At 66.7% G+C, this 55,948-nt stretch carries 59 protein-coding genes (2 of these 59 only partly in view); 12 read left to right on the top strand and 47 right to left on the bottom strand.

The genetic code is table 11. The features are described from left to right. The 32 genes from secY to rpoB all read right to left on the bottom strand — a co-directional run. Positions 1-1,286, bottom strand: partial view of a preprotein translocase subunit SecY gene (gene secY / locus ABFX18_RS11700; RefSeq protein ID WP_090147129.1) — the 5' portion only. Its footprint begins 40 nt before the window's first position; only the first 1,286 of its 1,326 coding nucleotides appear in the window; the start codon lies at positions 1,284-1,286; its stop codon lies beyond the left edge, outside the window. Positions 1,287-1,498: 212 nt separating this feature from the next. After that, positions 1,499-1,960: a 50S ribosomal protein L15 gene (gene rplO, locus ABFX18_RS11705; protein ID WP_090147125.1), complete on the bottom strand. Its 462-nt coding sequence runs from the start codon at positions 1,958-1,960 to the stop codon at positions 1,499-1,501. Continuing rightward, entirely contained in the window at positions 1,957-2,145 is a 189-nt protein-coding gene (gene rpmD / locus ABFX18_RS11710) for a 50S ribosomal protein L30 (protein WP_090147122.1), read from the bottom strand. Before rpmD ends, rplO begins: the two co-directional genes overlap by 4 nt. Further along, positions 2,145-2,855: a 30S ribosomal protein S5 gene (gene rpsE / locus ABFX18_RS11715; protein WP_090147120.1), complete on the bottom strand. Its 711-nt coding sequence runs from the start codon at positions 2,853-2,855 to the stop codon at positions 2,145-2,147. The genes rpmD and rpsE overlap by 1 nt, the downstream gene beginning before the upstream one ends. Next, on the bottom strand, positions 2,852-3,226 hold the full coding sequence (gene rplR, locus ABFX18_RS11720; protein WP_010156412.1) for a 50S ribosomal protein L18: 375 nt from the start codon (positions 3,224-3,226) through the stop codon (positions 2,852-2,854). The genes rpsE and rplR overlap by 4 nt, the downstream gene beginning before the upstream one ends. A gap of 3 nt (positions 3,227-3,229) precedes the next feature. Then, a complete protein-coding gene (gene rplF / locus ABFX18_RS11725) occupies positions 3,230-3,766 on the bottom strand; it encodes a 50S ribosomal protein L6 (protein ID WP_090147118.1) in 537 nt (178 codons plus the stop codon). A 6-nt stretch (positions 3,767-3,772) separates the two neighbouring features. Beyond that, positions 3,773-4,171, bottom strand: coding sequence for a 30S ribosomal protein S8 (gene rpsH, locus ABFX18_RS11730; RefSeq protein WP_010156409.1), 399 nt, complete (start codon positions 4,169-4,171; stop codon positions 3,773-3,775). Between the two features lie 118 nt (positions 4,172-4,289). After that, positions 4,290-4,859, bottom strand: coding sequence for a 50S ribosomal protein L5 (gene rplE / locus ABFX18_RS11735; RefSeq protein ID WP_010156408.1), 570 nt, complete (start codon positions 4,857-4,859; stop codon positions 4,290-4,292). Beyond that, positions 4,856-5,221 (bottom strand): 50S ribosomal protein L24, encoded by a 366-nt coding sequence (rplX, locus tag ABFX18_RS11740; RefSeq protein ID WP_090147116.1) that lies wholly within the window; start codon positions 5,219-5,221, stop codon positions 4,856-4,858. Before rplX ends, rplE begins: the two co-directional genes overlap by 4 nt. A gap of 4 nt (positions 5,222-5,225) precedes the next feature. Then, positions 5,226-5,594, bottom strand: coding sequence for a 50S ribosomal protein L14 (rplN, locus tag ABFX18_RS11745; RefSeq protein WP_058594067.1), 369 nt, complete (start codon positions 5,592-5,594; stop codon positions 5,226-5,228). A 32-nt stretch (positions 5,595-5,626) separates the two neighbouring features. Next, positions 5,627-5,899, bottom strand: a complete 273-nt coding sequence (rpsQ, locus tag ABFX18_RS11750) for a 30S ribosomal protein S17 (protein WP_010156405.1) — start codon at positions 5,897-5,899, stop codon at positions 5,627-5,629. A gap of 2 nt (positions 5,900-5,901) precedes the next feature. After that, a complete protein-coding gene (gene rpmC / locus ABFX18_RS11755; protein WP_010156404.1) occupies positions 5,902-6,207 on the bottom strand; it encodes a 50S ribosomal protein L29 in 306 nt (101 codons plus the stop codon). Next, positions 6,207-6,626, bottom strand: coding sequence for a 50S ribosomal protein L16 (gene rplP / locus ABFX18_RS11760; RefSeq protein ID WP_090147114.1), 420 nt, complete (start codon positions 6,624-6,626; stop codon positions 6,207-6,209). Before rplP ends, rpmC begins: the two co-directional genes overlap by 1 nt. A gap of 2 nt (positions 6,627-6,628) precedes the next feature. Beyond that, positions 6,629-7,387, bottom strand: coding sequence for a 30S ribosomal protein S3 (gene rpsC, locus ABFX18_RS11765; protein WP_053352794.1), 759 nt, complete (start codon positions 7,385-7,387; stop codon positions 6,629-6,631). Between the two features lie 2 nt (positions 7,388-7,389). Beyond that, the gene (gene rplV, locus ABFX18_RS11770) at positions 7,390-7,770 is read right to left on the bottom strand and encodes a 50S ribosomal protein L22 (protein WP_090147112.1); all 381 of its coding nucleotides are present in this window, start codon (positions 7,768-7,770) and stop codon (positions 7,390-7,392) included. 25 nt (positions 7,771-7,795) lie between these two features. Continuing rightward, positions 7,796-8,077 carry a 30S ribosomal protein S19 gene (gene rpsS / locus ABFX18_RS11775; protein ID WP_010156398.1) on the bottom strand — a complete coding sequence of 94 codons (282 nt, stop codon included), beginning with the start codon at positions 8,075-8,077 and terminating at the stop codon, positions 7,796-7,798. A gap of 24 nt (positions 8,078-8,101) precedes the next feature. Next, positions 8,102-8,938, bottom strand: coding sequence for a 50S ribosomal protein L2 (gene rplB, locus ABFX18_RS11780; RefSeq protein WP_090147110.1), 837 nt, complete (start codon positions 8,936-8,938; stop codon positions 8,102-8,104). 22 nt (positions 8,939-8,960) lie between these two features. After that, on the bottom strand, positions 8,961-9,260 hold the full coding sequence (rplW, locus tag ABFX18_RS11785) for a 50S ribosomal protein L23 (protein ID WP_010156396.1): 300 nt from the start codon (positions 9,258-9,260) through the stop codon (positions 8,961-8,963). Further along, positions 9,257-9,910, bottom strand: coding sequence for a 50S ribosomal protein L4 (gene rplD, locus ABFX18_RS11790; protein ID WP_010156395.1), 654 nt, complete (start codon positions 9,908-9,910; stop codon positions 9,257-9,259). Before rplD ends, rplW begins: the two co-directional genes overlap by 4 nt. Before the next feature lie 3 nt (positions 9,911-9,913). Continuing rightward, positions 9,914-10,567 (bottom strand): 50S ribosomal protein L3, encoded by a 654-nt coding sequence (gene rplC, locus ABFX18_RS11795; RefSeq protein WP_090147108.1) that lies wholly within the window; start codon positions 10,565-10,567, stop codon positions 9,914-9,916. Between the two features lie 14 nt (positions 10,568-10,581). Next, complete coding sequence (gene rpsJ, locus ABFX18_RS11800; protein WP_010156393.1) at positions 10,582-10,890, bottom strand: 30S ribosomal protein S10; 309 nt, start codon at positions 10,888-10,890, stop codon at positions 10,582-10,584. Positions 10,891-11,253: 363 nt separating this feature from the next. Then, the gene (locus tag ABFX18_RS11805) at positions 11,254-12,276 is read right to left on the bottom strand and encodes an MraY family glycosyltransferase (protein WP_346058418.1); all 1,023 of its coding nucleotides are present in this window, start codon (positions 12,274-12,276) and stop codon (positions 11,254-11,256) included. Beyond that, positions 12,273-14,072 (bottom strand): SDR family NAD(P)-dependent oxidoreductase, encoded by a 1,800-nt coding sequence (locus ABFX18_RS11810; RefSeq protein ID WP_090147476.1) that lies wholly within the window; start codon positions 14,070-14,072, stop codon positions 12,273-12,275. The genes ABFX18_RS11805 and ABFX18_RS11810 overlap by 4 nt, the downstream gene beginning before the upstream one ends. Positions 14,073-14,260: 188 nt before the next feature. Next, positions 14,261-15,454: an elongation factor Tu gene (tuf, locus tag ABFX18_RS11815; RefSeq protein WP_090147100.1), complete on the bottom strand. Its 1,194-nt coding sequence runs from the start codon at positions 15,452-15,454 to the stop codon at positions 14,261-14,263. A 162-nt stretch (positions 15,455-15,616) separates the two neighbouring features. Beyond that, positions 15,617-17,731 carry an elongation factor G gene (gene fusA, locus ABFX18_RS11820; RefSeq protein WP_090147097.1) on the bottom strand — a complete coding sequence of 705 codons (2,115 nt, stop codon included), beginning with the start codon at positions 17,729-17,731 and terminating at the stop codon, positions 15,617-15,619. 135 nt (positions 17,732-17,866) lie between these two features. Beyond that, complete coding sequence (gene rpsG, locus ABFX18_RS11825) at positions 17,867-18,337, bottom strand: 30S ribosomal protein S7 (protein WP_010156386.1); 471 nt, start codon at positions 18,335-18,337, stop codon at positions 17,867-17,869. After that, the gene (gene rpsL, locus ABFX18_RS11830) at positions 18,337-18,708 is read right to left on the bottom strand and encodes a 30S ribosomal protein S12 (RefSeq protein WP_010156385.1); all 372 of its coding nucleotides are present in this window, start codon (positions 18,706-18,708) and stop codon (positions 18,337-18,339) included. Before rpsL ends, rpsG begins: the two co-directional genes overlap by 1 nt. 263 nt (positions 18,709-18,971) lie before the next feature. Beyond that, a complete protein-coding gene (locus ABFX18_RS11835; protein WP_090147094.1) occupies positions 18,972-19,607 on the bottom strand; it encodes a spermidine/putrescine ABC transporter substrate-binding protein in 636 nt (211 codons plus the stop codon). 2 nt (positions 19,608-19,609) lie between these two features. Next, complete coding sequence (locus ABFX18_RS11840; RefSeq protein ID WP_090147091.1) at positions 19,610-20,092, bottom strand: hypothetical protein; 483 nt, start codon at positions 20,090-20,092, stop codon at positions 19,610-19,612. Continuing rightward, positions 20,089-21,129: a hypothetical protein gene (locus ABFX18_RS11845; RefSeq protein WP_346058419.1), complete on the bottom strand. Its 1,041-nt coding sequence runs from the start codon at positions 21,127-21,129 to the stop codon at positions 20,089-20,091. Before ABFX18_RS11845 ends, ABFX18_RS11840 begins: the two co-directional genes overlap by 4 nt. A gap of 187 nt (positions 21,130-21,316) precedes the next feature. Then, complete coding sequence (gene rpoC, locus ABFX18_RS11850; RefSeq protein ID WP_090147087.1) at positions 21,317-25,210, bottom strand: DNA-directed RNA polymerase subunit beta'; 3,894 nt, start codon at positions 25,208-25,210, stop codon at positions 21,317-21,319. A 45-nt stretch (positions 25,211-25,255) separates the two neighbouring features. After that, positions 25,256-28,753: a DNA-directed RNA polymerase subunit beta gene (rpoB, locus tag ABFX18_RS11855; RefSeq protein WP_200329817.1), complete on the bottom strand. Its 3,498-nt coding sequence runs from the start codon at positions 28,751-28,753 to the stop codon at positions 25,256-25,258. A 285-nt stretch (positions 28,754-29,038) separates the two neighbouring features. Here rpoB and ABFX18_RS11860 point away from each other — a divergent pair, with 285 nt between their 5' ends. Genes ABFX18_RS11860 through ABFX18_RS11875 form a run of 4 tightly spaced genes read left to right on the top strand, consistent with a single transcriptional unit; the run spans position 29,039 to position 31,394 of the window. After that, a complete protein-coding gene (locus tag ABFX18_RS11860) occupies positions 29,039-29,737 on the top strand; it encodes a phosphatase PAP2 family protein (RefSeq protein WP_346058420.1) in 699 nt (232 codons plus the stop codon). Positions 29,738-29,783: 46 nt separating this feature from the next. Further along, on the top strand, positions 29,784-30,071 hold the full coding sequence (locus ABFX18_RS11865; protein ID WP_200329821.1) for a glutaredoxin domain-containing protein: 288 nt from the start codon (positions 29,784-29,786) through the stop codon (positions 30,069-30,071). Beyond that, positions 30,068-30,925, top strand: a complete 858-nt coding sequence (locus ABFX18_RS11870; RefSeq protein ID WP_346058421.1) for a spermidine synthase — start codon at positions 30,068-30,070, stop codon at positions 30,923-30,925. Before ABFX18_RS11865 ends, ABFX18_RS11870 begins: the two co-directional genes overlap by 4 nt. Before the next feature lie 4 nt (positions 30,926-30,929). Next, positions 30,930-31,394, top strand: coding sequence for a SprT-like domain-containing protein (locus ABFX18_RS11875; protein ID WP_346058422.1), 465 nt, complete (start codon positions 30,930-30,932; stop codon positions 31,392-31,394). Between the two features lie 33 nt (positions 31,395-31,427). Here the strand turns inward: ABFX18_RS11875 and ABFX18_RS11880 are convergent, their stop codons facing one another. After that, the gene (locus ABFX18_RS11880) at positions 31,428-32,003 is read right to left on the bottom strand and encodes an NUDIX hydrolase family protein (protein ID WP_090147474.1); all 576 of its coding nucleotides are present in this window, start codon (positions 32,001-32,003) and stop codon (positions 31,428-31,430) included. 116 nt (positions 32,004-32,119) lie between these two features. Between ABFX18_RS11880 and ABFX18_RS11885 the strand changes: the two genes are divergently transcribed. Next, positions 32,120-32,956 carry a nitrilase-related carbon-nitrogen hydrolase gene (locus ABFX18_RS11885; RefSeq protein WP_346058423.1) on the top strand — a complete coding sequence of 279 codons (837 nt, stop codon included), beginning with the start codon at positions 32,120-32,122 and terminating at the stop codon, positions 32,954-32,956. A 20-nt stretch (positions 32,957-32,976) separates the two neighbouring features. Here the strand turns inward: ABFX18_RS11885 and ABFX18_RS11890 are convergent, their stop codons facing one another. Continuing rightward, positions 32,977-34,308, bottom strand: coding sequence for a CapA family protein (locus ABFX18_RS11890; RefSeq protein ID WP_346058424.1), 1,332 nt, complete (start codon positions 34,306-34,308; stop codon positions 32,977-32,979). A 111-nt stretch (positions 34,309-34,419) separates the two neighbouring features. Here ABFX18_RS11890 and ABFX18_RS11895 point away from each other — a divergent pair, with 111 nt between their 5' ends. Beyond that, complete coding sequence (locus ABFX18_RS11895) at positions 34,420-35,217, top strand: M15 family metallopeptidase (RefSeq protein WP_346058425.1); 798 nt, start codon at positions 34,420-34,422, stop codon at positions 35,215-35,217. Continuing rightward, the gene (locus tag ABFX18_RS11900; RefSeq protein WP_346058426.1) at positions 35,214-35,648 is read left to right on the top strand and encodes an NUDIX hydrolase; all 435 of its coding nucleotides are present in this window, start codon (positions 35,214-35,216) and stop codon (positions 35,646-35,648) included. The genes ABFX18_RS11895 and ABFX18_RS11900 overlap by 4 nt, the downstream gene beginning before the upstream one ends. A 24-nt stretch (positions 35,649-35,672) precedes the next feature. On the opposite strand, the gene ABFX18_RS11905 is transcribed toward ABFX18_RS11900, so the two are convergent. The 6 genes from ABFX18_RS11905 to ectB all read right to left on the bottom strand — a co-directional run bounded on the left by ABFX18_RS11905 (position 35,673) and on the right by ectB (position 41,783). After that, the gene (locus tag ABFX18_RS11905) at positions 35,673-37,121 is read right to left on the bottom strand and encodes a mycothione reductase (protein ID WP_346058427.1); all 1,449 of its coding nucleotides are present in this window, start codon (positions 37,119-37,121) and stop codon (positions 35,673-35,675) included. A 62-nt stretch (positions 37,122-37,183) separates the two neighbouring features. Then, on the bottom strand, positions 37,184-38,131 hold the full coding sequence (locus ABFX18_RS11910; protein WP_090147064.1) for an ABC transporter substrate-binding protein: 948 nt from the start codon (positions 38,129-38,131) through the stop codon (positions 37,184-37,186). 55 nt (positions 38,132-38,186) lie between these two features. Continuing rightward, positions 38,187-38,864: an ABC transporter permease gene (locus ABFX18_RS11915; RefSeq protein ID WP_346058428.1), complete on the bottom strand. Its 678-nt coding sequence runs from the start codon at positions 38,862-38,864 to the stop codon at positions 38,187-38,189. Then, entirely contained in the window at positions 38,861-39,556 is a 696-nt protein-coding gene (locus ABFX18_RS11920) for an ABC transporter permease subunit (protein ID WP_200329836.1), read from the bottom strand. The genes ABFX18_RS11915 and ABFX18_RS11920 overlap by 4 nt, the downstream gene beginning before the upstream one ends. Beyond that, positions 39,553-40,365, bottom strand: coding sequence for an ATP-binding cassette domain-containing protein (locus tag ABFX18_RS11925; protein WP_090147058.1), 813 nt, complete (start codon positions 40,363-40,365; stop codon positions 39,553-39,555). The genes ABFX18_RS11920 and ABFX18_RS11925 overlap by 4 nt, the downstream gene beginning before the upstream one ends. A 152-nt stretch (positions 40,366-40,517) precedes the next feature. Further along, on the bottom strand, positions 40,518-41,783 hold the full coding sequence (gene ectB, locus ABFX18_RS11930; RefSeq protein WP_346058429.1) for a diaminobutyrate--2-oxoglutarate transaminase: 1,266 nt from the start codon (positions 41,781-41,783) through the stop codon (positions 40,518-40,520). Between the two features lie 473 nt (positions 41,784-42,256). Between ectB and ABFX18_RS11935 the strand changes: the two genes are divergently transcribed. Both ABFX18_RS11935 and ABFX18_RS11940 read left to right on the top strand, forming a co-directional pair. Beyond that, positions 42,257-43,372, top strand: coding sequence for an AI-2E family transporter (locus ABFX18_RS11935; protein WP_346058430.1), 1,116 nt, complete (start codon positions 42,257-42,259; stop codon positions 43,370-43,372). A gap of 145 nt (positions 43,373-43,517) precedes the next feature. Next, entirely contained in the window at positions 43,518-43,865 is a 348-nt protein-coding gene (locus tag ABFX18_RS11940) for a DUF7882 family protein (protein ID WP_346058431.1), read from the top strand. A 38-nt stretch (positions 43,866-43,903) separates the two neighbouring features. On the opposite strand, the gene ABFX18_RS11945 is transcribed toward ABFX18_RS11940, so the two are convergent. The 4 genes from ABFX18_RS11945 to ABFX18_RS11960 all read right to left on the bottom strand — a co-directional run bounded on the left by ABFX18_RS11945 (position 43,904) and on the right by ABFX18_RS11960 (position 49,634). Next, the gene (locus ABFX18_RS11945; protein ID WP_346058432.1) at positions 43,904-46,489 is read right to left on the bottom strand and encodes a LuxR C-terminal-related transcriptional regulator; all 2,586 of its coding nucleotides are present in this window, start codon (positions 46,487-46,489) and stop codon (positions 43,904-43,906) included. A 459-nt stretch (positions 46,490-46,948) separates the two neighbouring features. Next, entirely contained in the window at positions 46,949-48,427 is a 1,479-nt protein-coding gene (locus ABFX18_RS11950) for a catalase (protein ID WP_090147047.1), read from the bottom strand. A gap of 67 nt (positions 48,428-48,494) precedes the next feature. Then, on the bottom strand, positions 48,495-48,917 hold the full coding sequence (locus ABFX18_RS11955; RefSeq protein ID WP_346058433.1) for a Fur family transcriptional regulator: 423 nt from the start codon (positions 48,915-48,917) through the stop codon (positions 48,495-48,497). Between the two features lie 66 nt (positions 48,918-48,983). Further along, positions 48,984-49,634 (bottom strand): SDR family oxidoreductase, encoded by a 651-nt coding sequence (locus ABFX18_RS11960; protein ID WP_211650261.1) that lies wholly within the window; start codon positions 49,632-49,634, stop codon positions 48,984-48,986. Positions 49,635-49,847: 213 nt separating this feature from the next. Between ABFX18_RS11960 and ABFX18_RS11965 the strand changes: the two genes are divergently transcribed. Next, on the top strand, positions 49,848-50,396 hold the full coding sequence (locus tag ABFX18_RS11965; RefSeq protein ID WP_346058434.1) for a type 1 glutamine amidotransferase domain-containing protein: 549 nt from the start codon (positions 49,848-49,850) through the stop codon (positions 50,394-50,396). 114 nt (positions 50,397-50,510) lie between these two features. On the opposite strand, the gene ABFX18_RS11970 is transcribed toward ABFX18_RS11965, so the two are convergent. After that, the gene (locus ABFX18_RS11970; RefSeq protein WP_346058435.1) at positions 50,511-52,076 is read right to left on the bottom strand and encodes a protein adenylyltransferase SelO; all 1,566 of its coding nucleotides are present in this window, start codon (positions 52,074-52,076) and stop codon (positions 50,511-50,513) included. A 150-nt stretch (positions 52,077-52,226) separates the two neighbouring features. On the opposite strand from ABFX18_RS11970, the gene ABFX18_RS11975 reads away from it, so the two are divergent. Both ABFX18_RS11975 and ABFX18_RS11980 read left to right on the top strand, forming a co-directional pair. Continuing rightward, positions 52,227-54,431 (top strand): MMPL family transporter, encoded by a 2,205-nt coding sequence (locus ABFX18_RS11975; protein ID WP_346058436.1) that lies wholly within the window; start codon positions 52,227-52,229, stop codon positions 54,429-54,431. Then, on the top strand, positions 54,428-55,366 hold the full coding sequence (locus ABFX18_RS11980; protein ID WP_346058437.1) for a TIGR01777 family oxidoreductase: 939 nt from the start codon (positions 54,428-54,430) through the stop codon (positions 55,364-55,366). The genes ABFX18_RS11975 and ABFX18_RS11980 overlap by 4 nt, the downstream gene beginning before the upstream one ends. Here ABFX18_RS11980 and ABFX18_RS11985 read toward each other — a convergent pair. Next, the gene (locus ABFX18_RS11985; protein ID WP_090147035.1) at positions 55,363-55,824 is read right to left on the bottom strand and encodes a MarR family winged helix-turn-helix transcriptional regulator; all 462 of its coding nucleotides are present in this window, start codon (positions 55,822-55,824) and stop codon (positions 55,363-55,365) included. The two genes, ABFX18_RS11980 and ABFX18_RS11985, sit on opposite strands and share 4 nt — an antisense overlap. A gap of 93 nt (positions 55,825-55,917) precedes the next feature. After that, positions 55,918-55,948: the 3' portion of a DUF1304 domain-containing protein gene (locus ABFX18_RS11990; protein ID WP_346058438.1), read on the bottom strand. Its footprint extends 356 nt past the window's final position; 31 of the gene's 387 nt are visible here — the last part of the coding sequence; the start codon falls outside the window, past its right edge; the stop codon is at positions 55,918-55,920.

The following is a 55,948-nucleotide window of genomic DNA, read 5'->3' on the forward strand; positions in this document are numbered from 1 at the left end:
GCGTCGATCTGCTTCACGGTCTCGAGCCCGACACCCACGATGATGAGGATCGATGCACCGCCGAACGGGAAGTTCTGGTTCGCCCCGAAGAACGAGAGCGCGACGAGCGGAAGCAGTGCGATGACACCGAGGTAGAGCGATCCTGCGCTGGTGATGCGGGTGAGCACGTAGTTAAGGTACTCCGCGGTCGGCCGACCGGCGCGGATGCCCGGGATGAACCCTCCGTACTGCTTCATGTTGTCGGAGACTTCTTCCGGGTTGAACGTGATCTGCACGTAGAAGAAGGTGAAGCCGATGACGAGGAGGAAGAAGACGAGCATGTAGAACGGCTGGTCGCCGTAGACCAGGTTGTTCTGGATCCAGACCACCCACGGCTTCGGGTCCTCGCCGATCTGCGGTTGGTTGAACTGCGTGATGAGCATCGGCAGGTACAGGATCGCCGAAGCGAAGATCACGGGGATCACGCCCGCCATGTTGACCTTGATCGGGATGTAGGTACTGCTTCCGCCGTACGTACGGCGCCCGACGACGCGCTTGGCGTACTGCACCGGAATGCGACGCTGCGACTGCTCGACGAAGACGACAGCCGCTACCACCAGCAGGCCCACCCCGAGAACTATGAAGAACACTTCCCAGCCGCGCGACTCCTTGATGACCCACATGGCGCCGGGGAAGGTTGCCGCGATCGAGGTGAAGATGAGGAGCGACATGCCGTTGCCGACGCCTCGCTCGGTGATCAGTTCGCCGAACCACATGATGAGGCCGGTACCGGCCGTCATCGTGATGATCATGATCAGCACCGCCCACCATTCCTGGGAGACGAGATTCTGGCACGCCTGGTTGGCGGCGGCGCCGAAGAGCTGTCCCGAACGCGCGACGGTAATGAGCGTCGTCGACTGCAGGATTGCGAGCGCGATGGTCAGGTAGCGCGTGTACTGCGTCAGCTTCGCCTGGCCGGCCTGGCCTTCCTTGTGGAGCGCCTCGAAGTGCGGGATCACGACGCGGAGCAGCTGCGTGATGATCGATGCCGTGATGTACGGCATGATGCCGAGCGCGAAGATCGACAGCTGCAGCAGTGCTCCACCGCTGAAGAGGTTGATCATGTCGTAGAGGCCCGAGCTGCCCTGGTTCTGGTTCGCCACCAGGCACGCTTGAACGTTGTTGAAGTCTACGAACGGTGCTGGGATGAATGACCCGAGCCGGAACAACGACACGATGGCGAGCGTGAAGACGATCTTCCGCCGCAAATCGGGTGTCCGGAAGATCCGTCCGATGGCGCTGAACAAAATCTGCCTCCTGGAACGTCGTAAGGGGCTTCGCCTACCGACGAGAACCAATTGCTCCAGCCTACACGGCGTGTGCCGCGTGACCGAGCCACCGCCGTGATTGGCGGGTGAAACAAGACAGCGGGGGTGGGCGGGAACGGCATGAATGCCGTCCCCGCCGAGCCCCCGCTACTCGGGAGATCCCCGAGGGTGTTGCTGGTCCGAACGGACCGTTACTTCACTGCTCCGCCTGCGGCGACGATCTTCTGCTCAGCGGAGCTCGAGACCTTGTCGACCTGCACGTTGAGCTTGACCTGGAGGTCGCCGTTGCCCAGCACCTTGACGGGCTGGTTCTTGCGAACGGCGCCCTTGGCCACGAGATCCTCGACGGTGACGTCGCCACCCTGGGGGTAGAGCTCAGCGAGCTTCGCGACGTTCACCACCTGGTACTCGGTGCGGAACGGGTTCTTGAACCCGCGGAGCTTCGGGGTGCGCATATGCAGCGGCATCTGCCCACCCTCGAAGCCGACCTTGACCTGGTACCGAGCCTTGGTGCCCTTGGTACCGCGGCCTGCGGTCTTGCCCTTCGATGCCTCGCCACGACCCACGCGGGTCTTGGCCTTCTTGGAACCGGGAGCCGGACGGAGGTGGTGCGCCTTCAGCACCGACTCACGCTCCTCGTTGTTCTCGCTCATACGTCGATCTCCTCAACCACTACCAGGTGAGCGACCGCGCGAATGTAGCCTCGGTTGGCCTGAGTGTCTTCACGAACGACCGACTGGCCGATCTTCTTGAGACCCAAGCTCCGCAGCGTGTCGCGCTGGTTCTGCTTTTCACTGATGACGGACTTCGTCTGCGTAACCTTCAGGCTCTTCGCCATTACGCACCTGCCTTTGCCTTCGCGGCAGCGTCGGCCGCGGCCTTCGCCTCAGCGCGCACGATGCGGGCCGGAGCGACGCGGTCGAAGTCGAGGCCGCGGCGAGCTGCGACGGAGCGGGGCTCCTCGAGCTGCTGCAGTGCCTCAACGGTCGCATGCACGATGTTCAGGGTGTTCGACGAACCGAGCGACTTGCTCAGCACATCGTGGATGCCGGCGCACTCGAGTACGGCGCGCACCGGGCCACCGGCGATAACACCGGTACCTGCTGCTGCCGGACGCAGAAGTACGACACCGGCTGCGGCCTCGCCCTGCACGGGGTGCGGGATGGTGCTGCCGACGCGGGGCACGCGGAAGAAGTTCTTCTTGGCCTCTTCGACACCCTTTGCGATGGCGAGAGGCACCTCCTTCGCCTTGCCGTAGCCGACGCCGACGGTTCCGTTGCCATCGCCCACCACGACGAGCGCGGTGAAGCTGAAGCGACGGCCGCCCTTGACGACCTTCGAGACGCGGTTGATGGTGACGACGCGCTCGAGGAACTGGCTCTCGTTGCGGTCGCGGCCGCCGCGCTCGTTGCGGGTTCCGCGATCGCGGCTCCCGCGACGCTGCTCGCGCGGCTCGTTGCGGTGATCCTGAGCCGGAGCGGCCTGCCCGGCCGTCGTCTCAGACTGGGCCTCTGCAGACACTTGCTGCTCCTTCGTTTCGTTGCTCACAGGGTCAGCCCCCCTTCGCGAGCGCCATCGGCGATCGCTGCGACGCGACCGGCGTACTTGCTGCCGCCGCGGTCGAATACCACAGCGTCGATGCCGGCGCCCTTGGCGCGCTCAGCGACGAGTTCGCCGACCTTGCGGGCCTTGGCGGTCTTGTCGCCGTCGAACGAACGCAGATCGGCTTCCATGGTCGAAGCCGAAGCGAGGGTGAGACCCTTCGAGTCATCGACGACCTGTACGAAGACGTGGCGGGATGAGCGGTTGACGACGAGACGGGGGCGAACCTCCGTGCCGACGATCTTCTTGCGCAGGCGGGTGTGGCGGCGAACGCGCGCAGCCGACCGACCCTTAGCCCGGGATACTGAAGCGGCCATGGGTTACTTACCAGCCTTTCCTGCCTTGCGACGGACAACCTCGCCCGCGTAGCGAATGCCCTTGCCCTTGTAGGGCTCCGGCTTCTTCAGCTTGCGGATGTTGGCTGCGGCCTCGCCGACAGCCTGCTTCGAGATCCCGCTGACGGTGATCTTGGTGTTGCCCTCGACCGCGAGCGTGATGCCCTCGGGGGCGTCCACGTTGACCGGGTGCGAGAAGCCGAGCGCGAGCTCGAGGCCGGTGCCCTTCTGCTGCACGCGGTATCCCGTGCCGACGACCTCGAGCTGCTTGGTGTAGCCCTCGGTGACGCCGATGATGTTGTTGTTGATGAGCGTGCGGCTGAGGCCGTGCAGCGCTCGGGAATCGCGCTCGTCGTTCGGGCGGGTGACGAGCACCTGACCGTCCTCGAGTGCGACGCGGATGGGATCTGCGACGACGAGCGAGAGCTCGCCCTTCGCGCCCTTGACCGTGACCTTCTGGCCGTCGATCTTGACATCTACACCGCCGGGAACGGCGATGGGAAGCTTACCAATACGTGACATGACGCCTTACCACACGTAAGCGAGGACTTCCCCGCCAACGCCCTTCTGCTCAGCCTCGCGGTCAGTCAACAGACCCGAGGAGGTGGACAGGATCGCGATGCCGAGTCCACCGAGCACGCTCGGGATCTCGGTCGAGCCCGCGTACACGCGAAGGCCGGGCTTGGAGACCCGCTTGATGCCCTCGATCGAACGCTCGCGGTTCGGGCCGTACTTCAGCGACATGGTGATGGTCGTGCCCACGCGTGCGGCCTCGACCTTCCAGTCCTGGATGTAGCCTTCGCGCTTGAGGATCTCAGCGATCCGCTCCTTCAGCTTCGAGCCGGGGAGCGAAACGTCGTCATGATGCGCAGAGTTTGCGTTGCGCAGCCGGGTCAGCATATCTGCTACCGGATCAGTCATCGTCATGAGTGACTCTTTCTTTCTCGCCTGGTTTCATACGCCGGTACACCGACGCATGACCTGGGTGACACACGGATTGGGTGCCCGGGGATTCCCGAGCACCCTCGCCGTTTGGACTATTCAGTTATTCCGACTTGAAGGGGAAGCCGAGCGCGCGAAGCAGCGCACGGCCCTCATCGTCGGTCTTCGCGGTGGTCACGACAGTGATGTCGAACCCACGCACGCGATCAATCTTATCCTGATCGATCTCGTGGAACACACTCTGCTCGGTCAAACCGAAGGTGTAATTGCCGTTTCCATCGAACTGGCGCGGCGAAAGGCCACGGAAATCGCGGATACGGGGCAGAGCCAGGTTCACCAGGCGGTCGAGGAACTCCCACGACCGATCGCCACGGAGCGTGACGTGAGCACCGATCGCCTGGCCCTCGCGCAGCTTGAACTGCGCGATGGACTTGCGAGCCTTGGTGACCATGGGCTTCTGACCGGTGATCTTCACGAGATCGGCGATCGCGCCCTCGATCACCTTGCTGTCGCGAGCGGCTTCACCGACACCGGTGTTCACGACGACCTTGACGACGCCGGGAACCTGCATGATGTTGGCGTAGCCGAACTCCTCGCGCAGCTGCGGAACGATCTCGGAGCGGTACTTCTGCTTCAGGCGGGGCTGAGCGGTGGTCGCTGCAGTCTCGGTCATGCGAGATCCTTCCCGGACTTCTTCGCGAAACGAACGCGAACAGTCTTCTTCTTGCCGTCTTTCTCGACTTCCTCGACGCGGAACCCGACGCGAGTCGGCTTCTTCGTCTCGGGGTCGACGACTGCGACGTTGGACACGTGGATCGGAGCCTCGACGGTCTCGATGCCACCCTCGCGGGTGCCACGGTCCGACTGGCCGACGCGCACATGCTTGGTGACGAAGTTGACGCCCTCCACCACGATGCGATCGGTTTCGGACAGGACCTCGATTACTCGACCCTGCTTGCCCTTGTAGCCGCCGCGTTCCTGCGACGGGCCAGAGATGACCTCGACGAGGTCACCCTTCTTGATCTTTGCGCCCATAGGACTAGATCACCTCCGGTGCGAGCGAGACGATCTTCATGAACCGCTTGTCGCGGAGTTCACGTCCGACCGGCCCGAAGATGCGGGTGCCGCGGGGCTCCCCGTCGGCCTTGAGGATAACGGCGGCGTTCTCGTCGAACGCGATGTACGATCCGTCACCACGACGGGTCGACTTGCGCGTCCGGACGATGACGGCCTTGACCACATCGCCCTTCTTGACGTTGCCACCGGGGATCGCGTCCTTGACGGTCGCGACGATCGTGTCGCCGAGACCGGCGTAACGACGCTTCGAGCCACCGAGGACACGGATCGTGAGCAACTCCTTGGCGCCGCTGTTGTCGGCCACCTTGAGTCGGGATTCCTGCTGAATCACTTGCTACTCCTTCACTGAGTAAGCCCGAGGGCTTACTTCGCCTTCTCGAGGACCTCGACCAGACGCCAGCGCTTGGAAGCGCTCAGCGGCCGGGTCTCGTGGATGAGCACGAGATCGCCGATACCGGCCGTGTTCTGCTCGTCGTGGGCCTTGACCTTCGACGAGCGGCGGAGCACCTTGCCGTACAGCGGGTGCTTCACACGGTCCTCGACCTCGACAACGATGGTCTTCTCCATCTTGTCGCTGACGACATAGCCGCGGCGGGCCTTACGGTAGCCGCGCTGTTCCTTCTCGACCTCAGCCATGTCTAGGCCTCCTTCGTCTCAGCGGCGGCATCCGCCTGCTCGGTCTTCTTGCTGCTCTTCTTCGCCTTTGCGGGCGCAGCAGCAGGGGTGGCACGAATGCCGAGCTCACGCTCGCGCAGCACGGTGTAGATGCGAGCGATGTCGCGCTTCACCTGACGAACGCGGCCGTGGCTTTCCAGCTGGCCGGTAGCCGACTGGAAGCGAAGGTTGAAGAGTTCGCCCTTCGCCTTCTTGAGCTCTTCGGCCAACCGCTCGTTCTCGAAACTATCGAGCTCGGTGATGGCCAGTTCTTTGGTACCGATCGCCATTACGCGTCGCCCTCCTCGCGCTTGATAATGCGGGCCTTGAGGGGCAGCTTGTGGATGGCGCGGGTGAGCGCCTCGCGTGCGAGCTCCTCATCGACACCGGCGACCTCGAAGAGGACGCGGCCCGGCTTGACATTGGCAACCCACCACTCGGGCGAGCCCTTACCCGAACCCATGCGGGTTTCCGCAGGCTTCTTGGTCAGGGGACGATCGGGGTAGATGTTGATCCACACCTTGCCGCCACGCTTGATGTGACGCGTCATGGCGATACGAGCGGACTCGATCTGACGGTTGGTCACGTAGGCGGGGGTCAGTGCCTGGATACCGAACTCGCCGAAGGCGATCTCGTTACCGCCCTTGGACTGACCGGTGCGGCTCGGGTGGTGCTGCTTGCGGTACTTGACTCGACGGGGAATCAGCATGCTTACTTCTCCGCTCCTGCTGCAGCGGGTGCAGCCTCGGCCTGTGCACCACGGGGTGCACGGCGGCGGTCGCCGCGGTCGCGCGACGGCTTCTGGGCCGCCTGCTCACGAGCGAGTTCCTTGTTGGTCAGGTCGCCCTTGTAGATCCAGACCTTCACGCCGATACGACCGAAGGTGGTCTTCGCCTCGTAGAAGCCGTAGTCGATGTTCGCGCGGAGCGTGTGCAGCGGCACACGGCCTTCGCGGTAGAACTCCGAACGGCTCATCTCGGCGCCGCCGAGGCGGCCGGAGACCTGGATGCGGATGCCCTTGGCGCCGGCGCGCTGAGCGCCCTGCAGACCCTTGCGCATCGCACGGCGGAACGCCACGCGAGCAGCGAGCTGCTCGGCGATGCCCTGTGCGACGAGCTGAGCGTCAGCCTCGGGGTTCTTGACCTCGAGGATGTTGAGCTGGATCTGCTTGCCGGTGAGCTTCTCGAGGTCAGCGCGGATGCGCTCGGCCTCGGCGCCGCGACGACCGATGACGATACCGGGACGTGCCGAGTGGATGTCCACGCGAACACGGTCACGGGTGCGCTCGATCTCCACGCGGGACACGCCCGCACGGTCGAGCTGCTTCGTCAGGTGCTGACGGATCTTGATGTCCTCGGCGAGGTAGTCAGCGTAGCGCTGCCCGGCCTTCGTCGAGTCCGAGAACCAACGCGACACGTGATCGGTGGTGATCCCGAGGCGGAAGCCATAGGGATGAATCTTCTGGCCCATACCTAGGCTCCCTTCTTCACGGCGGCGAGCTCATCAGCCGTCTGCAGCACGACAGTGATGTGGCTGGTGCGCTTGTTGATACGGAATGCGCGGCCCTGAGCACGGGGGCGGAAACGCTTGAGCGTCGCGCCCTCGTCCACGAATGCACGAGCTACGACGAGCTCGTCCTCGTTGAGACGCAGGTTCTCCTTGTCGGCCTTGACGCGCGCATTCGCGATCGCCGAAGCGACGAGCTTGAAAATCGGCTCCGCTGCGGCCTGCGGGGCGAACTTCAGGATGGCGAGTGCCTCCTGAGCGTTCTTCCCACGGACCAGGTCAATGACACGACGGGCCTTCTGGGGGGTGATGCGGATGTGACGCAGACGTGCGGTCGACTCCACCATTTCTCTTCCTCCTTCACGTCACCGCTTAGCGGCGACGGCCCTTCTTGTCGTCTTTCACGTGACCGCGGAAGGTACGCGTGGGCGCGAATTCGCCCAGCTTGTGACCGACCATGGTCTCCGTTACGAACACGGGGATGTGCTTCCGACCGTCGTGCACCGCGATGGTGTGTCCCAGCATTGCCGGGATGATCATCGAGCGGCGCGACCAGGTCTTGATCACGTTCTTGGAGCCAGCTTCGTTCTGGACAATCACCTTGTTCAACAGGTGGTTATCGACGAAGGGGCCCTTCTTGAGACTACGAGGCATCTTCTACTCTCTCCTACCTGTCGACTAACGCTTCTTGCCAGCGTTGCGGCGACGCACGATGAGCTTGTCGCTTTCCTTGTTCGGATGGCGCGTACGGCCTTCCTTCTGGCCCCAGGGGCTGACCGGGTGACGACCACCGGAGGTGCGGCCTTCGCCACCACCGTGGGGGTGATCCACCGGGTTCATGACGACACCACGCACGGTCGGGCGGACGCCCTTCCAGCGCATGCGGCCGGCCTTGCCCCAGTTGATGTTCGACTGCTCGGCGTTGCCCACCTCGCCGACGGTCGCGCGGCAGCGCGCGTCGACGTTGCGGATCTCGCCCGACGGCAGACGCAGCTGGGCGTAGGGGCCGTCCTTCGCCACGAGGCGAACCGACGCACCTGCGGAACGAGCGAGCTTCGCTCCCCCGCCCGGCTTCAGCTCGATCGCGTGGATGACCGTACCGGTCGGGATGTTGCGCAGCGGCAGGTTGTTGCCGGGCTTGATGTCAGCACCGGAACCCGACTCGACGACGTCGCCCTGCTTGAGCTTGTTCGGCGCGATGATGTAGCGCTTCGTGCCGTCCACGAAATGCAGCAGCGCGATGCGCGCCGTGCGGTTCGGGTCGTACTCGATGTGCGCGACCTTGGCATCCACGCCGTCCTTGTCATGACGACGGAAGTCGATGACGCGGTACTGGCGCTTGTGGCCACCACCGATGTGACGGGTGGTGATCCGGCCCTGGTTGTTGCGGCCGCCGGTCTTGGGGAGCGGACGGAGCAGCGACTTCTCAGGCGTCGAGCGGGTGATTTCAGCGAAATCAGCAACGCTCGAGCCACGACGACCCGGGGTCGTCGGCTTGTACTTGCGAATTGCCATGATGTGTTCCTCTTCGCCCCTTCTACAGCGCAGCCGTGAAGATGTCGATGGAGCCCGACTTCAGGGTGACGATGGCGCGCTTCGTGTCCTTGCGCTTGCCCAGACCGAACTTCGTTCGACGGGACTTGCCCTTGCGGGTCAGCGTGCGGACCTTGGCGACCTTCACATTGAAGACCTCCTCGACGGCGAGCTTGATCTCGGTCTTGTTCGACTCGGGCTGCACCTCGAAGGTGTACTGGCCGTTGGCGTCGATGAGACCGTAGCTCTTCTCCGAGACGATCGGGCGGATGATGACGTCGTGTGCGGACTTGTTCAAGCTCACTTCGTGTCCTCCTGAGCGGCACGGCCATCGACGAATGCGTCGAAGGCGGCCTTGGTGAAGACGAGATCGTCGCTGACGACCACGTCGTAGGCGTTGAGCTGATCCTGGAACAGCACGTGAACGTGCGCCAGGTTGCGAACGCTGAGCGCCGTCAACTCATCTTCACGGGTGATGACCACGAGCACGCGCTTTCCCGGCGCGACCGACGCGAGGAACTCGCGAGCAGCCTTCGTGCTGGGCTTGTCGGCGATGCCGAACGTCTCGACGACGTGCAGACGGTTCGCGCGGGCGCGATCCGACAGCAGGCCGCGAAGCGCAGCGGCGATCATCTTCTTCGGGGTGCGCTGAGCGTAGTCGCGCGGCACGGGGCCGTGCACGACGCCGCCGCCGCGGTGCTCAGGAGCACGAACCGAGCCCTGACGAGCGCGGCCGGTGCCCTTCTGCTTGAACGGCTTGACACCCGAACCGGAGACCTCGCCGCGGTTCTTGGTCTTGTGCGTACCCTGACGCGCAGCTGCGAGCTGAGCGGTGACCACCTGGTGGATCAGCGGGATGTTGGGGTCGACACCGAAGATGGTCTCGGGAAGGTCAACCGACCCGGCCTTCTTGCCCTGAGCGTCGAACACCTCGAGCTTGGTAGCGGTAGCCATGAACTACGCCCCCTTCACTGCGTTGCGAACGAATACGAGACGACCGCGCGCTCCGGGAACCGCACCCTTGACCAGGATGAGACCCTTCTCAGCGTCGACCGCCTGAACGGTGAGGTTCTGCACGGTGACGCGCTCGCCACCCATGCGACCGGGCATGCGCTGGCCCTTGAAGACACGACCGGGAGTGGCAGCGCCACCGATCGAGCCGGGCTTGCGGTGGTTGCGGTGCGCGCCGTGCGACGCGCCAACGCCCTTGAAGTTGTGACGCTTCATGGCGCCGGCGAAGCCCTTGCCCTTCGAGGTGCCGACGACGTCGATCAGCTGACCGGCCTCGAAGGTGCCGTCGACGGTGAGCTCCTGACCGAGCGCGTACTCCGACGCATCGGAGGTGCGGACCTCGGTGAGGTGACGGCGCGGCGTGACGCCGGCCTTCTCGAAGTGACCTGCGGTCGGCTTGTTCACCTTGCGGGGGTCGATCTGACCGGCGGCGATCTGCACGGCGCTGTAGCCGTCGACCTCTGCGGTGCGGATCTGGGTGACGACGTTCGGTGCCACCTCGATGACGGTCACGGGAACGACGTTCCCGTTCTCGTCCCATACCTGCGTCATACCGAGCTTGGTGCCCAGAAGACCCTTCACGTTACGTACTACTGACATGTCCGGATCCCCCCTTAGAGCTTGATCTCGATGTTGACGTCGGCAGGCAGGTCGAGACGCATGAGCGAATCGACAGCCTTCGGGGTGGGGTCGACGATGTCGATGAGACGCTTGTGCGTGCGCTTCTCGAAGTGCTCGCGGCTGTCCTTGTACTTGTGGGGCGAACGGATCACTGCGATCACGTTCTTCTCCGTCGGGAGCGGCACGGGGCCGATCACGGTCGCACCCGCGCGGGTCACCGTGTCGACGATCTTGCGCGCGGAGCTGTCGATGACCTCGTGGTCATACGACTTCAGTCGGATGCGGATCTTCTGTCCCGCCATGTGACTCTCTACTTTCTACTTGCGTCGTACCACCACCCGGAGGTCGTGGCATTGGACGTCTTACGTACCAGCGCCCTGGCTGCAGCGCTTTCGCGCTTCGTGCTGGGTCTCTGTTCACCTGTCAAAACCGGCCGGCCCGTATGGACGGGCGAGGCGGCCCCGCGCGCACGAAAGCGGCCGGACTCACGTCTGGCCGCCGAACGGCGTGCAGGTCTCGTTCGCTACCCGCGGCCTAACCGGAACCCCGAGCGAGCGGGGCGGTTATGCACTGCCTGGCAGTGATCCGCACCGAGGCGCGGAGTACTGAACCTGTCTATTCTCGCACGGGGGACGCCGCCGTGCAACCCGGGCGTGTCGCGCTCGTCAGCCGCGACGCGGCAGGAGTCTCGGGAGCAGCAGGTAGAGCACCAGGACGGCGAGACCCGCACCGAACAGCGCGATCGCACCCGCCGTACTGGTGAACACGGACCCGAGTCCGAGCAGCGAGGTGGCGAGTGTTGCGCCGGCCGTCATCGCAGAGGCCTGCACGTGCGAATATCCCAGCTGCTGAATCCGCTGGTACGTATGCTCCTTGTGCGGTTCATCCCAGCGGCGCCCGGCCCGCACGCGCTTCACGAGCGTCACCGCGACGTCGCCGAAGTAGATCACCATGGGCCCGATCGTCGCCAGCAGCGGAACCCCGGCCACCAGCGCAGCGAAACTCGTGATCGCCGTCGCACCGCCGAGCAGATAGCTCCCGACATCACCCAGGAACGCTCCGGGTTTCGTCAGGTTCCACGGGAGGAAGCCGCCGAATCCGGCGGCGAGCACGAGGCCGGCCGCGAGTAGCCAGGGAAGCCCGAGGAACCAACCTGCTGCCGCGAACGTCAGACCTGAGATGACGCCGTGGAACCCGCTGATGCCGTTCAATCCGTCCATGAAGTTCGCGACGTTGATGTAGCTCGAGATGAAGAGCACCGCGTAGATCGCCAGGAGCAGCGCTCCCCAGAGCGGGAGGCCGGGACCGGCGAGAACGAGGATCGCGACCGCTGAAGTGAGTGCGATCACCAGCAGCAGGACGCTGCGGACCCCCACGCTCAGCCCCCAGAGATCTTCGGCGAATCCGAGCAGCCCTGCAGCGAACGAACCGACGACGACCGTCAGCAGGAGCCGCGTGTCCCCCGCTCCGGTGTGCTGCGCGACCACCGCGAACCCGCCGGCCGCGCCCATCGCGATGAGCACGGCCAACCCGAGGCCGCGCAGCACCGGGCGCTCGTGAGAGGAGCGCTCGTTGGGGACGTCCATGATGCCGAGCCGCACGAGCAGGGGCCGCACGAGGTACGGCAGCAGGATGCTCAGGACGAGTGCGAGAACGCCCGCCACCAGGGCGATCGCGAACGGCGTCACTGCACCCGCTCCTCAGCCGCCGCGGTCAGGTCCATTCGCGCGACCCATCCCTCGTGATCGAGCACCGCAGGCGAAATGGAATCGACCCTCGCGTGGGAGATCTTCGGGTGATAGGGGCGCTCATCGCCCTCTCCCTCCCCGACCAGCTCCTCGTGCAGCTTCTCGCCGTGCCGGAGTCCCGTGAAGACGATGTCGACGTCGCGGCCGGACTGCGCGATCATTCGCTTCGCCACGTCGAGAATGCTCACCGGCTCCCCCATGTCGAGGATCAGCACTTCTCCGGGGCGACCGATGCCGCCCGCCTGCACGACCAACTGGCACGCCTCAGGGATCGTCATGAAGAACCTGGTCACGTTCGGATGCGTCACGGTCACGGGGCCACCGGCCTCGATCAGCTTCCGGAATGTCGGAAGCATCGATCCGCGGCTGCCGATCACGTTCCCGAAGCGCACCGAGAGGTACCGCTGACCCGTGTGCTCCGCCATCCAGGCGGTCAGCTTCTCCGCCACGCGCTTCGAGTGTCCGAGCACGCTCGTCGGATTCGCAGCCTTGTCCGTCGAGATGTTGACGAACGTCCCGACCTCTGCCGCCTGCGCCGCGCGCAACACGTTCAGCGTTCCGAGCACGTTCGTCTTCCAGGCCTCATCCGGGTACTGTTCGAGCATCGGCAGATGCTTGAGGGCCGCGGCGTGGAAGACCACCTCCGGTCGCCGTTCGCGGAACAGGCGCTCGAGGGCTCCGGCGTCTCGGATGTCGGCGAGCACCACGTCCTGGGTATCGAGCAGACCGTGACCGCTGATCGACAGCTGCGTCTCCTGCAGCGCCGTCTCGTCTCGGTCGAGCATGATGAGTTCCCGCGGCGCGAATCGAGCGAGCTGCCGGCAGAGCTCGGACCCGATCGACCCGCCGGCACCGGTGACCAGCACCCGCCGATCCTGGAGGTACGAGGCGATCGACTCGGTCTCGAGCCGCACCGGGTGCCGGCCGATGAGATCCTCGATGGAGAGCTGCCGCACGTCGGAGATCACCGAGTTGTTTCGGAGGATCTGGTCGAGCGGCGGCAGCACCATCGCCGTCATCCCCGCGCGGTTCGCGGCCTCATCGACGCGGCGCATCAGTCCCGCGTCGGCGTCGCCGATGCAGATGATGAGCTTCGTGGCACGCGTGAGCCGTGCGACCTCCGCCAGGTCGTCGAAGCCGCCGAGTACCCGCACGCCGCGCACTTCCTGCCGACGCTTCTTCGGGTCGTCGTCGATGAAGCCCACCGGGAGCGCCGAGCCCTTCGCGTCCGTGAGCAGGCGCTTCGCGGTCTGAACGCCGAGGTATCCCGCGCCGTACAGCAGTGTGCGCTCCGCCTCCGAGCCGGGCAGCATCTGGCGCTCCTGGTATAGGCGCATCACGTATCGCGCGACCCCCATCAGGCTGAAGGTGATCGGCGCCGCGATGAAGAGCGTGCTGCGTGGGATGCCGTTTCCGTACCCGACCAGGTACGCGAACAGCCATGCGACGACCATCACAGCGGTGATGTCGAGCACGAGCACCCGCACCTCGTCGAAGCTGCCGATCTGGTATCGGTTGCGGTACAACCAGGAGAGCCAGCCGACGACGAGCTGGAGCAGCACCGTGACGCCGATGACGACGAGCGTCCACCCCCAGTGGATCCTCATCAGGTTGAAATCGAACCGCAGCACGAGCGCTGCAAGGATTCCGACACCCCACGCTCCGGCGTCGGCGAGGAACAGGACGCCGTACTGCCGGGCGAAGTGGCCGATTCGGCCCGCGGCGGACTGCGGCACGTGGGCTCCCTTCGTTCCGCCCGAATCCGGTGACATCGGGCGTGGATCAGCTTCGAGAATACCGCGCGGCACCTGCGCAGAAGCGGAGGCCGCGCGGGCGGGCGGGAACGGCAGAACCCCCGGGGACGGATCCCCGGGGGTTCTGGTACTCCACGGTCAGACCATGGGTACGGGTAGTGCTACGAGACTTACTCGACGACCTTGGTCACCGTGCCGGCGCCGACGGTGCGGCCACCCTCACGGATCGCGAAGCCGAGGCCCTCTTCCATAGCGATCGGCTGGATCAGCTCGACCGACATGTCGGTGGTGTCACCGGGCATGACCATCGGCTTGTCCTCGGGAAGGGTGATGACACCCGTCACGTCCGTGGTACGGAAGTAGAACTGCGGACGGTAGTTCGTCTCGAACGGGTTGTGGCGGCCACCCTCATCCTTCTTGAGGATGTAGGCGGTGCCCTCGAACTTGGTGTGCGGGGTGATCGAGCCCGGGGCCACGACGACCTGGCCGCGCTCGACATCTTCGCGCTTCGTGCCGCGGAGCAGCAGGCCGCAGTTCTCGCCGGCCCATGCCTCGTCGAGCTGCTTGTGGAACATCTCGATGCCGGTGACCGTGGTCTTCTGCGTCGGGCGCAGACCCACGATCTCGACCTCGGAGTTGATCTTCAGCGTGCCGCGCTCGGCGCGACCCGTGACGACGGTGCCACGACCGGTGATCGTGAAGACGTCCTCGACGGGCATCAGGAACGGCTTGTCCTTGTCGCGCACGGGATCCGGGATGCTCTCATCGACGGCTTCCATGAGCTCGACGATCGAGTTGACCCACTTCTCGGTGCCCTGAAGCGCCTCGTAGCCCGACACGCGGACGACGGGGACGTCGTCTCCCGGGTAGCCCTGCTTGGAGAGCTCCTCGCGGACCTCCATCTCGACGAGCTCGAGGATCTCCTCGTCGTCGACCATGTCGCTCTTGTTGAGGGCGACGAGCAGGTAGGGAACGCCGACCTGCTTGGCGAGCAGGATGTGCTCCTTGGTCTGAGCCATCATGCCGTCGGTCGCTGCAACCACCAGGATCGCGCCGTCCATCTGGGCGGCACCGGTGATCATGTTCTTGATGTAGTCAGCGTGACCGGGTGCATCGACGTGAGCGTAGTGACGCTTGTCGGTCTCGTACTCAACGTGCGAGATGTTGATGGTGATGCCGCGCTGGCGCTCCTCGGGAGCCGAGTCGATCGTGTCGAAGTCGCGCTGCACGTTCACGTCTGACGGGAACTTGTCGGCGAGGGTCTTCGAGATCGCCGCAGTAAGAGTCGTCTTACCGTGGTCGACGTGACCGATCGTTCCGATGTTTACGTGCGGCTTGGTCCGCTCGAACTTGGCCTTCGCCACTATGGTCCTCCTCAGGACGTCGAGTACCGTTTTCCTCCGACGGTTTCGGAGGACACGAATACGGGGTTGGTGTCACTATGTTACAAGCTCAGCGCTGTGATCGCGACCTGAGCGGGCCGGCCGGCGGTGATGCGAGGCACCTCCGCCGACCGGCGGGCGAAATTACTCGCCCTTAGCCTTCTGGATGATCTCTTCGGAGACGGCCTTCGGAACCTCGGCGTACGAGTCGAAGGTCATCGAGAACACCGCACGACCACTGGTCTTCGACCGGAGGTCGCCGATGTACCCGAACATCTCGGAAAGCGGGACGAGGGCGCGCACGACCTTGACGCCGCTCGCATCCTCCATCGACTGGATCTGACCGCGACGCGAATTCAGATCGCCGATGACGTCGCCCATGTACTCCTCGGGAGTACGCACCTCGACCGCCATGAGCGGTTCCAGCAGGACGGGCTGCGCGAGACGCGCGGCCTCCTTGAACGCCATCGAACCGGCGATCTTGAACGCCATCTCCGAGGAGTCGACGTCGTGGTACTGGCCGTCGAGCAGCTGCGCGCGCACGTTCACGACCGGGAAGCCGGCCAGGATGCCGTACTGCATCGCGTCCTGGATGCCCGCGTCGACCGACGGGATGTACTCGCGAGGAACGCGACCACCGGTCACCTTGTCCTCGAAGAGGTACACCTTGTCGTCTTCGTTCTCGAGCGGAGCGAGCGAGATCTGCACCTTGGCGAACTGACCCGAACCACCGGTCTGCTTCTTGTGGGTGTAGTCGTATTTCGGCACCTCGCGACGGATCGTCTCGCGGTACGCGACCTGCGGCTTGCCGACGTTCGCCTCGACGTTGAACTCGCGCTTCATGCGATCGACGAGGATGTCGAGGTGGAGTTCGCCCATGCCCGCGATGACGGTCTGGCCGGTCTCGGCGTTGAGGCTCACGCGGAACGTGGGATCCTCTTCGGCGAGCTTCTGGATGGCGACGCCGAGCTTCTCCTGGTCGCTCTTCGTCTTCGGCTCGATCGCGACCTCGATGACGGGCTCGGGGAACGTCATCGACTCGAGGACGACCTGGTTCGCGGAGTCCGACAGCGTATCGCCCGTCGTGGTGTCCTTGAGACCGATCACCGCGTAGATGTTTCCGGCGGTGAGCTCGTCGACCGGGATCTCCTTGTTGGCGTGCATCTGGAAGATCTTGCCGATGCGCTCCTTCTTGCCCTTGGTCGAGTTGACGACCTGGGTGCCAGAGGGAACGTTGCCGGAGTAAACGCGGACGTAGGTCAGACGACCGAAGAACGGGTGCACGGCGATCTTGAAGGCGAGCGCCGAGAAGGGCTCGCTGGCCGACGGCTTGCGCTCGATGACGATCGACTCGTCACGCGGGTCGTGCGCCTCGATCGAGCCCACGTCGAGCGGGTTCGGCAGGAAGTCGACGACCGCGTCGAGCATCGGCTGGATGCCGCGGTTCTTGAACGCCGAGCCGCAGTACACGGGGTAGATCTCGTTGTTCACGACGAGCTTGCGGATTCCCGCCTTGATCTCGTCGATGCTGAGCTCTTCACCCGCGAAGTACTTCTCGAGGAGAGCATCGTCAGCTTCGGCGACTGCCTCGACGAGCTGAGCGCGGTACTCCTCGGCCTTCGCCTGCAGATCGGCGGGGATCTCCTGCGTCTCGTAGGCAGCGCCCAGCGAGACGTCGCCCTTGGCGTCGCCTTCCCAGACGAATGCCTTCATCGAGAGGAGATCGACGACGCCGATGAAGTCGGACTCGGCGCCGATGGGCAGCTGCATGACGAGCGGCTTCGCGCCGAGTCGGCTGACGATGGTGTCGACCGTGAAGTAGAAGTCGGCGCCCATCTTGTCCATCTTGTTGACGAAGCAGATGCGGGGCACGCCGTACTTGTCAGCCTGACGCCAGACGGTCTCCGACTGGGGCTCGACGCCCTCCTTGCCGTCGAACACGGCAACCGCGCCGTCGAGCACGCGGAGCGAGCGCTCCACCTCGACGGTGAAGTCGACGTGGCCCGGCGTATCGATGATGTTGATCTGGTTCTTGTTCCAGAAGCACGTGACGGCAGCGCTGGTGATGGTGATACCGCGCTCCTTCTCCTGCTCCATCCAGTCAGTCGTCGAGGCGCCGTCGTGCGTCTCACCCAGCTTGTGGTTCACACCCGTGTAGAACAGGATGCGCTCGGTGGTGGTGGTCTTGCCGGCATCGATGTGCGCCATGATGCCGATGTTGCGGACCTTACTCAGGTCGGTGAGCACGTCTTGTGCCACAGGGTTCTCCTCCGGGGTGGGGGTGAAGTATCGGGAGATGTCGACTCGGCTGCCGAACTGCGCCGTCCAAGTCGCGGGGCGAGGCCCCGGGTGCGGCGGAGGGATGCGAACGCGCATCCCTCCGCCGCGAGGGTTCTACCAGCGGTAGTGAGCGAACGCGCGGTTCGACTCGGCCATCTTGTGCGTGTCCTCACGGCGCTTCACAGCGGCACCGAGGCCGTTGGAAGCGTCGAGGATCTCGTTGGTGAGGCGGTCGGTCATCGAGTTCTCACGACGAGCCTTCGCGTAGCTGGTGAGCCAGCGGAGGGCGAGCGTGTTCGCACGGTGAGGCTTGACCTCGACGGGCACCTGGTAGGTGCTGCCGCCGACGCGGCGCGAGCGGACCTCGAGGGTCGGGCGCACGTTGTCGAGCGCCTTCTTGAGGACCGTCACGGCATCCTGACCGGACTTCTCGGCAACGGTCTCGAGTGCACCGTAGACGATGCGCTCGGCGAGACCCTTCTTGCCGTCGAGGAGGATCTTGTTGACGAGCTGGCTGACTACGGGCGAGCCGTAGACGGGATCAGCGACGACGGGGCGCTTGGGAGCGGGACCTTTACGGGGCATTACTTCACCTTCTTTGCACCGTAGCGGCTACGAGCCTGCTGGCGATCCTTGACCGCCTGCGTGTCGAGCGCGCCGCGCACGATCTTGTAACGAACACCGGGGAGGTCCTTCACACGACCACCGCGCACGAGCACCAGCGAGTGCTCCTGCAGGTTGTGGCCCTCGCCCGGGATGTAGGCGGTGACCTCGGTGCCGTTGCGGAGCTTCACACGGGCAACCTTGCGCATTGCCGAGTTGGGCTTCTTCGGAGTGGTGGTGTACACACGCGTGCATACGCCAGCCTGCTGCGGGTTCGCCTTCAGAGCGGGCGCTTTGGTCTTAGTGACCTTCGGCGACCGGCCCTTGCGAACCAACTGCTGAATGGTAGGCAATAGTTCTCCTCATTTGTCCTGCACGGTGACAGGAATGCTTCAATGGATGAGCATGTGCGACCGCTTGCGCGACCGCTGACCTGCTGTTCCGCAGAGCGGAACCGAGTGCAGGTATGCCGTGGGGGCCCACTTCTCGCGAAGCGTCCGACCCTGTGGCGCAGTCCCCCGAAACCTCCGTGCAGGCACGACGGAGTCGGTGGAACACACCAGCACACAACTATACGCCGAGGATCCTGCTTTGGCAATGAGTGAGAGCCGGGACCTCAACTCGGCGGTTCGAGGTTGCGACTCAGATCGTCGAGCATGCTCTGGACCTGCGGCTCGACGAAGCGATGCACCGCCGTCTCGATCCGTGCGCGATGCGCGACGAGCGCGAAGCAGACCTCCTGGCCGACCGCATCAGCCTGCGCATCGGCGAGTTCGATCTCCCGGCGCAGCCGAAGCTTCTCATCCGGATTCAACGGCGGCCTCGGCAACGGGGGCGCCGGGCGCGATTCCTCTGCGAGGCCGGCGAGGGTGAAGAGGAACGGCTGCGCATCGTCGCCTGGCTCCGGATCGGGATCGAGCCCGTCGTACTCCGGTTCGAGCCCGTCGGCCGGATCGTACCCGCCCGCTTCCCAGATTTCAGCGCCCTCCAGCTCCGCGTGCAGAGCGGGGAGCCGCGCCGCTGTGAACTCCTCGACGCGCTTGTCGATGATGCGCTGGAGGCGCGACACCAGCGCGTGCGCGACCTGGTGCGGGACGTCGTCGGTGAGCCCCGCAGCGGCGAGCATGGGCGACCCGGTGCAGCGCCGGCAGACCCGTGAACGGCCGCGGTGCGTGCCGGGGCTCCACCGCGGCACCCAGCGCAGCCAGGAGTCGACGGCGGCGTCGACTCGGTTCTCGATGCTCGTCGCCACGATCAGTCGGTCTCCTCGTCGCGTTCCCAGGGCCACCGAGGCGGAGGCCGGTCCGTGTAGACCCGCCTCGCGAGCACTGCCCAGAACAGCAGCGCAGCAGCGGCCCAGATGACCGGAAGCGCGGCGGCGAACGGGCTGAGCCAGGTCTCCGCCACCGTCATCCCGGCGAGCATGCCGAGCAGCCCCCACCAGAGATAGATGCCGGCGGCGACGGCGATGATCGACGACCAGGCGGGCTCTCGCCTGCCGCGCAGCAGCGTGATCGCGTGACGCCACAGCCCGACGGCGAGCAGCGCGAGACCGCCGACCAGCATGAGCGGCGCGATGGAGGACGGGACGCCGGGCGAGGTCACGGGGTCCCGGTCGAGCATCAGCGCGAGACCACCCCATACGGCGACGAGCAGCGCGGTCGCGACGATGACCGCTGCGCCGATCAGCGCCGCGACGTAGCCGCGGGTCACTCCGCGACGCGGCTCGTGGGTCATGCCTGAGCGGAAGCCTTCGACTCTGCGAGGGAGGCCTCGTAGTCGGCGAGCTCACGAGCATTGCGCTGCTTCATCCGGCGTCCACGACCGCCGATCCAGGCCCCGAACCACACCGTGACCTCGCGGGCGACGAGTGCCGCACCGAGGGCGGGAACGGTCAATCCGAATCGCGTGACGAGGGTGTGCAGGTCGCCCGACCACCCGCGCGTCCCGCCGAGCATCTCTCTCGGGCTCTCGAACGGCGTTCCGAAGTATGCGAGACCGAGGGTGACCGCCGCCCAGACGAGCGCAGCGACGAAGAATCCGCCCAGCACGTACGCCCACCAGCCGGCACGGCCCGCGATGAGCACGAGCAGCACGAGACCCACGAAGAACGCGACGGCCCCGGCGATGACCGGCCACGAGGTCAACCACGGGACGAGGCCGTCAGTGAGGAACGACGAGGGCGGGAACATCGGCGCCAGCCAGAGCGCGAGCACGCCGGCCAGCACGGCGGCGAAGCCGACCGTCGCGAGGATCGCGATGAGCACGCCGGCGCCGCGATTCCCCTTGATGTCCGGAGGCATCGGCGTCTGCACGTAGAGCCCGGCCATGGGATGGTCGGAGCTGATCCGGATCTCGCCGTCGCGCTCGCGCGTCGTCGACTCGTCGGCCGCGGTGGGGAGGTCGTCGAGTGCCGGCAGCGCCGCGGTCTCCTCCCGCGTGAGCCTCGCCGATGAGGCTGCCCGCTCCGTTGGCGGCTCCATGTCGAGTTGCGTGTCTACCAGCGATGCCTGCTCGCGGCGAGCTCGCTCAGCGTCCTCCTCGACTCCCGGAGCCGACTCAGGCTCCCCGGCTTCGCGCGCGACGACGTCTGTCTGCGCGGACACGTGCTGCTCCCCCGCACCCTCGTCAGTGCTCGAGGTGCGCGAGCGCTGCACGGCGCGGAGCACCTCCGTGCGGCTCGCCTCCGTCTCTTCAACCGGGGCCCCCGGATTGCCGGCGGTCTCGGGGGTTTCCGCCGCCCTCGACGCGGATCCCTCGCGCTCGTCGCTCATCGCTTCACCTCTCGTAGCGGATCGGGATGTCCGGCGCAGATTTCGCGCCTGACACGATCATGTGCGGCAACAGTACAAGGTGGAGGCGCCCATGCGGGTTTCCCGCGCCGCGATGCGGGAAGACGCGGAATGCGAAACGGGCGCCCGCACCCGGAGGTGCGAACGCCCGTGACGCTGGCCGAGCCGACTAGCTGTAGTTGCCCGGGTTGAACTCGTCAGCCGTGAAGCTGTCGAAGTCCACGAACGAGAGGTCGTTCTCGTCGAAGGTGCCCTCGGTCGCGAAGAGGCGATTCGGGTAGCGCTCCGCCTTCGCCTCCTCGGTCGCAGCCACGTCGACGTCGCGGTAGACGCCGAGGCCGGTACCGGCGGGGATCAGCTTTCCGATGATCACGTTCTCCTTCAGACCGATGAGTGGATCTCGCGATCCCTCCATCGCAGCCTGGGTGAGCACGCGCGTCGTCTCCTGGAAGGAGGCGGCGGAGAGCCACGACTCGGTCGCGAGCGACGCCTTGGTGATACCCATGACCTCAGGTCGCGCCGTTGCCGCACGCTTCGTGTCGAGCAGCGCTTCGCGGTTGATCCGCTGGTAGCGCGCACGATCGACGAGCTCGCCCGGGAGCAGCTCCGTCTCGCCGTGATCGACGACGGTGACCTTGCGCAGCATCTGGCGCACGATGACCTCGATGTGCTTATCGTGGATCGGCACGCCCTGCGAGCGGTAGACGCCCTGCACGCCCTCGACGAGGTACTTCTGCACCGCGCGCTCGCCCGGGATGTGCTTGCCGCCCTCGGTGGAGCCGACCTGGAGGATGTCCTTCGGGTCGAGCGTTCCCGCGAGGAAGGGCTGACCCAGCTCCACGTGATCGCCGTCTTCGACGAGCAGCGTCGAGCGCTTCAGCACCGGATATGCCTTCTCCTCCGTGCCGTCATCCGGCGTGAGGAGAATGCGACGGCTCTTCTCGGAATCGTCGATGACGACGCGACCCGCAGCCTCGGCGATCGGCGACGCACCCTTCGGGGTACGAGCCTCGAAGAGCTCCTGCACACGGGGCAGACCCTGCGTGATGTCGTCCGCCGATGCGGAACCACCGGTGTGGAAGGTGCGCATCGTCAGCTGCGTGCCGGGCTCACCGATCGACTGCGCCGCGATGATGCCGACGGCCTCGCCGATATCGACGCGCTGACCGGTCGCGAGCGAGCGGCCGTAGCAGGTCGCGCAGACGCCGACAGCCGACTCGCAGGTGAGCACGGAGCGCACCTTGATCTCGGTGACGCCGCCATCGACGAGCTTCTCGATGAGCACATCGCCCACGTCCTCGCCCGCCTGGGCGACGACTGCGCCCTCGCCGTTCACCGCGTCGGCGGCGAGCGTCCGAGCGTAGACCGAGTTCTCGACGTTCTCGTCGCGCACCAGCACGCCGTTGGCGTCAGGGGCGGCGATCGGGAGATCGAGACCGCGACGGGTGCCGCAATCCTCTTCGCGGATGATGACATCCTGCGACACGTCCACCAGACGACGGGTGAGGTATCCCGAGTCGGCGGTGCGGAGCGCGGTGTCGGCCAGACCCTTTCGAGCACCGTGGGTCGCGATGAAGTACTCGGCGACCGACAGGCCCTCGCGGTACGAGTTGATGATCGGGCGAGGAATGATCTCACCCTTCGGGTTCGACACCAGGCCGCGCATACCGGCGATGTTGCGGATCTGCAGCCAGTTACCACGAGCACCGGAAGACACCATGCGGAAGATCGTGTTGTCCTCCGGGAACTGCTCGCGCATGGCGGCGGCCACCTCATCGGTCGCCTCCGTCCAGATCTCGGTCAGCGCCTTCTTGCGCTCGCTGTCCTGGATCATGCCGCGCTCGTAGTCGCGCTCGACCTTCGCCGCGCGCTTCTCGTGCTCGGCGATGATCTCACCCTTGTTGGAGGGCGTCACGACGTCCGAGAGCGAGACGGTCACACCGGAGCGCGAAGCCCAGTGGAAGCCCGCGTCCTTGATGCGGTCGAGCGTCGCCGCGACCTCCACCTTGGGGTAGCGCTCGGCGAGATCGTTGACCAGGCTCGAGAGCGTTCCCTTGTCTGCGACGCGCTCGAAGTAGGCGTAGTCGGCCGGCAGCGCCTCATTGAAAATCGCTCGTCCGAGCGACGTCTCCACGAGCACCGGCTTCTCCGACGTCACGCCGTTCTCGTCGGTGTACCCGATCAGACGGATCTTCACGAGCGCGCCGAGGTCGAGGGTGCCCTCGTCCATCGCGAGAATCGCTTCGGCGATCGATCCGAACGCACGGCCGGTGCCGACGGAATCGCGCTTGATCGTCGTCAGGTGGTGCAGGCCGATGATCATATCCTGCGACGGCAGGGTCACCGGGCGCCCGTCGGAGGGCTTCAGGATGTTGTTCGACGCGAGCATGAGCACGCGCGCTTCGGCCTGGGCCTCCACCGAGAGCGGCAGGTGGACTGCCATCTGGTCGCCGTCGAAGTCCGCGTTGAACGCAGCGCAGACGAGGGGGTGCAGCTGGATGGCCTTGCCCTCGACGAGCTGCGGCTCGAACGCCTGGATACCCAGGCGGTGGAGCGTCGGTGCGCGGTTGAGCAGCACGGGGCGCTCGCGGATGATCTCCTCGAGCACGTCCCACACCTCGGAGCGCGCGCGCTCGACCATGCGCTTCGCGGCCTTCACGTTCTGCGCGTGCGACAGATCCATGAGGCGCTTGATGACGAACGGCTTGAACAGCTCGAGCGCCATCTGCTTGGGCAGACCGCACTGGTGCAGCTTGAGCTGCGGGCCGACGACGATGACCGAACGCCCCGAGTAGTCGACGCGCTTGCCGAGCAGGTTCTGACGGAAGCGACCCTGCTTGCCCTTGAGCATGTCGCTCAACGACTTGAGGGCGCGGTTGCCGGTGCCCGTCACGGGGCGACCGCGACGGCCGTTGTCGAACAGTGCGTCGACGGCCTCCTGCAGCATGCGCTTCTCGTTGTTCACGATGATCTCCGGCGCGCCCAGGTCGAGCAGGCGGCGCAGGCGGTTGTTGCGGTTGATCACGCGACGGTAGAGATCGTTGAGGTCGGAGGTCGCGAAGCGGCCGCCGTCGAGCTGCACCATCGGGCGGAGCTCGGGCGGGATCACGGGAACCACGTCGAGCACCATCGCGGCCGGGCTCGCACCCGTCTGCAGGAAGGAGCTGACCACCTTGAGGCGCTTGATCGCGCGGATCTTCTTCTGGCCCTTGCCCTCGGCGATCTGCAGGTGCAGGGTCTCCGATTCGGCGGCGAGGTCGAACGACTCGAGACGCTTCTTGATCGCCTCGGCGCCCATGTACGCCTCGAAGTAGTCGCCGTAGCGATCCTGCAGGTCCGCGAACACCGCGTCCTCGGGCTTGAGGTCGCCGACCTTCAGGTTGCGGAAGTCCTCCCACACGCGCTGCAGACGAGCGATGTCGTCGTCGAAGCCCTTGCGGATGGCGGTCATCTCCTTCTCGGCCGAAGCCTCGGCGCGACGGCGCTGATCGGCCTTCGCCCCTTCGGCTTCGAGCGCTGCGAGGTCGGATTCCGCCTGCTGCTGACGCTGCGCGATCGAGATGTCGCGCTGATCCTCGAGCGCCTTCAGCTCGAGACGCAGCTCGGCTTCCAGTTCGCCCAGGTCCTCGTGACGGCCCTCTTCATCGATGTCGATGATCATGTACGCCGCGAAGTAGATGACCTTCTCGAGGTCCTTCGGCGCCATGTCGAGCAGGTAGCCGAGACGCGACGGCACGCCCTTGAAATACCAGATGTGCGTCACGGGCGCAGCGAGCTCGATGTGGCCCATGCGCTCACGACGGACGCTGGACTTCGTCACCTCGACGCCGCAGCGCTCGCAGACGATGCCCTTGTAGCGGACGCGCTTGTACTTGCCGCACGCGCACTCCCAGTCGCGGCTCGGCCCGAAGATCTGCTCGCCGAACAGACCGTCCTTCTCGGGCTTCAGCGTGCGGTAGTTGATGGTCTCCGGCTTCTTGACCTCGCCGAACGACCAGCTGCGGATGTCTTCAGCCGTGGCGAGACGGATCTGCAGCTCGTTGAAACTCGTACCCTCGAGCAAAATGTTCTCCTTGGGGATTTCAGTAAAAGTGAAGGTGACGCCGGCTTAGATCTCGTCGATCGACGAGGATTCGAAGCGGGTGGAGAGATTGATGCCGAGCTCTTCCGCGGTGCGGTGCGCCTCGTCGTCGTTGTCGCGCAGGTTGACGGCGTTGCCGTCAGCGTTGAGCACCTCGACGTTCAGGCAGAGCGACTGCATCTCCTTCATGAGCACTCGGAAGGACTCGGGCACACCGGGCTCGGGGATGTTCTCCCCGCGCACGATCGCCTCGTACACCTTCACGCGCCCGAGGATGTCGTCGGACTTCACGGTGAGCAGTTCCTGCAGCGCGTATGCGGCGCCGTACGCCTCGAGCGCCCACACTTCCATCTCACCGAAGCGCTGTCCGCCGAACTGCGCCTTGCCGCCCAGGGGCTGCTGGGTGATCATCGAGTACGGACCGGTCGAGCGCGCGTGGATCTTGTCGTCGACGAGGTGGTGCAGCTTCAGGATGTACATGTAGCCGACCGAGATCGGGTACGGGTACGGCTCGCCGGAGCGTCCGTCGAACAGGCGCGTCTTGCCCGAGGAGTCGATGAGGCGATCGCCGTCACGGGTGACGAGCGTCGAATCGAGCAGGCCGGCGATCTCCGCCTCGGAAGCGCCGTCGAACACCGGCGTTGCCACCTTGGTGTTCGGTGCTGCCTCGAGCGCCTGCTGGGAGAGCTTGGCCGCCCACTCAGGGGTGCCCTCGACCTTCCAGCCCTGCTTCGCGATCCAGCCGAGGTGGACCTCGAGGACCTGACCGAAGTTCATGCGACCCGGGATGCCCAGCGGGTTCAGGATCACGTCGACGGGCGTGCCGTCTTCGAGGAACGGCATGTCTTCGACCGGGAGGATCTTCGAGATGACGCCCTTGTTGCCGTGACGACCGGCCAGCTTGTCGCCCTCGGTGATCTTGCGCTTCTGAGCGATGTAGACGACCACGCGCTGGTTCACGCCGGAGCCGAGCTCGTCGTCGTTGTCGTTCTCGGCGTCGAACACCTTGACGGAGGTGACGGTGCCCGAGACGCCGTGCGGCACCTTGAGCGACGTATCGCGCACCTCGCGGCTCTTCTCGTTGAAGATCGCGCGGAGCAGGCGCTCTTCGGCGGAGAGCTCGGTCTCGCCCTTCGGGGTGACCTTGCCGACGAGGATGTCGCCGGGGGTGACCTCGGCGCCGATCCGGATGATGCCGCGCTCGTCCAGATCCTTCAGCGCCTCCATGCTGGCGTTCGGGAGGTCACGCGTGATCTCCTCCTTGCCGAGCTTGGTGTCGCGGGCATCGACGTCGTACTCCTCGATGTGGATCGACGAGAGCGTGTCGTCCTTCACCAGGTTCTGGCTCAGGATGATCGCGTCCTCGAAGTTGTGACCCTCCCACGACATGAACGCGACGAGCAGGTTCTTGCCGAGCGCGAGCTCGCCGTTCTCCGTCGCGGGACCGTCGGCGATGACCTCGCCGGCCTCGATGCGCTCGCCTGCCTTGACGATGACACGGTGGTTGTAGTTCGTGCCCTGGTTCGAGCGGTCGAACTTGCGCATGAAGTAGCTCTTCGAGCCGCCTTCGTCCTCCTGGATCGTGACGAAGTCCGCAGAGACCTCCTCGACGACGCCGGACTTGGCCGCGGTGATCACGTCACCGGCGTCGATGGCCGCGTAGCCCTCCATACCGGTTCCGACCACGGGCGACTCGCTGCGCACGAGCGGAACGGCCTGACGCTGCATGTTGGCGCCCATGAGCGCGCGGTTCGCGTCGTCGTGCTCGAGGAAGGGGATCAGCGAGGTCGCGACCGACACCATCTGACGGGGCGAGACATCCATGTAGCCCACGCGCTCGGCGTCGACCATGATGACCTCTGAGCCGCGGGGGCGCGCGAGCACCTGCTTCTCGGCGAACGTTCCGTCCTGGGTGAGCGGTGCGCCGGCCTGCGCGATGAGGTACTCGTCCTCTTCGTGCGCGGTGAGGTAATCGACCTGGTCGGTCACCTTGCCGTCGACGACCCGGCGGTAGGGCGTCTCGATGAAGCCGAACGCGTTGATGCGCGCGAACGTCGCGAGGGCGCCGATCAGGCCGATGTTCGGGCCTTCAGGGGTCTCGATCGGGCACATGCGGCCGTAGTGCGACGGGTGCACGTCTCGCACCTCGACGCCTGCGCGGTCGCGGGAGAGACCGCCCGGGCCCAGCGCGGAGAGACGGCGCTTGTTGGTCAGGCCCGCGAGCGGGTTGTTCTGATCCATGAACTGCGAGAGCTGCGACGTTCCGAAGAACTCCTTGATCGCGGCCAGCACGGGTCGCGTGTTGATCAGGGTGTTCGGCGTGATCGCCTCGATGTCCTGCGTCGTCATGCGCTCGCGCACGACGCGCTCCATCCGGCTGAGGCCGGTGCGCACCTGGTTCTGGATCAGCTCGCCGACAGCGCGGATGCGACGGTTGCCGAAGTGATCGATGTCGTCGGTCTCGAGGCGCAGATCGACCGGCTTTCCCTCGCGGGTGCCGGGGAGGGTCTCGGTGCCGGCGTGCAGTCCGACCAGGTACTTGATCGTCGCAACGATGTCTTCGAGCGACAGCACCGAATCGGTGATCGGCGCATCGACACCGAGCTTGCGGTTGATCTTGTACCGGCCGACCTTCGCGAGGTCGTAGCGCTTCGAGTTGAAGTAGCTGTTGTCGAGCAGTGCACGCGCGGCCTCGATGGCCACCTGCTCGCCCGGGCGCTGCTTGCGGTAGATGTCCTTGAGCGCCTCTTCCTGCGTGACGATCGCGTCCTTCTCCAGGGTGAGTGCGATCGACTCGTAGCCGGCGAACTCCTCGAGGATCTCCTCGCTCGTCATGCCGAGCGCCTTCAGGAAGACCGTGACCGACTGCTTGCGCTTGCGGTCGATGCGCACGCCGACCTGGTCGCGCTTGTCGACCTCGAACTCGAGCCACGCACCGCGGCTCGGGATCACGCGGGCGGTGAAGACATCCTTATCGCTCGTCTTCTCCTGCGCGCGCTCGAAGTACACTCCGGGGCTGCGGACGAGCTGCGACACGATGACGCGCTCGGTGCCGTTGATGATGAAGGTGCCCTTGCCGGTCATGATGGGGAAATCCCCCATGTAGACCGTCTGGCTCTTCAGCACCTGCGTCTCGGTGTTGTAGAACGCCGCCTCGACGTACAGCGGCGCGGCGTAGGTCTTGCCGCGCTCCTTGCACTCCTCGATGGTGAACTTCTGCTCGTCGAGAATCGGGTTCTCGAACGAGAGCTGCATCGTTCCGGCGTTGTCTTCGATCGGCGAGATCTCATCGAAGATCTCCTCGAGGCCGCTCTTGAGCGCGATGTCATCGCGCCCCTGAGCTTGCGCCTCGACGACACGTGATTTCCACGTGTCGTTGCCGACGAGCCAGTCGAAGCTCTCGAGCTGCAGTGCCAGCAGGTTCGGCACCGACAGCGTGTCGGAAATCTTGGCGAAGGAGAGCCGCTGGTGATCGCGGCCGTTCTTCGGGTTCTGGGTGGACGATGCGTTGCGCGCAGCAGCCAAGGAAACTACCTCCGTGGGCCCCGTCGGGCCGGTTGACCTGGTCTTGCGAGAATTGCTTCAGGATCACGCAATCGAGGCTCATCTGCGCTTTCGCGCCAGCTCCCGGGGCCTACCGATATATGCAGGCACACTCGTGTCCGTAGTGCAACTGTCAACTGTAACAGCATCGTTATCGCATGTCCAGTGCCATATTCCGAATCTCGACGTCATGGGGATCACGCCTCGGATTCGCCTCGGTCGGCCGTTCGCGGAGGCGCTCACAGGCGCCTCGATTACCGTATCGGAATGGCCCCCTCCGACAGCGCTCCCGCTCCTCGACCGCAGCCGTCGGCAGCAGCCCGACGCACTCCCCCGCCCGCCGCAGTGGCGGCGTCCATCGCCACCGTGCTCCTGATCGCGGCCTTCGGCGCTTACCAGCGCTTCGCCCAGACGAGCGTCTTCGCGATCGATACCTGGTGGGCCGACACGGTGTCGATCGAGCGCGGATCGGCCCTCTTCGCGGTCGCCGTGTTCCTCGCGCAGGTCGGCGACGGGATCGGAGCGGCGGCGTGCGCCGCGATCCTCGGAGCGCTCTGCTTCGCGCTCCGCAGACCGAGAGACGGGGCCGCGATCCTCACCGCGGCGGTACTCGGCGTCATCGCGTCGGAGGCCGTCAAAGCGCTCACCCTGCGCACGAGACCGACCGGCCAGCTCTTCGAGAGCTTCGGCGCCTCATACCCATCCGGGCACTCCATGGGCGCCGCCGCGCTGGCCGTCTCGGTCGTGCTGGTCGTCATCGGGTCCGAACGCATCGATGCGCGACTACGGAAGTGGATCATCGCCGCGGCGGCGCTCTGGATCGTCGCCATGATGTGGAGCCGCACGGCGCTGCACGTGCACTGGCTCACCGACACCGTCGCCGGCGCTCTGCTCGGCATCGCCGCCGCGGTCATCGCCCGCCGGCTCTGGTTCGGCCCGGCATCCGCTCCAGCGATCCGTCGTTGACATGGCGCCGAGGCCGGTGCCTCCGACGGGGCGTAGGCTGGACCGCATGAGCGACGCGCCGGCCGACCACCCGCAATCCGCAACGGAGACCGTGATCTTCGGAGCCGACTGGTGCGGGGACTGCCGCCGCGCCAAGCTCATCTTCGATCGCTCGTCGGCGCCGTATCGCTACATCGATCTCGTGCAGGATCCGGCTGCCGCGGAGGTGGCCCGAGATATCAGCGGGCGCACCAACATTCCCGTCATCCTCTATCCCGACAGCAGCCACCAGGTCGAGCCGTCCAACGCCGACATGCTGCAGAAGATCGCCGAGCTCCGGCTCGGGCAGCCGTGACCCAGCTTCCGGCTGCGGTCACCCTGTCGTCGGGCCTGCGAGCCGAAGTCGAGGAGGATCGCTGGGTGCCGGGAGCCGTGCAGCTGCTCGTCGACGGCACGCCGCAGTCCCATGTGAACCTGGGCGATCCCTCGGAGCTGTTCTTCGAGTACATCCGGCGCATCGGCCATGTCATCGACCTGTTCCGCCCCGGCGGGAACCCCGTCTCCGCCCTCCACCTGGGCGGAGGAGCATTCACCCTGCCCCGCTACATCGAAGCCACGCGGCCCGGAAGCCGCCAGCAGGTCATCGAGCTCGAAGGCGCGCTCGTCGATCTCGTTCGCGAGGCGGCCCCGCTGCCGAAACGAGCGAGCATCCGGGTGCGCCGCGGTGATGCGCGCGAGGTGCTGGGTCGACTGCCAGACGGGATGCGGGGAGCGATGGACCTCGTCGTCGTCGACATCTTCGCCGGCGCACGCACTCCGGCGCACGTCTCGAGCACCGAGTTCTACTCCTTGCTGCGGCCGTTTCTCGCTCCCGACGGCCTCATCGTGGTCAACGCCGCCGACGGAGCCGGTCTCCCGTTCGTGCGCGGGCAAGCGGCGACGCTCGCGAGCCTCTTCGCGTCGACGGCCGCGGTGGCCGAGCCGCAGGTGCTGAAGGGCCGCCGCTTCGGCAACGTCGTCTTCATCGCCTCCGACACCGACCTCGAATCCCTCGATTGGCTGCCGCGGCTGCTCGCGGGCGGCCCGCATCCCGCGCGCATGCTCGTCGGGCGGGAGTTCGACGACCTTGCACGCGGCACGTCCCCGGTGACGGACGAGACGGCGGTCGACTCCCCCGAGCCGGCGCGGACGCTCTTCGAGCGGAACTGAGCGCATGGCGGATCTCGCGCGCGTGCGCGTGTGGGCGGACGCGCTCATCAGGATGCACCTCTCGTCGGCAGATCGCACCGAGCAGCGGTGGTCTTTCGCGTTCGACAACGCCAAGCGGCGCGCCGGCCTCTGCAATTACACGGAGCGGCGCATCACGGTGTCGCGGTATCTGGCGGAGAAGTTCGACGACGACGAAATCCACCAGGTGCTGCTGCACGAGGTCGCGCACGCGCTCGCGGGGCCCTCGACTGGCCACGGCGCCGCCTGGAAGGCGATCGCGCGGGAGATCGGGTACGTCGGCGGCGTCACTCATCACGGCGAGATCGCCCACGAGCGAGCCCCCTGGGTGGGGCTCTGCTCAGCGGGGCACGAGCACTTCAGATTCCGCAAGCCCACGCGCGTGCACTCCTGCGGCAAGTGCGCGAAATCGTTCTCTCCCAGCCATGTCATCACCTGGCGTCGACGCTGAAGCTGACGACGCAGGATCGGGGGCGAGCCAGAGTCAGCAGCTGATCGAAGACAGCGCCTGACGCAGCAGCGCGCCGCGGCCGTTCGAGAATTCCTCCAGCGTCGCCGGAGCCGTCGCCTCCTCGGGCGCCATCCACGTCACCTCGAGCGCATCCTGACGGGGGTTGCACGTGCCGGTGACCGGTACGACGTAGACGAGCGAGACAGCGTGCTGCCGATCATCGACGAAGGGCGAGATCCCAGGCATCGGGAAGTACTCCGCCACCTGTGCCGGCACGAGCGCGGCCGGCATCTGCGGGAAGGCCATCGGCCCGAGATCATTCTCGAGGTGGCGGAAGAGCGCTTCGCGCAGCGTCTCGCCGTAACGGACCCTGCCGGACACGAGCGATCTCCGCATCACGCCTTCGGGGGTGCTGCGGAGGAGGAGACCGACTTCGACCACCTGACCGAGCCCATCGAGCCGCACCGGCACCGCCTCAACGTACATGATCGGCATCCGGCCGCGCACGAAGCTCAGCTCGTCCTCACTGAGCCACCCGGGGTTGCCCGGCGGCGTCGGACGATCCTCTGGGCCATCGGGATCGGGGAACTCGGCCGTGTCGATCGTCATTCCTTCACCCGTCCCGTCGTGGTCGCCGCCCGGGTCGCGGCGCGACCGAGCACGTCCCATCCTGCCACGCCGGTCTCTCCTGACGTACGTGGCGCGCCTCGCCTAGGCTGTGAGACATGCAATCGCACCCCGACTCCGCGCACTCCGGCTCCCGACGCGTCGCCATCGCTCAGATCGCGAGCCCCGACGACGAGACGCCGCAGGAACGCATCGAACGCGTCGAAGAGCTGCTGCGGCGATTGGAGCACGTCGATCTGGTCACGCTGCCCGAGCTGTGGAGCGCCGGGTACTTCGCGTTCGACCGGTACGCCGAGCGCGCTGAGTCCCTCGATGGTCCGACGGTTCGAATGGCGCAGCGGGTGGCCCGCCATCTCAGCAGCGAGGTTCATCTGGGGAGCATCGTCGAGCGGGGCGCCGACGGGCAGCTGCACAACACGGCCGTGCTGGTCGACGCGAGCGGCCGTGTCGTTCAGACCTATCGCAAGATCCACGTGTTCGGCTATCAGTCGCAGGAATCTCAGCTGCTCACGCCGGGGCACTCGCTGAGCGTGGCCGCAGCAGCACTCGGCGCCACAGCGAGCACGACGTGCTACGACCTCCGATTCCCCGGGCTCTGGCAGGAGCTCAGTGCGCGCGGAGCGGAAACTGCGATCGTTCCAGCGGCTTGGCCCGCCGCGCGACGCGAGCACTGGCGGCTCCTCACCCAGGCGCGAGCCGTGGAGCACCAGCTCTGGGTCATCGCCACGAACGCGTGCGGCAGTCAGGCCGGAGTTGAGCTCGGAGGATTCAGCCGGGTCGTCGACCCCTCAGGGCGCGTCGTCGCCGAGTGCGGCGACGGTGAGGAGGTGCTGATCGTCGATGTCGACCCTGCGCAGGTCGGCACGGTGCGCGCCGAGTTCCCGGTGATCGACGATCGACTCGGCATCGACGACTACCGCGCGCTCTCCGACTGACGCGGGGCGCGCGAGCGCCGCTACTCGGGAACGATGGCGACGTCGGGACCGAGGATCGCCGCCGACGCCTCCATCTGCTGCTCGGCCGTCACCCCGAAACGCGTCGTCGCGAGAAGGTCGCCCGATTGGGCGAGCGGCGTGATCGAGAGGTTCGTGCGCGCGAGCAGGTCGCCGGCGGCCTCCTGCTCCGCGCTCCAGTCGTAGTGCATGTACGTGAGGATCGCCGTGGGATTCTCGATGGCGACCGCCCCCGATGCCGGATCGCGCACCGCTTCGAAACCCGCGATCACACCGGTGCGCTGAGCGAGTTCGAGCTGGGTGTTCAGCATGTTGCCGACCGAGTACCACACGAGTGCGCGCCCGCCGTCGGACCGGTCGAGCCAGGCGACCGGCTGCAGCACGTGGGGTCCGGTGCCGATGATGACGTCGGCGCCGAGATCGGCGACCCGCTGCGCGAACGCGGTTTGCTGATCGTTCACCTCGTGCGAATCCTCCGTGCCCCAGTGAGCCGACACGACCACGACATCGGCGAGTTCGTTCGCCTGCGTCATCAGATCGTTCACGAGGGCGTCATCGCTCATCATGTTCAGCGACACCCCGTCGATGGGTGCATTCGAATACTCGGCGAAAGAGACCAGCGCGAACGTCATCCCGCCCTGTTCGAATACGGGAACCACGCGCTGCTCCTCGGCGCTCCGGTTCGCACCGTCGACGGCGGCGGGCGTCAACCCGTCCCAGACGCCTCGGGTGCCGGCGATGCCAGCAGCGCCGAGATCGGCACTGTGGTTCGTCGCGAGATTCACGAGGTCGCAGCCCGCCACTCCGTGCAGTGCTCCGGCGAACTCCGGGGGCGCGTTGAACGTCGGGTAGCCGCTGACGCCGAAATCTGCTCCGGCACTCGGCACCTCCTGGTTGCAGAACGCGACGTCTGCGGCTTCCAGCTGCGGGGCGATGCCAGAGAAGAACTGTCCGTAGTCGTATGCGCCATCGGGCTGGAGGGCATTCGCATTGACGGAATCGTGCGGAAGCATGTCGCCCATGGCGATCACACGCACACGCCCGTCCTCCTCTTCCCCTGCGGCGGGATCCGGTTCGGTCGCCCCCTCCGGCTCGACGGTCGGTGACGGGTCAGGGGTCGGCGACGCATCCTCGGCGGTGCTGGGTGCACCGGGTTCGCGATCGGGGCCCCAGACGAGCGCCGCCGCGGTGCCGCCGAGCCCGAGCACGACCACCACGACGGTCGAGATGGCGATGATGCGGCGCGTGCGACGGGGGAAGCGTCGCTTTCCGGTGACCGCGATCGGGGTGTATGCCGCCGGCATGCCCGCCTGATTCTCCCTGCCGTCCTGCATGGCACCAGCGTAGCCGGGACGAGCCGGGCCTCCTCCGCGCCGCTCCGGGCGAAACGAGTCAAGGCTATGCGCCGCGGCAGTCGGCGGCACCCGCCCCGGTAGCATGAACGCATGGCCCCGAGACAGTTCAGCACGGTCCTCGCGGTGCTCTCCATCTCAGCGGCAGCGATCGCACTCGCGGGTTGCGCACCCGAGCCGGAGAGGTCGCCGCAGACGGATACTGGTGATTCCCCGGCCCCGACGGCGTCCCGGGAGCCGAGTGCCGACGGATCGGGTGCGCCCGAATCCGCCGCATCCGAGTTCGATGCGAGCGCGCACTCGCTCGATGACCCCGCCTCGATCTGGGTCGTCACGAACAAGACGCGCCCGCTCCAGCCGATCGATTTCGCGCCCGACGATCTCGTGATGCCTGCGGGGGTGGAGAACGAGTTCGCCCAGCCCTTGCGCGAACCGGCCGCGCGCGCCGTGGAGTCTCTCGTCGCCGCGGCCGCCTCGGCCGGCATCGACGTGCGCATCATCAGCGCGTACCGGGACTACGCCACGCAGGTCGCGCTCTACGACGGATACGTGTCGCGCGACGGGGCGGATGCAGCGGATACCTATTCCGCACGCCCCGGGCATTCCGAGCATCAGACCGGTCTGGTCGTCGACTTCGACGATCACGGGGAGTGCTACCTCGCCGGGTGCTTCGGCGATACGCCGGCCGGCGTCTGGCTCGCCGAGCACGCCGCCGAGCACGGGTTCATCGTGCGCTATCCCGATGGCAAGCAAGACGTCACGGGGTTCATGCCGGAGCCCTGGCACTTCCGGTACGTCGGCACCGAACTCGCCGCAGAGATGCGCGAGAGCGGTGTCACCACGCTCGAAGAGTTCTTCGGTCTCCCGAGCGCTCCGCGGTACGTCCCGTGAACGGCGCGGAGCCCCGCACGATCCGGGTGAGCGCCGTCGTCATGCGCGACGCCGACGGCCGCGTGCTCAACGTGCGCAAGCGCGGCACCGCCTCGCTCATGCTCCCGGGAGGCAAGCACGAGCCGGGCGAACTCGCGATCGACACAGCTGTGCGGGAGTTCGGTGAGGAACTCGGTGTCTCGCTCGAGCGCGATGCCCTGCGTCTGATCGGCGTGTTCCGAGCACGTGCGGCGAACGAACCGGGGCACGTCGTCGAGGCGACGGTGTTCGAGCACCCCTTCGTAGCCCCAGCAGGCTCAGCGAGACCTCACGCCGAGATCGAGGCGCTCGAGTGGGTCGATCCACGGGATCGGCGATCCGACATGGCTCCGCTCAACACCGACGTCATCTTTCCGAAGCTGATCGGCGATACGGCACCCCACTCGCCCTGAGCCCTCTGGCTCCGCAGCAACTGATCACCGCGCGCTGGAGGGCGTCGCGACGTCGAGTCCGAGGAGCGCATTCTCGGCGACCTCCATGAGCGCCGGATGAATCCAGTACTGGCCTCGCGCCGCAGTGTGCGCATCGATGCCGAAGCTCATCGCCGAGATCACCACCTGGATCAGGTTGGACGCCTGGTACCCCATCACGTGGGCTCCGAGAATGCGCCCGTCCCTGCGGTCGGCGATCACCTTGAACACGCCAGAGCTGTCCTCGAGCGCCCAACCATAGGCCGTGTCGCCGTACGCCTGCAGATACGAGGTGACGTGCTCCGCTCCGAGAGCGGTGACGGCCTCCGCCTCCGTGAGTCCGACCTGCGCAACCTCCGGGTCGGTGAAGACTGCGGACGGAACGGCGTCTCGACGCGACTCGCGGAGATCGTCCGGGTGCTCGAGATTGTGCGCCACCACGCGCGCCTCGTGATTCGCGACATGCTTGAGCTGAGCAGCCGAGCTGATGTCGCCGAGCGCGTAGAGCCCCCGCACCGGCTTGCCGCCGGAGAGCACGCGCTGGAAGGAGTCGACGGCGATGCGGCCATCGGGGTGCAGATCGAGGCCGGCCTCGGCCGCTCCGACACGGTCGGAATTCGGCCTGCGGCCCGTGGCGACGAGCACGATGTCGGCAGCGACGCGCTCTGCACTGCCGGGCTCTGCGTGGAGTGCAGGCGAGCCGCTCGGAGCGAGGTCCGCGATCACACCGCCGTCATCGGCATGACGGATCGCGGTGACATCTCGATCGAGCCTCAGATCCCACTGCCGCGCCGCTTCCGCGGTGAAACGCGAGGCGATATCCGCATCCGCCCGCTTGAGCAGCTGGGCACCGCGGTGCGCCTGCACGACCTCGGAGCCGAACGCCGAGAACACGTTCGCGAACTCGGCGGCGATGTATCCGCCGCCGATCACGAGCACGCGCTTCGGCAGCTCGGCGAGCCGCATCACCGTGTCCGAGGTGTGCACGTGCGGCAGATCGATGCCGGGGATCTCCGGCAGGACGGCGCGGGACCCCGCCGCGATGACCAACTGCGCGGCGTCGACGCGTGCACCATCGGAGCTCTCGAAGCTGTGCGTGCCCGTGAGCCGCACCTGCTGGGAGATCAGCTCGACATGGTCGAGGTCGTCGCGACGATAGCGCTCTCCGGCAGCGGAGATCGCGTCGATGCGACCGAAGATCCGGTCCCGCATGCCGGGCCAGTCGACGGACTCCGTGCGCTGCCCGACCCCCAGACGAGCAGCCTCCTCCGGCACCCGGGCGAGGGCGGCGGGCCGCACGAACATCTTCGTCGGGATGCAGCCGACGTTCAGGCAGGTCCCGCCGAAGACGCCCGCTTCTGCGATGACCACGCGGCGCGAGTCCCAGAACGGCGTGATGAGGGAGTTGCCCGACCCGGAGCCGATGATCGCCAGGTCAGCCGCAGAATTCTCCATACCGAGATCCTACGGCTGACCCGGTGAGCCCCGTGCCGCCGCCCCGCGCCGGAGCATCGACCTTAGAAGGACTGGCCGTCGAGCCATTCCTTCGCGATGTCGGCAGCCGAACGCTCATCGTTCACGCTCTGCCCGTTGAGCTCGACGAGGTCCTCCGGGCTCAGCGCCGCGTCGACCTCGTTGATCACGCTCTCGGCCTGATCATCGATCTTCTCGCTCGCGATCGGCACGACATGCGAGGCGAGGAAGATGCCCTTCGTGTCTTCGAGGGTGACGAGGTCGTTCGCGGCGAGCGACGGATCCGCGGAGTAGATGTTCGCGAACTGGATCGCGCCGTCCTTGAGGGCCTTCACCGTCAGCGGCCCACCGCTGTCCTCGATCGGCGTGAACTGCACGCCTTCGATGCCGTAGGTCTCGGCGAGCCCGGCCGGACCGTAGGGCCGCGTCTCGGCCTCCGAGTTGGAGCCGAACGTCAGCGGGTCGGTGACGTTCCCCAGGTCCTCGACCGTCTCGAGATCCCACTTCTCGGCGAACTCGCGAGTCACGACGTACGTGTCCTGATCAGTGGCGGGAGACTGCTCGAGCACGCGCAGACCCTCTGGCATGGCTTCCACCAGCGCGTCGTAGACCTCGTCCGATACGCGCTCCGGCGCGTCGGCCTCGAAGTACTGCAGCAGGTTTCCGCTGTACTCGGGGAACAGGTCGATCTTGCCGCTCTCGATCTCGGGCAGGTAGACCTCGCGCTGCCCGATGCGGAACTGGCGATCGACGTCGAACCCGTCGGCTTCGAGCGCCTGTGCGTAGATCTCAGCGATGATCTCGTTGGAGTAGTAGTCCTGCGAGCCGACGACGATCGTGCCGCCCTCGGCGGAAGCGGTGTCGCCTGCACCCCCGTCCTCGGAGAGCGGGTCGCTGCTCGAGCAGCCGGTGAGTGCCGCGGTGAGCGCGATGGCTCCTGCGGCGAAGGCGGCGCCCCATCGGGCGGAGCGCAGTGCGGGTCGACGTTGCATGGTCGGTTCCTCTCGGTCGGGAGTGCGTTCGGTGGGGTGGGGAGTCGTGGGTGGTTCAGCCCGTGGCTGCGGGCACGCGTGCGATCCGGCGACTCGCCATGCGCTGGCACAGAGCGAGCAGAATCTCGAGCACGAGCGTCAGCGCGATGACGAGGAGGGCACCGGCGAGCATGAGCCCGTAGTCCCGCGACTTCAGCCCGGAGAACAGATACCGGCCGAGACCGACGTCGGAGGTGTACGCGGCGAGCGTCGCCGTCGACACCACCTGCAGGGTCGCGGCGCGCACGCCGCCGATCATCACGGGCAGCGCGAGCGGGAGCTCGACCCGAAGCAGCACCTGCACCGGGCTGAACCCCACGGCTTTCGCGGCTGATGGGATCGATGGCTCGATCGCGCTCACTCCCGCGTACGCCCCGGCCAGCAGGGACGGGATTGCGAGCACGATCAGCGCGAGCACGGGCGCGGTGATGCCGATCCCGAGCGCGAGGCCGAACAGGGTGAGCACGCCGAGCGTCGGCAGCGCGCGCGCGGCGCCCGCGAGTGCTCCGACGGCGCCGGCCCCGCGACGGGTGTGCCCGATGACGGCGCCGAGCGGAAGCGCGATGATACTCGCGAGCAGGAGCGCTCCGAGGGCGAGGGCGAGGTGCTGCAGCAGTCGCGCGGGGATGCCCCCGTTTCCGCTCCAGTTCGCGGGGTCGGCCAGCCAGGCGATGGCGTCGGCGAAGAGGTTCACGCGCGCTCCCCCGCCTCTGCCGCGGCAGCCGGACGGTGCCGATCAGCCGAGCGCTGCGACACCCGGCGGGTCCACGGCGTCAAGGCCCGACCGATCGCGAGCACCACGACGTCGAGCAGCAGCGCGAGCAGCACGGTCGCGATGACGCCCGTCCAGATCTCGGCGAAGATGCCACGCTGAAACCCGTCGGTCAGCAGGGTGCCCAGGCTCTGCACCCCGATGAGCGCACCGAGCGTGACGAGACTGATCGTCGACACCGACACCACGCGGATGCCAGAGATCAGCACGGGTACCGCAAGCGGCAGGTCGACCCGCCAGAACAGCCCGCGAGGCGCGAACCCGATCGCCAGCGCAGCGTCGCGGAGCTGGCCGTCGACTGAGGCGAATGCGTCGCACGCCGTGCGCACGAGGAGAGCGACGCCGTACACGCTCAGAGCGGCGACCATCGTCTGCCACGAGCGCAGCGAAGTGCCGATGACCGCCGGGATGATGATGAGCAGGGGAAGCGCGGGAATGGCGTACGCGAGGGAGGCGACCGAGAGCAACGGGCCGCCGAGCCGTGGCTTGCGGAACGCCAGGCGCCCGATCGGCACCGCGATGATCACGCTGATGAGGATCGCCGGCACACTCAGCAGGAGGTGCTTGACGGCGAGTTCGAGCACGAACTCCCAGTTCGCAATCGGCCAATTCACGGTTCGAGCACTCCGACGGGACGACCGGTCGCGTCGACGGCGAGGCGCTGGCCGCCGTCCTCGACGATGTGCAGGCGGCGCTCGCCGCGGTCAGCGCCCACGAAATCGCGCACGAAGTCGTTCGCCGGGCTGCCGAGAATCTCGGCGGGGGTGCCGCGCTGCGCGATCCGGCCGCCGGCTTCGAGCACGACGACCTCGTCTCCGAGCAAGAACGCTTCGTCCACATCATGCGTGACGAAGAGGATGGTCTTGCCCAGCTCGGCCTGCAGTCTCAGCAGTTCTTGCTGCAGCTCGCGACGCACGATCGGGTCGACAGCCCCGAACGGCTCGTCCATGAGCAGGATATTCGGATCGGAGGCCAGTGCGCGGGCGACGCCGACGCGCTGCTGCTGGCCGCCGGAGAGCTGCGCCGGGTATCGCTCGGCGAGCGCCGGATCCAGCCCGACTCGTTCGAGGAGCGCACCCGCAGCCCGTCGCGCTTCGCGGCGCGAGGTCCCGGTGAGCACGGGCACCGTCGCGACGTTGTCGGCGACGGTGCGATGCGGTAGCAGGCCGCCCTGCTGCAGCACGTACCCGATGGAGCGCCGCAGATCGACGGCGTTGCGATCGCGCACGTCTTCACCGTCGATGAGCACCCGGCCGGAGGTCGGTTCGACCATCCGGTTGACCATGCGCATGAGCGTGGTCTTGCCCGATCCGGAGGAACCGACCAGCACCACCGCGCGATGCGACGGGACGGTGCACGAGAACTCGTGGACAGCGGTCGCACCGCCTGGGAACACCTTCGAAACCCGTTCGAACTCGATCACGTGGCCCCCTCGGTGCTCGCGCCGAAGGCGGCGCCGTGCTTAAACCCTAGTCCTCCAGGGGTGGAGGTGTACAAGCCCTTGTGATCGAATCGTGCTCTCCGTTATGCGCCCCGACGGCCTGCGCCTGGAGCGAGTCCAGTGCTCGTCCCGCTTCAGACCGCGAGGGCCGCGGCGAGCGCTTCGCGCACCCGGGCGATGCCGCGGTCGAGCTCCTCCGCGGTGATGGTGAGCGCCGGCAGGAACTTGAGCACCTCGTCTCGGGCACCGGACGTCTCGATGACCACGCCCCGAGCGAACGCCTCCTGGGAGACGGCACCGGCGAGCTGAGGTCGAGACGGCGACGCGAGGCCGTACATCAGCCCGCGGCCGCGCACGGTGAACCCGGCGGCCGGGAATTCCTCGGCGATGCGTTCCAGCGCTGCGCGCAGTTGCGTCTCGCGCTCGGCGATCGCATCGGTGAAGGCGGTGTCGGCCCAGTACGTTTCCAGAGCAACGCGTGCAGAGACGAAGGCGAGATTGTTCCCGCGGAACGTGCCGGTGTGGGCGCCCGGCTTCCAGACGTCGATCTCCGGCCGCATCAGCAGGATCGCCATCGGCAGGCCCGACGCCGAGATCGACTTCGACACGGTGACGAGGTCGGGCACGATGCCCGCCTGCTCGAAGCTGAAGAACGCACCGCTGCGCCCGACGCCCGACTGGATGTCGTCGACGATGAGCAGAATGCTGCGCTCCTCGGTGATCGCGCGGAGACGCTGCAACCACTCGGCACGTGCGACGTTGATGCCGCCCTCCCCCTGAATGGTCTCGACGATCACCGCAGCGGGGAGGTCGAGACCCGACCCCGGATCGTCGAGCATGCGCTCGAGCAGGTCGAGGGTGTCGATGCCGCCGCCCAGGTACCCGTCGTACGGCAGTCGTGCGACGTCGCCGAGCGAGACACCGCCCGCTGCACGGTACTTCTCGTTCCCGGTGGCGGCGAGCGCACCGAGGCTGAGGCCGTGGAAGCCGTTGGTGAAGGCCACCACATTCTGTCGCCCGGTCGCCTGGCGCGCGAGCTTCAGCGCTGATTCCACCGCGTTCGCCCCCGTCGGGCCGGTGAACTGGATCTTGTAGTCGAGGCCGCGCGGTGCGAGCACCAGACGCTGGAACGCTTCGATGAAGTCGCGTTTGGCGGATGTCGCCATATCGAGGCCGTGGATGATCCCACCGCTCTGCAGGTACTCGACCAGCGCACGCGTGAACGCCGGATTGTTGTGCCCGTAGTTGACGACGCCGGCGCCGCTGAAGAAGTCGAGGTACTCGCGGCCGTCTTCTGCGGTGAGCACCGAACCCTGCGCGCGTTCGAAGACGACGGGGAATGAACGAATGTACCCGCGCACCTCGGACTCGTACTGATCGAACACTGCAAGGTCGCTCATGGATCCAGCTCTCTCTTCTACCTTCGCGATGCGCGGGGATACCGCGCCGGCCTCGATCCGGCGCGGGGTGAAGCGCCGATCTCTTCCTACCGAGGATAGGCGGTTTCCCGGGCTCTGCGGGCCAGGCGGGCGGCGAGAGGTACGAACCTCTGAAATGAGTGGAGGATTGGCCGCGTCTTCGCGTACGGGCGTGAACCGAGGTTCTCGAGCGGCCAATCCTCCAGCGAGGTGCAGGACACCTCGGCAGCTGCATGCTCCCAGTCGCTAGGGGGGGGGGTGGGTGGTCCTGCGAGCATGTGCTGCACTGCAATACTCGCTCGCCGGTGCTCTCATGAGACGCCAGTGCCGGCACAACCCGGAGCGCAGGCCTGCTTTGCAGTATCCGGAGCGGTGGGCTCCGCATTCGTCGAGTCCTTCGACAGCATCCGCCTGGCGTGTCTGCGCATCGTCCGTGTCGCGGGTTATCATGCAGAATGCTCTCATTCGGCTCGGGCAACGACGATGCGGTCCCCGCTCGTGCGACGCTGTCTGAGCGAGTGCAGCGTCTTGGGACGTTCAGTTGGGCGGCCCTCGGCGCGATCCTCCTCGCCCTCGCGATCGCGTGCGGAATCAGTGCACTCGGCGGCATTCTGGTGCCGCTGCTGATCGCGGTGGTCCTCGGCGCAGTCTTCGAACCCATGATGGTCGCGTTGCGGCGTCTTCGGCTCCCGGCTTCTGCGGCGGCTGCCATCACCCTTCTGGCCGCCGTCACCGTCGCTGTGGGCCTCGGCTTCGTGATCTTCCTCGGCTTCACCCAGCAGCTGCCCGAGATCTCTCAGCAGCTGTGGGAGAGCTGGCGTCGTCTCCTCGCGACCCTGAGATCGTCCGGTATCGACGCCTCGTGGATGAACCAGGTGCGCGAGTCGGCGAATCACTCCTTGCCGCAGCTCGGGTTCGGACTGCTCGGAGTGTTCACGAGCGCGTTCTACGGATTGGTCACCTTCGTCGTGAGCACGTTCCTCGCCCTGTTCTTCCTGTTCTTCACGCTGCGCGACAGCAGCGTGTTCCCCGTGTGGCTTGCACGGCGGACGGGCGTTCGGGAACGCATCGTGATCGAACTCGACGGCATCACACGCCGTTCGCTCCGTCAGTACTTCAAGGGCGTGGCGGTCACCGCTCTCATCACCGCCCCGATCTTCATCGTGCCGTTGCTCCTGCTCAGAGTGCCGCTGCTCGTACCCATCACCATCCTGTACTTCGCACTCTCCTTCATCCCGTACATCGGAGCCTGGATCACCGGCGCGTTCGCCGTGCTGGTGGCGTTCGGATCGGGTGGCGCCTTCGCCGCGCTGATCGTCGGAGCGAGCCTGGTGGTCTCCAACGGCACTGTCCAGAGCATCGTGAGTTCGTGGGCCCTCGGCGCGACGTTGCGGCTCCACCCTGCAGCGGTGCTGCTCGCCACGCTCGTCGGGGGCACCGTCGCCGGTGTCCTCGGAATGGTGCTCGGGCCTCCGCTGATCGCGATTGCGCGGCAGGCGCAGGGAATCGTGCGGGCTCCGCGCGCGAACGGGCGGGGAAGGGACGGCGATCCGGGGCCCGCGCCGTCCTGATGCGCGCGCAGCACGCAGCGATCGCGCCTTCGCCTGGGTTGTCAAGGGGTGCTGGAAAATGTCCGACTGCGTTTGACTGAGACGACTTGGGCATTTCTTGTCAGGGGACCTTCCTCCGCTACCTGAGGTGAATTCAGGAGCTGGTATGGGATCGATACGCTACGACGGACTCACGACCCACTTCGAGGATCGACTCCTCTCCCACCTGCAGATCGTCATCGTGCAGAAACTCATGCGCGAAGAGTCTTTCCTCATGTCGTGGAAGGACAGCGCGAACGCCGGGGACGGGCGGAGTTCGATCTGGCTCTCGCCGGACGTCTCCATCACGTTCAAGTTCTTGGGAAGTCGCGTTCCCGAAATCAACAAGGACTGGCTCCTGCGTCTCGGTGAATCCGCCAATGCCACCACGGGTCTCCTCGTGACCAAGGAGGATGGCTCGCTCGCGGAAGCGGAAGGGAACCAGTACCCGGGGAACCTGCGCGAGCATCGGTAGGCACTCACGGGGCAGCGGTGCCGCATCGGTGGGACCCGTCAGTTCAGGAGTGCGCTGGCACCGAGTTTCGCCTCGAGCGAGTCTCGACTCGTCACGCCCAGCTTGCGCATGATTCGATACATGTGGCTGTCCACGGTGCGGACGCTGACCACCAATCGCGACGCGATCTCGTGGTTGCTGAGGCCGTTCACCGCGAGCGTCGCGACTTCTTTCTCCCGCTTGGAGAGGGCCATGCCCATGCCGCCAAACCGGGTGGTGTTGAAGACCCGGCCGCTGAACCTCGCCCGAAACTTCCGTTCGTCTCCCAAGGCTTCGTCGCGACGCTCGAGCCGCTGCTCGTCGGCGAACAGCTCAGCGGCCCGGCCGTAGGCGGCCAGCGCCATGCCGGTTCGGCGGTACCGCTCGAGAGCGCGTGCGGCTTCGAGCATGGCATCGGCGTCGCCCTGCAAGCCTGCCTCGAGATACCGCCCCTGCGCTGCGAGCACCACCGCCTCGGGGTGCTGATCGAGCAGGTGCAGCGCCTCAGCGAGGCGATCGGCGTCCATCTTCATCTCCAGCGAGGCGAGCATGCCGATCTGCGCAGCGAACACCGCCCCGCGATCGCGCAGCGCTGTCGACGCTTCCCACAGCGCATTGGCCGCGCTCTCGGCGTCGCCGTCGAGTATCTTGACCTGCGCTTCGGCCCAGGCCGGGCTCTGCATCGGCAGCGCAAGATCTTCGGTATGCCCCGACCGCAAGAGATCAGCGTACTTCGTGCAGAGCGCCACCTGGCCGCGCGCCGCCGCGAGGATGCAGGCCGAGATGAGAACGGTGGCGCGGCTTCCCGGCGGCAGCGGAGCGAGCTCACCCGTCGAGAGCGCGACGTCCAGGAGCTCTCCATGCGCCCGCATATCGCCGCTGTGCAGATGCGAGAACGCGACAGCACCGGCGAAGGTGCGAAACGAGTGCACGTCGAGGTTTCCACGCGCCTCGTCGAGCCCGTTGTTCAGATCTCGACTTCCGGCTTCGTACGCCCCCTGCGCGAGCAGGCTGATGCCCTGCACCGAGCGAGCCGCGGCGCGTTCACCCTGTGGATCGAGGCGACGAAGTTCGTCGTACACGCGATTTCCGTCTGACAGTCGACCGGCGATGATCAGGACGCGGAGCTGCGTTTCGAGGAGCGCGGTCTGCACCGGCACCGGCAGGTCATCGGTGACTTCGAGTACGATCTCGAAGCCGTCGGGAACGGACCGGAAATCGGCGAGGATGCTGATGCGCTTCGCGTCGAGCATCCTGCCGTAGCTGGCGAGTTCGCGGGCGTGCGCGTCCAGGTACACGAGGGCTTCATCGATCTGACCACGGTTGTAGGCGAGCCAATCCGCCCGGCGGGAACAGTACTCGGCCCTGGCCGCGATATCGCCGCTTCTCTCATCGGTCTCGGCGAACACTCGCGCGATGCTCGGCTCTGAGGCGGCCATTCCGGCCTGCGTCAGGATGTCGACGTATGCGTTCGCGGTGTGAACGTCTGCGTTCTTCTCCCACTCGTACCCCGCCACGAGCTGCCGGGTCTTGAGTGATTCGCGCAGCATTCCGGCGAAAAGGGCGTCCTGTTTCTCGCCGGCGCCGTCCAGGTCGTTCCAGGTGCGCTCGAGCTCGAAATTGAGCGACGCACTTCCGAGGGCTGAGAGAATCTTCTCCGTCAGCCGGATGCGTCGCGCTGACAGCGGGTCATGCCTGAAGTAGCTGGTGAACAGCGGCGGCACGACGGAGACGTAGTTGTTCCGCGTCCCCTGCGCGAAGGCGATCATCGCCCGTTCCTCGAGCACCTCGAGCGTCGACCAGTCCACGAGCGTGCGCACCGTCTCGACGTCGGCAAGACCCACCATCGCGATGGTCTCCAGAGCATCTCGAGATGCCGCGTCGAGGCTCTCCAGGTGCATCTCCATGACGGCGCGGAGCGCTGGGCTCCACAGCTCACCGGTCGCGGTCCAGAGCCGACCATCGATCTGCACCAAGCGGTTCTCGCGCACGGTCACGTCGACCAGGGAAAGCGCGAGCCCCACGTTGCCGCCGGTCTTCGTGTAGAGACGTCTCGAGGTCCCGGGTTCGATGTCGGCACCGAGGTATTCACTCATGACCGCGTCGAGATCTTCGAATCGCAGTGGGAGCATGTCGATGACGTACGTCGGCGACAGCGTCGAAGCCGGAAGCCCGCTCGGAGTGTGCCGGGCTCGGAGACCCTGCAGGCGAGAGATGACGATGGGCACCCCGGTCGTGCGCCGCACGTATTCGATCACGCCCCACGAGACCTCGTCGAGGTCGTCCCAGTCGTCCAGGAAGTACGCGCTTCGCGCGTTCGCGACCTGCTCGGTCAGCTGGCGCCCGACGTCTTCGATGACCGCATCGATGCGTCGCGTCGGCGACAACTCGGCGATGCCGGACAGCGCGATCGCCGCAAATGGGTTCTGCTTGAGCGAGGCGACCCCGCGAATGCGATGCACCGTCCATCCGGCGTCTTCGAGCCTCGTCGCGAGGGCCTCCATGAACGCCGTGCGCCCACTCCCCCTGCTGCCGACGATGTCCACGCTCAAGCCGTTCTCGACCAGGCTCTGCGCCTTCGCGAGGCTGCGATCTCGACCTTTCACCGGGAGATCCCCTCTCCTCATCGACCACACCGTCCGCGGCCAACGGTAACACGCGAGCGGTCTCCGGCGTGAGGGAGAACATCGAAGTTGAAATTCGAGTGCATGCCGAGGACGGGGGCGAGCCAGCGGAACGATCGCGATGTGATCCGTGAATGTCTCGTGCGACTGGCGTGCATGACTCCCCCTACGTTCCCTAGGCGAAATTGAAGCCTATGGTTCCGAAGACGGGCGCCCGCGCAATAGCGCTGAGTTCCAGCGTCAGACGGAATGTTTCACGCGCGAAGCAACCGGTCGATAGGTAGCCGGCTCAGCCGATGCAGTACTGAAGCCGTGCGGGAAGTACTGGGAGTGCTCCCTCGTTGCGCAAGGAGGGAGGACGACGAAGGCCGGCGAGAGGAGTCCTCTCGCCGGCCCGTGAGGCGCGCTGACTACGAGCGCCAGCGCGTCACCGTCGCAGAATCAGGCGTCGACCGTCGCCGCTACCGCCTCGACTCCAGCCTCCAAGTTGCGACGCAGGGCAGCGCCGAGCTCGGCGTCGACCTGGCTCCAGTATCCGATCGCCCGCTCCCGAATTTCGGGGCTCTGCACACCGCCGACCGCACCGGTGATGGTTTCGAGGAAGCGCGCTCGAGCTGCAGCGTCGAACACCTCGCGGTACAGCGTGCCGGCCTGGCCGAAATCGTCGTCCTCCGCGTGCAGCGTCGCCGCCGTGCGCACGAGCTCGCCGTCAGATTCCCATGATCCGACGCCAGCAGCAGCCGCATCTGCACGCGGTCCGCCCTTCGAGTTGGGGGCGTAGACCGGCGTGCTCGGCGAGTTGAAGCCGTGGCGCTGCGCGCCATCCTGCGAGTAGTTGGCCACCGGGGCGATCGGGGCGTTCACCGGGATCTGGTTGTAGTTCGTGCCGACGCGGTACCGCTGCGCGTCGGGGTACGAGAAGACACGAGCCTGCAGCATGCGATCGGGGCTGATGTCGATGCCGGGCACGGTGTTCGCCGGCGAGAAGGCGGCCTGCTCGATCTGGGCGAAGAAGTTCTCCGGGTTGCGGTTGAGCGTGTGCACGCCGACCTCGATCAACGGGTAGTCCGCGTGCGGCCACACCTTGGTGAGATCGAACGGGTTGAACCGGTACGTCTTCGCTTCCTCGTACGGCATCACCTGGACCGACACCTTCCAGGACGGGAACTCACCGCGCTCGATCGCGTCGAACAGGTCCCTGCGGTAGTAGTCGGCATCTGCGCCGGCGATCGCCTCGGCCTCCTCGCTCGACATCTCGACATTGCCCTGCAGCGCCTCGAAGTGGTACTTGACCCAGAAGCGCTCGCCGGCCGCGTTGATCCACTGGTAGGTGTGCGAGCCGAAGCCCGGCATGTGGCGCCAGGAGCGCGGCAGACCGCGGTCTCCCATGAGGTAGGTGACCTGATGAGCCGACTCCGGCGAGAGCGTCCAGAAGTCCCACTGCATATCGGCGTCGCGCAGGCCCGAGCCGGGGAGGCGCTTCTGCGAGTGGATGAAGTCGGGGAACTTGATGCCGTCGCGGATGAAGAACACCGGAGTGTTGTTCCCGACGATGTCGTAATTGCCCTCCGACGTGTAGAACTTCACTGAGAAGCCGCGAACGTCGCGCCACGTATCCGGCGATCCCTGCTCACCCGCGACCGAGGAGAAGCGCTGCACGGTCTCCGTTCGGGCGCCCGGCTGGAACAGCGCGGCACGCGTGTAGGCCGAGACGTCGCCGGTGACGACGAACTCGCCGAACGCGCCGCCTCCCTTCGCATGCACGATGCGCTCCGGGATGCGCTCCCGGTTGAACTGCGCGAGCTTCTCGACGAGGTAGCGATCATGCAGAGCGATCGCGCCGTCTCGCCCTGCGGCGAGCGAGTGCTCGTCGCTCGCGACAGGCGTTCCGGTTTGGGTCGTGGTGTCGGGTGTACTCATGTTGCTCCTCGGGAGTTTCGCGCATGACGAACGGTGCCCCGAACTCGAGGCGATCCTGCGTATTCGACTATGCGGCCGAGGCGGCGCAGCCGGGGCAGATGCCCCAGAACGTCACCTCGGCGGTCTGTACGGTGAAGCCCCCCGTCTCCGACGGGGAGAGGCACGGCGTGTGACCGACGACGCAATCGACGTCGGCGATGGCTCCGCACTGGGAGCACACGACGTGATGATGGTTGTCGTTCACGCGCCGCTCATAGAGCGCCGCGGATCCTGCCGGCTCCACGCGTCGGGTCAGCCCCGCCGCGGTCAGGTCCGCCAGGATGTTGTGCACTGACTGGATCGATGTCGTCGGCAGCGCACTCGCGACCACTCGGAACACATGATCCGCGCCCGAGTGAGGCATGGAGGCGAGCGCATCGAGCACGGCCAGGCGGCCTGCGGTCGCTCGCAGACCGACGCCGCGCAGCGCTTCCTCTGTGCTCGTCTCCATACCGATCACCCTACGCGCCTGTTTTGAGTTATTCAAATAAAGGGTCGCGTGTCGCGCGGTTCGCGGTCAGGAACGGTCTCGAACGGCCTCGGCGATGGGAGTTGTTCCGGTATTGAAGCGGATCGTGCGGCGAATGGTCGTGTCATCGGCCAGCACTGCAGCGATCGTCGCGGCGACGTCGGCTCGTGCCACCGTCTCGCCATTCTCGGCGTCGACGTCAATGGCGCCCGCCGGCGGATCGAGCGTAAGACCGCTCGGTCCGAGCACGGTCCAGTCCAGTTCAGACTCCCGGAGATGCTCGTCAGCCTGGGACTTCGCCTCCGCGTAGGTGTAGAAGGCGTTCTCCGGGTCGACGCCGTGGTCGCGAGACGCGCCGAAGTAGGACACCATCACGTAACGCGGCACTCCAGCGCGAGCCGCGGCATCCATCGTGCGGATCGCCGCATCCCGGTCAACGGCCATGGTGCGCGCGGCGTCGCCGCCCCCGGCCCCGGCCGACCACACCACCGCGTCATGGCCCCGGACGACGTCGACGAGCGCGTCCACGTCGAGGTGCTCGATGTCGGCGACCCGCGGCTCGGCGCCGGCAGCGCGCACGTCCTCCGCCTGATCCGGATTGCGTATCACCGCCGTCACCGCGTCGCCTCGCTCCGCGAGGAGCGGCTCCGTCAGAAGCGCGATCTTGCCGTGTCCGCCGAAAATAATGATGCTTGCCATGGTCCCCACACTACGCTCGCCGGCACACGGTTTCTCCAGGAGCGGAACCGGTGGCAGCGCCCGCCGTAAGCGCACGGTCTGCGCGCGTCTAGCGCCCTGTTCGGCCGCGTGCAACGGGGTGCCGGGCTCGACCGAGATGCGGGAGGCTCGAGACGTCGGCCCGGAAACCGGGTCTCGACGGACGACGAACTCCCGAACCCAGGAGGTTTATTCATGTCACATCTCACCGGCAAGCGCGTAGCGGTTCTGGCAACCGACGGCTTCGAAGACTCAGAGCTCACGGAACCCATCTCCGCAGTGCAGGAGCACGGCGCGGAGGTCATCGTGGTGTCCACGAAGACCGGTTCGATCACCGGCAAGAACGGCCATGAGCAGGAGGTCTCGCTCACCTCGGCCGACGCGAAGGCGAGTGAGTTCGATGCGCTCGTGCTGCCAGGCGGCGTCGTAAACGGCGACCAGATCCGGCTCGATGCCGATGCGGTCGCCTTCACCAAGGACTTCTTCGCGCAGCACAAGCCCGTCGGCGCGATCTGCCACGGCGGTTGGATTCTCGCCGATGCCGATGTACTCAAGGGCCGCACCGTCACCTCGTACGCGAGCCTGCGCACCGACCTCCAGAACGCAGGAGCGACCTGGGTCGATGAGGAGGTCGTCGTGGATCAGGGACTCGTGACGAGCCGCACTCCCGATGATCTGCCCGCCTTCAACGCCAAGCTGGTCGAGGAGATCGGCGAGGGAGAGCATCCCGGCCAGACGGCGTAGGCCGCAGGCTCTGCACCGCACAGCGATGCCGCCAGCACCGGGCTCCTCCAAGAGCGCAACGGTCGCGGGCGGCATCGCTGCATGTTGCCTGCGGAGGGCTGCCAGCCGCGGGGATCAGGTGCCGCAGAACGTCACGTGCGCCGGGCCACCCACCGGCGCCGGACGCTCGAACCGCTCGAAGCCCTCTCGCACGGTGTACGGGCGCTCCAGCATCGAGAGCAGGTGTGAGAAGGGCTCCATGCCCCCCTCGGACGCAGCCTCGAGAGCCTCCTCGACGAGGTGGTTGCGAGGGATGTAGATCGGATTGACCTGATCCATCGCAGCGGGATCGGGTGCGGCCTGGAGCCAGCGATCGACCCAGCCCCCTGCCCCCTTGGTATGCGGGAGCACGTCGTCGAGTGCGGTGGTATCGCCCGAGCCGGCTCGCGCGAGCGCCCGGAAGAAGCTCGTGTAATCGATGCGATGCCGCTGCAGATCGGTGAGCATGTCGGCGGTCAGTTCCGCGAGCGCGCCGTCGTCGACGGCCGCGCGCCCTGCGGAACCCGCCAATCCCAGCTTGGCCCGCATACCCTCCATCCAGGCGTCGTTGTACACCGCCCCGAAACGGTCGAGCGATGCGACGGCGACCGCTTTCGCGGCTTCGACATCTGGCGCGAGGAGGGGAAGGAGCGTCTCGGCGAAGCGCGTCAGGTTCCACAGAGCGATCGACGGCTGATTGCCGTACGCGTACCGACGCTGGTGGTCGATCGAGCTGAATGCGGCCGCCGGGTCGAACGCGTCGATGAACGCGCACGGACCGTAATCGATCGTCTCGCCGGAGATCGTCATGTTGTCGGTGTTCATCACGCCGTGCACGAATCCGACGAGCACCCAGTGCGCGACGAGCCGCGCCTGCGCAGCGACGACCGCGTCCAGCAATCCGGCGTAGCGATCGGGCTCCCCCGAGAGCGCCGGCGCGTGCCGCTCGACCGCGTAGTCGGCGAGGCGGGCCAGCAGGGCTGCGTCGCCCTGCGCGCGCGCGAACTGGAAACTCCCGACTCTGAGGTGGCTGCTCGCCACACGCGTCAGCACCGCCCCTTCGAGCAACTCGCCGTCGCGCGGAACGCTCCTCCCCGTGGCGACCACGCCGAGCGCGCGGGTCGTCGGCACGCCGAGCGCCGCCATCGCCTCACCCATGAGGTATTCCCGAAGCATCGGCCCCAGCGCGGCGAATCCGTCCGCCCGCGCGAAGGGCGTGCGTCCCGATCCTTTGAGGTGCAGATCGCGCAGCCGCCCCGCCGGATCGCGGATCTCCCCGAGCAGCAGCGCGCGACCGTCGCCCAAGCGGGGCGAGTACGCGCCGAACTGGTGCCCGGCGTACGCCTGAGCGACGGGCTCACTTCCTTCTGGCAGCGCATTCCCGAGGAGGAAGCGGACGAGGGAATTCCCGGTGAAGCGGTGCGCATCGATGCCGAGTTCTTCTGCCAGGGCTTCGTTCCACACGACGATACGCGGCGATTCGGGGCGGAACGCGTTCCACGGCACTGACAGTTCGGGGAGCCGGGATGCGAACCCATGTTCGAGGGTGACGCCGGCTGCGCTCGGCAAGGGATCGAACGACGTTTCGGCGCCGCGAGCGCTGTCCGCGCGCGTCGGATCAGTCGAAACAGCAGGGGCCGGGATGCGAGGCGATTCTGGCATGTGGCGAGTCTACGGAGCGGGCGCTCATCAGGAACGGGCTGGACAGCGGCGCCGAGACGTGGCACGCCGAATTTCGACTTCAAAAGCCCTTCACACCCGCTAGAGTTTCACTAGCTTAGCTAGATACTTTCTTTGGGAGATTGTAGAAGAATGTCTGAACACCACGCGTCACCCGCTCACGCCGCGCAGCCGGCCGCACCTCGGCCTCGACGCCGGTGGCTTCGCATCCTCCTGCCCGCCGTTCTCATCGTGCTCTGGTTCGCCGGCGCCGGTGCCGGTGGTCCGCTATTCGGGAAAGTCGACGAGGTGTCGTCCAACGACCAGACGACGTACCTCCCCTCATCAGCCGATGCCACCGCGGTGCGCGATGTGCAGGGCGATTTCCTCGGGGACGACTCCATCCCTGCCATCGTGGTGTTCTCCTCGAACGACGGAACCGAACTCACCGACGATCAGCTGCAGGCCATTGACACGGCGGCCAGCGACGCGACCTCCCTCAGCGGAATCGGCGATGAGAGCTCTCCCGCGATTCCGTCGGAGGACGGACAAGCCGTTCAGCTCTTCGTGCCCATCGATGCCGACGCGGAAGTCACCGACGTCGTCGCCGAGCTCGGCGAGACGCTGCGCGACGACGCTCCGCCCGGCGTCGATGTGCACGTCACCGGGCCTGCCGGCTTCACCGCAGATCTCGCAGCCGGCTTCGCCGGCATCGACGGCATCCTCCTGCTCGTGGCGCTCCTCGCAGTGCTCGTCATTCTCGTGATCGTCTACCGGTCGCTCCTCCTCCCGCTCATCGTGCTCAGCACGAGCCTGTTCGCGCTCTGCGTCGCGCTCTTCGTCATCTGGCATCTCGCCGACGCCGGAGTGCTGCTGCTGAGCGGCCAGACTCAGGGCATTCTCTTCATTCTCGTGATCGGCGCCGCGACCGATTACTCACTCCTCCTCGTCGCGCGCTTCCGCGAGGAGCTGCGTGTGGCGCAGGATCGCGGAGCCGCCGTGATCGCGGCCATCAAGGGCTCGTTCGAGCCGATCCTCGCATCGGGCGGAACGGTGATCGTCGGACTGCTCTGCCTGTTGCTGAGCGATCTGAAATCGAACAGCACGCTCGGGCCCGTGGCCGCGATCGGCATCGTGTTCGCCATGCTCGCAGCGCTCACACTGCTCCCGGCGCTGCTCTTCGCATTCGGTCGGGCCGCGTACTGGCCCCGGCGCCCGAAGTTCGAGCCGGAGGTCGTCGCGGCAGAGGACGGCATGCCGACGCGGGGCATGTGGCGCCGGCTCGCCGAGTGGATCCGACGCCACCCGCGCCCCATCTGGATCATCACCACGGTCGTGCTCGCACTGGGCGCAGCCGGAGTCACGCAGCTGCAGGCGACCGGCATACCGCAGTCCGACCTCGTCGTCGGGCAGTCCGAGGCTCGCGACGGTCAAGCCGTCCTCGGCGAGCACTTCCCCGGCGGCTCCGGCAGCCCGGCTTACGTGCTCGTCGATGAGGATCGCCTGCAGGAGACCGCAGACACCCTGCTCGCGCAGACCGGCGTCGACAGCGTCGCAGTGACGGCAGCGGACTCCCCGAGCGGCACCGCGACAGTCACGGAGGACGGCATCCAGGCCTTCGGTCCGCCCGGCACCCCGGCCCCCGAGGCGACAGTGAGCGACGGCAAGGTGCTGCTGCAGGCGACCCTCGCAGACGCGGCCGATTCCGAGGCCGCGGCAGAGACGATCACCGGCCTGCGCTCCGAGTTCGATGGAACATCGGCGCTCATCGGCGGCGTCACGGCGACCGCGGTCGACACCAACCAGGCATCGATCCACGACCGGAATCTCATCATCCCGCTGGTGCTCGCGGTGATCCTCGTGATCCTCATGCTGCTGCTCCGCTCGATCCTCGCCCCCGTCCTGCTGATCCTCACCACGGTGCTCTCGTTCGGCACAGCGCTCGGCGTCGCGGCACTCGTGTTCAACCACGGATTCGGATTCCCCGGAGCGGACCCCGCCGTCCCGCTCTACGGCTTCGTCTTCCTCGTCGCTCTGGGCATCGACTACAACATCTTCCTGATGACCCGGGTGCGCGAGGAATCCCGACGGCACGGCACTCGAGAGGGAGTGCTCAGAGGACTGACGATCACCGGCGGGGTCATCACGTCCGCCGGCCTGGTGCTCGCCGCGACATTCGCCGCACTCTCGGTCATCCCGATTCTGTTCCTCGTGCAGATCGCATTCATCGTCGCCTTCGGCGTGCTGCTCGACACCTTCATCGTGCGCTCGCTGCTCGTTCCCGCCCTCGCAACCGACATCGGGAATGCCATCTGGTGGCCTTCGAAGCTGTCGCGCATGGAGAATGGGGAGCGATGACGACCTCCGACACCTCACCCCAGGCCGCACCCGCCCCACCGCGGGTGGTGATCAGCGGCGCCTCCGGCCTGATCGGAGACGAGCTCGCACGATCGCTCGGCGCCGACGGCATCGCCGTCACGCGGCTCGTGCGCCGCGCTCCGCGCAGCACGGACGAGGTCGAGTGGCGCCCCGGCGAGACCCCGCTCGATCCCGCAGTGCTCGCGGGCGCCCTGGCCGTCATCTGCCTGAACGGGGCCAGTATCGGCAAGCTCCCGTGGACACGCCGCTATCGGGAGACGCTGCGCGAATCGCGCCTCGCGCCGACGCGCACCATCGCCAGCGCCATCCGTGAACTCGGCCTAGACGCTCCGACCCTGCTGAGCGCCTCTGCCGTCGGCTTGTACGGCGATCGCCCGCGCGAGCGACTCACCGAGCGCAGTGCGCCGGGGAGCACGTTCCTCGCCGAGCTCTGCGTCGCGTGGGAGGATGCGGCGCACGAAGCCGGGCCACAGGCCCGCGTCGTGCTGCTGCGGACGGCGCCGCTGATCGACCGGGGCGGGGTGCTGAAACCGCTGCTCCTCCTGACCCGGCTCGGGATCAGCGGGCCCCTCGGAGGCGGGCGACAGCACTGGCCCTGGATCTCGCTCGCCGACGAGGTCCGCGCGATCCGCCACCTCATCGACAGCGATGTCTCGGGCCCCGTGAACCTGACGGGCCCCGCACCCGCCACGGCCAACGACACCGGGCGCGCGCTCGCGAGAACACTGCGCCGCCCGTTCGTCGTGCCCGCCCCGGCGTGGGCGTTGCGCCTCGCCCTCGGAAGCGACGCCGCAGACGCACTGCTCCTCTCAGACGCCGTCGTCACCCCGGACGTGCTGCTCGGCTCGGGATTCCGGTTCACGCATCGCACGGTCGAAGAGGCCGTCGACGCCGCTCTCACCCGCGACCGTTAGACGTCGAGGTCGATCGCCGCACCCATCGCCCGAAAGGCGCGCTCCGCGATCGCAAGCTCCTCGACCGAGAACCCGGTCATCGCCTCCCGCATCGCGACCAACTGCGGCGCGAAGCGGCGGAAGAACTCGTGGCGCGCCGCATCCGTGAGCTCGATCACCCTGGCACGGCGATCGCTCGGATGCGGAGCACGGCGCACGTGCCCCGAAGCACTGAGGCGATCCAGCAGCTTCGTCGTCGACGCGGTCGAGATGCGCAGGTGCGTCGAGAGATCGCGAGGGCTGACCGGACGCCCCTCCTCCTCGCGGATGATGAGGAGGCGCAGTGCGGCGAGGTCACTGGCGTTCATCGCCATGCCCTGCTTCATGCCCGCCGACATCCGATCGTGGGAGTCGCCGAATCCGCGCACCGCGCGCATCAGGGAGAGCACGAGGGCGTCGCGCTCATCGTCGCCATGCATCGTTCGCCGTCACTCCTGATCATCCCGATCGCCGGGCGCGACGACATCGCCGCATCGGAATAATACCGCCTCCGGCACGCGCGGAACCGCAGGTCAGAGGATGAGTGCGAAGAGCAGTACGAGG

The sequence above is a fragment of the Leucobacter alluvii genome (genome assembly GCF_039530485.1).
In the GTDB taxonomy this organism is placed as follows: domain Bacteria; phylum Actinomycetota; class Actinomycetes; order Actinomycetales; family Microbacteriaceae; genus Leucobacter; species Leucobacter alluvii.

Excerpts from the sequence above, each read along its gene's own strand:
- rplO (WP_090147125.1), bottom strand. The coding sequence starts at position 1,960 with ATGAGCGAGAACAACGAGGAGCGTGAGTCGGTGCTGAAGGCGCACCAC.
- rpmD (WP_090147122.1), bottom strand. The coding sequence starts at position 2,145 with ATGGCGAAGAGCCTGAAGGTTACGCAGACGAAGTCCGTCATCAGTGAA.
- rplR (WP_010156412.1), bottom strand. The coding sequence starts at position 3,226 with ATGGCCGCTTCAGTATCCCGGGCTAAGGGTCGGTCGGCTGCGCGCGTT.
- rplF (WP_090147118.1), bottom strand. The coding sequence starts at position 3,766 with ATGTCACGTATTGGTAAGCTTCCCATCGCCGTTCCCGGCGGTGTAGAT.
- rpsH (WP_010156409.1), bottom strand. The coding sequence starts at position 4,171 with ATGACGATGACTGATCCGGTAGCAGATATGCTGACCCGGCTGCGCAAC.
- rplE (WP_010156408.1), bottom strand. The coding sequence starts at position 4,859 with ATGACCGAGACTGCAGCGACCACCGCTCAGCCCCGCCTGAAGCAGAAG.
- rplX (WP_090147116.1), bottom strand. The coding sequence starts at position 5,221 with ATGGGCGCAAAGATCAAGAAGGGTGACCTCGTCGAGGTCATCTCTGGC.
- rpsQ (WP_010156405.1), bottom strand. The coding sequence starts at position 5,899 with ATGGCTGAGGTCGAGAAGGAACAGCGCGGCTACCGTAAGGCCCGCCGC.
- rpmC (WP_010156404.1), bottom strand. The coding sequence starts at position 6,207 with ATGGCGATCGGTACCAAAGAACTGGCCATCACCGAGCTCGATAGTTTC.
- rplP (WP_090147114.1), bottom strand. The coding sequence starts at position 6,626 with ATGCTGATTCCCCGTCGAGTCAAGTACCGCAAGCAGCACCACCCGAGC.
- rpsC (WP_053352794.1), bottom strand. The coding sequence starts at position 7,387 with ATGGGCCAGAAGATTCATCCCTATGGCTTCCGCCTCGGGATCACCACC.
- rplV (WP_090147112.1), bottom strand. The coding sequence starts at position 7,770 with ATGGTGGAGTCGACCGCACGTCTGCGTCACATCCGCATCACCCCCCAG.
- rpsS (WP_010156398.1), bottom strand. The coding sequence starts at position 8,077 with ATGCCTCGTAGTCTCAAGAAGGGCCCCTTCGTCGATAACCACCTGTTG.
- rplB (WP_090147110.1), bottom strand. The coding sequence starts at position 8,938 with ATGGCAATTCGCAAGTACAAGCCGACGACCCCGGGTCGTCGTGGCTCG.
- rplD (WP_010156395.1), bottom strand. The coding sequence starts at position 9,910 with ATGGCTACCGCTACCAAGCTCGAGGTGTTCGACGCTCAGGGCAAGAAG.
- rplC (WP_090147108.1), bottom strand. The coding sequence starts at position 10,567 with ATGTCAGTAGTACGTAACGTGAAGGGTCTTCTGGGCACCAAGCTCGGT.
- rpsJ (WP_010156393.1), bottom strand. The coding sequence starts at position 10,890 with ATGGCGGGACAGAAGATCCGCATCCGACTGAAGTCGTATGACCACGAG.
- rpsG (WP_010156386.1), bottom strand. The coding sequence starts at position 18,337 with ATGCCCCGTAAAGGTCCCGCTCCCAAGCGCCCCGTCGTCGCTGATCCC.
- ABFX18_RS11840 (WP_090147091.1), bottom strand. The coding sequence starts at position 20,092 with ATGACCCACGAGCCGCGTCGCGGAGTGACCCGCGGCTACGTCGCGGCG.
- ABFX18_RS11845 (WP_346058419.1), bottom strand. The coding sequence starts at position 21,129 with ATGAGCGACGAGCGCGAGGGATCCGCGTCGAGGGCGGCGGAAACCCCC.
- ABFX18_RS11860 (WP_346058420.1), top strand. The coding sequence starts at position 29,039 with ATGGCCCCCTCCGACAGCGCTCCCGCTCCTCGACCGCAGCCGTCGGCA.
- ABFX18_RS11865 (WP_200329821.1), top strand. The coding sequence starts at position 29,784 with ATGAGCGACGCGCCGGCCGACCACCCGCAATCCGCAACGGAGACCGTG.
- ABFX18_RS11875 (WP_346058422.1), top strand. The coding sequence starts at position 30,930 with ATGGCGGATCTCGCGCGCGTGCGCGTGTGGGCGGACGCGCTCATCAGG.
- ABFX18_RS11880 (WP_090147474.1), bottom strand. The coding sequence starts at position 32,003 with ATGACGATCGACACGGCCGAGTTCCCCGATCCCGATGGCCCAGAGGAT.
- ABFX18_RS11885 (WP_346058423.1), top strand. The coding sequence starts at position 32,120 with ATGCAATCGCACCCCGACTCCGCGCACTCCGGCTCCCGACGCGTCGCC.
- ABFX18_RS11890 (WP_346058424.1), bottom strand. The coding sequence starts at position 34,308 with ATGCAGGACGGCAGGGAGAATCAGGCGGGCATGCCGGCGGCATACACC.
- ABFX18_RS11895 (WP_346058425.1), top strand. The coding sequence starts at position 34,420 with ATGGCCCCGAGACAGTTCAGCACGGTCCTCGCGGTGCTCTCCATCTCA.
- ABFX18_RS11905 (WP_346058427.1), bottom strand. The coding sequence starts at position 37,121 with ATGGAGAATTCTGCGGCTGACCTGGCGATCATCGGCTCCGGGTCGGGC.
- ABFX18_RS11910 (WP_090147064.1), bottom strand. The coding sequence starts at position 38,131 with ATGCAACGTCGACCCGCACTGCGCTCCGCCCGATGGGGCGCCGCCTTC.
- ectB (WP_346058429.1), bottom strand. The coding sequence starts at position 41,783 with ATGAGCGACCTTGCAGTGTTCGATCAGTACGAGTCCGAGGTGCGCGGG.
- ABFX18_RS11935 (WP_346058430.1), top strand. The coding sequence starts at position 42,257 with ATGCTCTCATTCGGCTCGGGCAACGACGATGCGGTCCCCGCTCGTGCG.
- ABFX18_RS11940 (WP_346058431.1), top strand. The coding sequence starts at position 43,518 with ATGGGATCGATACGCTACGACGGACTCACGACCCACTTCGAGGATCGA.
- ABFX18_RS11950 (WP_090147047.1), bottom strand. The coding sequence starts at position 48,427 with ATGAGTACACCCGACACCACGACCCAAACCGGAACGCCTGTCGCGAGC.
- ABFX18_RS11955 (WP_346058433.1), bottom strand. The coding sequence starts at position 48,917 with ATGGAGACGAGCACAGAGGAAGCGCTGCGCGGCGTCGGTCTGCGAGCG.
- ABFX18_RS11960 (WP_211650261.1), bottom strand. The coding sequence starts at position 49,634 with ATGGCAAGCATCATTATTTTCGGCGGACACGGCAAGATCGCGCTTCTG.
- ABFX18_RS11965 (WP_346058434.1), top strand. The coding sequence starts at position 49,848 with ATGTCACATCTCACCGGCAAGCGCGTAGCGGTTCTGGCAACCGACGGC.
- ABFX18_RS11970 (WP_346058435.1), bottom strand. The coding sequence starts at position 52,076 with ATGCCAGAATCGCCTCGCATCCCGGCCCCTGCTGTTTCGACTGATCCG.
- ABFX18_RS11975 (WP_346058436.1), top strand. The coding sequence starts at position 52,227 with ATGTCTGAACACCACGCGTCACCCGCTCACGCCGCGCAGCCGGCCGCA.
- ABFX18_RS11980 (WP_346058437.1), top strand. The coding sequence starts at position 54,428 with ATGACGACCTCCGACACCTCACCCCAGGCCGCACCCGCCCCACCGCGG.
- ABFX18_RS11985 (WP_090147035.1), bottom strand. The coding sequence starts at position 55,824 with ATGCATGGCGACGATGAGCGCGACGCCCTCGTGCTCTCCCTGATGCGC.